Source organism: Streptomyces sp. P6-2-1 (assembly GCF_050613165.1).
GTDB lineage: Bacteria > Actinomycetota > Actinomycetes > Streptomycetales > Streptomycetaceae > Streptomyces.
The window spans coordinates 6,873,403-6,930,358 of record NZ_CP192513.1 but is presented as its reverse complement, the minus strand read 5'-3'; the positions used below and the strand labels follow the sequence as shown (position 1 = coordinate 6,930,358).

Annotated in this window: 44 protein-coding genes and 3 pseudogenes (2 of these 47 running past the window's edge); 26 read left to right on the top strand and 21 right to left on the bottom strand. The window is 73.2% G+C overall.

From position 1 onward, the window contains the following. Nucleotides 1-1,621, bottom strand: the start of a protein-coding gene (locus ACQYWQ_RS29145; RefSeq protein ID WP_431038791.1) for an AAA domain-containing protein. The gene continues 3,002 nt to the left of window position 1, outside the view; 1,621 of the gene's 4,623 nt are visible here — the first part of the coding sequence; the start codon lies at nt 1,619-1,621; its stop codon lies off the left edge, out of view. Between the two features lie 489 nt (nt 1,622-2,110). Here ACQYWQ_RS29145 and ACQYWQ_RS29140 point away from each other — a divergent pair. Continuing rightward, a pseudogene (locus tag ACQYWQ_RS29140) lies at nt 2,111-3,185 on the top strand (IS630 family transposase). A gap of 46 nt (nt 3,186-3,231) precedes the next feature. On the opposite strand, the pseudogene ACQYWQ_RS29135 reads toward ACQYWQ_RS29140, so the two are convergent. Then, nucleotides 3,232-3,964 (bottom strand): annotated as a pseudogene (locus ACQYWQ_RS29135) (IS5 family transposase); the annotation flags it as partial. A 410-nt stretch (nt 3,965-4,374) separates the two neighbouring features. Beyond that, nucleotides 4,375-4,791: a YjbQ family protein gene (locus tag ACQYWQ_RS29130; RefSeq protein WP_431038790.1), complete on the bottom strand. Its 417-nt coding sequence runs from the start codon at nt 4,789-4,791 to the stop codon at nt 4,375-4,377. A gap of 79 nt (nt 4,792-4,870) precedes the next feature. On the opposite strand from ACQYWQ_RS29130, the gene ACQYWQ_RS29125 reads away from it, so the two are divergent. Then, a complete protein-coding gene (locus tag ACQYWQ_RS29125) occupies nt 4,871-5,941 on the top strand; it encodes an NAD(P)-binding domain-containing protein (RefSeq protein ID WP_431038789.1) in 1,071 nt (356 codons plus the stop codon). Between the two features lie 16 nt (nt 5,942-5,957). Here ACQYWQ_RS29125 and mltG read toward each other — a convergent pair whose 3' ends face one another. Further along, the gene (gene mltG, locus ACQYWQ_RS29120; protein ID WP_431038788.1) at nt 5,958-6,854 is read right to left on the bottom strand and encodes an endolytic transglycosylase MltG; all 897 of its coding nucleotides are present in this window, start codon (nt 6,852-6,854) and stop codon (nt 5,958-5,960) included. Nucleotides 6,855-6,885: 31 nt separating this feature from the next. After that, the gene (locus ACQYWQ_RS29115) at nt 6,886-8,763 is read right to left on the bottom strand and encodes an ABC transporter ATP-binding protein (protein WP_431038787.1); all 1,878 of its coding nucleotides are present in this window, start codon (nt 8,761-8,763) and stop codon (nt 6,886-6,888) included. 97 nt (nt 8,764-8,860) lie between these two features. On the opposite strand from ACQYWQ_RS29115, the gene ACQYWQ_RS29110 reads away from it, so the two are divergent. Beyond that, nucleotides 8,861-9,388 (top strand): MarR family winged helix-turn-helix transcriptional regulator, encoded by a 528-nt coding sequence (locus tag ACQYWQ_RS29110; protein ID WP_431038786.1) that lies wholly within the window; start codon nt 8,861-8,863, stop codon nt 9,386-9,388. A 69-nt stretch (nt 9,389-9,457) separates the two neighbouring features. After that, nucleotides 9,458-12,394 carry an FAD-binding and (Fe-S)-binding domain-containing protein gene (locus ACQYWQ_RS29105; protein ID WP_431038785.1) on the top strand — a complete coding sequence of 979 codons (2,937 nt, stop codon included), beginning with the start codon at nt 9,458-9,460 and terminating at the stop codon, nt 12,392-12,394. Nucleotides 12,395-12,532: 138 nt separating this feature from the next. Here the strand turns inward: ACQYWQ_RS29105 and ACQYWQ_RS29100 are convergent, their stop codons facing one another. Beyond that, complete coding sequence (locus ACQYWQ_RS29100) at nt 12,533-13,270, bottom strand: hypothetical protein (RefSeq protein WP_431038784.1); 738 nt, start codon at nt 13,268-13,270, stop codon at nt 12,533-12,535. 159 nt (nt 13,271-13,429) lie between these two features. On the opposite strand from ACQYWQ_RS29100, the gene ACQYWQ_RS29095 reads away from it, so the two are divergent. Both ACQYWQ_RS29095 and ACQYWQ_RS29090 read left to right on the top strand, forming a co-directional pair. Further along, entirely contained in the window at nt 13,430-15,394 is a 1,965-nt protein-coding gene (locus tag ACQYWQ_RS29095; protein WP_431038783.1) for an ABC transporter transmembrane domain-containing protein, read from the top strand. Continuing rightward, nucleotides 15,391-17,172: an ABC transporter ATP-binding protein gene (locus tag ACQYWQ_RS29090; protein WP_431038782.1), complete on the top strand. Its 1,782-nt coding sequence runs from the start codon at nt 15,391-15,393 to the stop codon at nt 17,170-17,172. The genes ACQYWQ_RS29095 and ACQYWQ_RS29090 overlap by 4 nt, the downstream gene beginning before the upstream one ends. A gap of 928 nt (nt 17,173-18,100) precedes the next feature. Here the strand turns inward: ACQYWQ_RS29090 and ACQYWQ_RS29085 are convergent. Next, nucleotides 18,101-18,892 (bottom strand): metal-dependent hydrolase, encoded by a 792-nt coding sequence (locus tag ACQYWQ_RS29085; RefSeq protein WP_431038781.1) that lies wholly within the window; start codon nt 18,890-18,892, stop codon nt 18,101-18,103. Between the two features lie 91 nt (nt 18,893-18,983). Here ACQYWQ_RS29085 and ACQYWQ_RS29080 point away from each other — a divergent pair, with 91 nt between their 5' ends. Both ACQYWQ_RS29080 and ACQYWQ_RS29075 read left to right on the top strand, forming a co-directional pair. Continuing rightward, nucleotides 18,984-21,557, top strand: a complete 2,574-nt coding sequence (locus ACQYWQ_RS29080; protein ID WP_431038780.1) for a DEAD/DEAH box helicase — start codon at nt 18,984-18,986, stop codon at nt 21,555-21,557. A gap of 111 nt (nt 21,558-21,668) precedes the next feature. Further along, the gene (locus tag ACQYWQ_RS29075) at nt 21,669-22,601 is read left to right on the top strand and encodes an acyl-CoA thioesterase (protein WP_431038779.1); all 933 of its coding nucleotides are present in this window, start codon (nt 21,669-21,671) and stop codon (nt 22,599-22,601) included. Between the two features lie 35 nt (nt 22,602-22,636). Here ACQYWQ_RS29075 and ACQYWQ_RS29070 read toward each other — a convergent pair whose 3' ends face one another. Both ACQYWQ_RS29070 and ACQYWQ_RS29065 read right to left on the bottom strand, forming a co-directional pair. Then, nucleotides 22,637-24,286 carry a DUF6397 family protein gene (locus ACQYWQ_RS29070; protein WP_431038778.1) on the bottom strand — a complete coding sequence of 550 codons (1,650 nt, stop codon included), beginning with the start codon at nt 24,284-24,286 and terminating at the stop codon, nt 22,637-22,639. Between the two features lie 117 nt (nt 24,287-24,403). Next, a complete protein-coding gene (locus ACQYWQ_RS29065; RefSeq protein WP_431038777.1) occupies nt 24,404-24,805 on the bottom strand; it encodes a roadblock/LC7 domain-containing protein in 402 nt (133 codons plus the stop codon). Between the two features lie 96 nt (nt 24,806-24,901). On the opposite strand from ACQYWQ_RS29065, the gene ACQYWQ_RS29060 reads away from it, so the two are divergent. Continuing rightward, a complete protein-coding gene (locus ACQYWQ_RS29060) occupies nt 24,902-25,330 on the top strand; it encodes a PPOX class F420-dependent oxidoreductase (RefSeq protein ID WP_431038776.1) in 429 nt (142 codons plus the stop codon). 12 nt (nt 25,331-25,342) lie between these two features. Here the strand turns inward: ACQYWQ_RS29060 and ACQYWQ_RS29055 are convergent, their stop codons facing one another. Next, a complete protein-coding gene (locus ACQYWQ_RS29055) occupies nt 25,343-26,068 on the bottom strand; it encodes a GTP-binding protein (protein ID WP_431038775.1) in 726 nt (241 codons plus the stop codon). Nucleotides 26,069-26,240: 172 nt separating this feature from the next. Further along, nucleotides 26,241-26,822, bottom strand: coding sequence for a histidine phosphatase family protein (locus tag ACQYWQ_RS29050; protein WP_431038774.1), 582 nt, complete (start codon nt 26,820-26,822; stop codon nt 26,241-26,243). A 240-nt stretch (nt 26,823-27,062) separates the two neighbouring features. On the opposite strand from ACQYWQ_RS29050, the gene ACQYWQ_RS29045 reads away from it, so the two are divergent. The 4 genes from ACQYWQ_RS29045 to ACQYWQ_RS29030 all read left to right on the top strand — a co-directional run bounded on the left by ACQYWQ_RS29045 (nt 27,063) and on the right by ACQYWQ_RS29030 (nt 29,934). Further along, nucleotides 27,063-27,293: a CbtB domain-containing protein gene (locus ACQYWQ_RS29045; RefSeq protein WP_431038773.1), complete on the top strand. Its 231-nt coding sequence runs from the start codon at nt 27,063-27,065 to the stop codon at nt 27,291-27,293. Between the two features lie 19 nt (nt 27,294-27,312). Beyond that, entirely contained in the window at nt 27,313-28,080 is a 768-nt protein-coding gene (locus ACQYWQ_RS29040) for a CbtA family protein (protein WP_431038772.1), read from the top strand. Nucleotides 28,081-28,155: 75 nt separating this feature from the next. Then, on the top strand, nt 28,156-28,785 hold the full coding sequence (locus ACQYWQ_RS29035; RefSeq protein WP_431038771.1) for a class I SAM-dependent methyltransferase: 630 nt from the start codon (nt 28,156-28,158) through the stop codon (nt 28,783-28,785). Nucleotides 28,786-29,043: 258 nt separating this feature from the next. Beyond that, nucleotides 29,044-29,934 (top strand): hypothetical protein, encoded by an 891-nt coding sequence (locus tag ACQYWQ_RS29030; protein ID WP_431039397.1) that lies wholly within the window; start codon nt 29,044-29,046, stop codon nt 29,932-29,934. A gap of 72 nt (nt 29,935-30,006) precedes the next feature. Here the strand turns inward: ACQYWQ_RS29030 and trpS are convergent, their stop codons facing one another. The 4 genes and pseudogenes from trpS to xylA form a co-directional block, all read right to left on the bottom strand. Next, complete coding sequence (gene trpS / locus ACQYWQ_RS29025; RefSeq protein ID WP_431038770.1) at nt 30,007-31,146, bottom strand: tryptophan--tRNA ligase; 1,140 nt, start codon at nt 31,144-31,146, stop codon at nt 30,007-30,009. 278 nt (nt 31,147-31,424) lie between these two features. After that, nucleotides 31,425-31,909 (bottom strand): annotated as a pseudogene (locus tag ACQYWQ_RS29020) (macro domain-containing protein). Between the two features lie 36 nt (nt 31,910-31,945). Beyond that, nucleotides 31,946-32,128 carry a hypothetical protein gene (locus ACQYWQ_RS29015; protein ID WP_431038769.1) on the bottom strand — a complete coding sequence of 61 codons (183 nt, stop codon included), beginning with the start codon at nt 32,126-32,128 and terminating at the stop codon, nt 31,946-31,948. Between the two features lie 310 nt (nt 32,129-32,438). Then, nucleotides 32,439-33,605: a xylose isomerase gene (gene xylA, locus ACQYWQ_RS29010; protein WP_431038768.1), complete on the bottom strand. Its 1,167-nt coding sequence runs from the start codon at nt 33,603-33,605 to the stop codon at nt 32,439-32,441. 216 nt (nt 33,606-33,821) lie between these two features. Between xylA and xylB the strand changes: the two genes are divergently transcribed. From xylB to ACQYWQ_RS28995, 3 genes are all read left to right on the top strand, one after another. Further along, nucleotides 33,822-35,273, top strand: coding sequence for a xylulokinase (xylB, locus tag ACQYWQ_RS29005; protein ID WP_431038767.1), 1,452 nt, complete (start codon nt 33,822-33,824; stop codon nt 35,271-35,273). Nucleotides 35,274-35,630: 357 nt separating this feature from the next. Beyond that, nucleotides 35,631-36,800 (top strand): ROK family protein, encoded by a 1,170-nt coding sequence (locus ACQYWQ_RS29000; RefSeq protein ID WP_431038766.1) that lies wholly within the window; start codon nt 35,631-35,633, stop codon nt 36,798-36,800. Nucleotides 36,801-36,958: 158 nt separating this feature from the next. Continuing rightward, a complete protein-coding gene (locus ACQYWQ_RS28995) occupies nt 36,959-37,561 on the top strand; it encodes an N-acetylmuramoyl-L-alanine amidase (RefSeq protein WP_431038765.1) in 603 nt (200 codons plus the stop codon). A gap of 16 nt (nt 37,562-37,577) precedes the next feature. On the opposite strand, the gene ilvE is transcribed toward ACQYWQ_RS28995, so the two are convergent. Both ilvE and bla read right to left on the bottom strand, forming a co-directional pair. Next, nucleotides 37,578-38,759, bottom strand: coding sequence for a branched-chain-amino-acid transaminase (gene ilvE / locus ACQYWQ_RS28990; protein WP_431038764.1), 1,182 nt, complete (start codon nt 38,757-38,759; stop codon nt 37,578-37,580). A gap of 76 nt (nt 38,760-38,835) precedes the next feature. Next, a complete protein-coding gene (gene bla / locus ACQYWQ_RS28985) occupies nt 38,836-39,783 on the bottom strand; it encodes a class A beta-lactamase (protein ID WP_431038763.1) in 948 nt (315 codons plus the stop codon). 261 nt (nt 39,784-40,044) lie between these two features. Between bla and ACQYWQ_RS28980 the strand changes: the two genes are divergently transcribed. From ACQYWQ_RS28980 to ACQYWQ_RS28955, 6 genes are all read left to right on the top strand, one after another. After that, nucleotides 40,045-42,366 (top strand): NUDIX domain-containing protein, encoded by a 2,322-nt coding sequence (locus ACQYWQ_RS28980; RefSeq protein WP_431038762.1) that lies wholly within the window; start codon nt 40,045-40,047, stop codon nt 42,364-42,366. Nucleotides 42,367-42,734: 368 nt separating this feature from the next. Next, the gene (locus ACQYWQ_RS28975; protein WP_431038761.1) at nt 42,735-44,330 is read left to right on the top strand and encodes a Y4yA family PLP-dependent enzyme; all 1,596 of its coding nucleotides are present in this window, start codon (nt 42,735-42,737) and stop codon (nt 44,328-44,330) included. Beyond that, complete coding sequence (locus ACQYWQ_RS28970) at nt 44,327-45,655, top strand: pyridoxal-phosphate dependent enzyme (RefSeq protein ID WP_431038760.1); 1,329 nt, start codon at nt 44,327-44,329, stop codon at nt 45,653-45,655. Before ACQYWQ_RS28975 ends, ACQYWQ_RS28970 begins: the two co-directional genes overlap by 4 nt. An 8-nt stretch (nt 45,656-45,663) precedes the next feature. Beyond that, on the top strand, nt 45,664-46,869 hold the full coding sequence (locus tag ACQYWQ_RS28965; RefSeq protein WP_431038759.1) for an aminotransferase class V-fold PLP-dependent enzyme: 1,206 nt from the start codon (nt 45,664-45,666) through the stop codon (nt 46,867-46,869). A 65-nt stretch (nt 46,870-46,934) separates the two neighbouring features. Continuing rightward, nucleotides 46,935-47,759, top strand: coding sequence for a class I SAM-dependent methyltransferase (locus ACQYWQ_RS28960; protein ID WP_431038758.1), 825 nt, complete (start codon nt 46,935-46,937; stop codon nt 47,757-47,759). 318 nt (nt 47,760-48,077) lie between these two features. Continuing rightward, nucleotides 48,078-48,710 carry a hypothetical protein gene (locus ACQYWQ_RS28955; RefSeq protein ID WP_431038757.1) on the top strand — a complete coding sequence of 211 codons (633 nt, stop codon included), beginning with the start codon at nt 48,078-48,080 and terminating at the stop codon, nt 48,708-48,710. A gap of 13 nt (nt 48,711-48,723) precedes the next feature. Here the strand turns inward: ACQYWQ_RS28955 and ACQYWQ_RS28950 are convergent, their stop codons facing one another. The 3 genes from ACQYWQ_RS28950 to ACQYWQ_RS28940 form a co-directional block, all read right to left on the bottom strand. Further along, nucleotides 48,724-49,677 carry an NADPH:quinone oxidoreductase family protein gene (locus ACQYWQ_RS28950; RefSeq protein ID WP_431038756.1) on the bottom strand — a complete coding sequence of 318 codons (954 nt, stop codon included), beginning with the start codon at nt 49,675-49,677 and terminating at the stop codon, nt 48,724-48,726. A 143-nt stretch (nt 49,678-49,820) separates the two neighbouring features. Next, complete coding sequence (locus ACQYWQ_RS28945) at nt 49,821-50,414, bottom strand: helix-turn-helix domain-containing protein (RefSeq protein ID WP_431038755.1); 594 nt, start codon at nt 50,412-50,414, stop codon at nt 49,821-49,823. Between the two features lie 83 nt (nt 50,415-50,497). After that, the gene (locus tag ACQYWQ_RS28940) at nt 50,498-51,796 is read right to left on the bottom strand and encodes an alpha/beta fold hydrolase (RefSeq protein WP_431038754.1); all 1,299 of its coding nucleotides are present in this window, start codon (nt 51,794-51,796) and stop codon (nt 50,498-50,500) included. Between the two features lie 232 nt (nt 51,797-52,028). On the opposite strand from ACQYWQ_RS28940, the gene ACQYWQ_RS28935 reads away from it, so the two are divergent. The 4 genes from ACQYWQ_RS28935 to ACQYWQ_RS28920 are packed head-to-tail and all read left to right on the top strand — an operon-like array spanning nt 52,029 to nt 56,126. Then, nucleotides 52,029-52,784 (top strand): (Fe-S)-binding protein, encoded by a 756-nt coding sequence (locus ACQYWQ_RS28935; protein ID WP_431038753.1) that lies wholly within the window; start codon nt 52,029-52,031, stop codon nt 52,782-52,784. Beyond that, a complete protein-coding gene (locus ACQYWQ_RS28930) occupies nt 52,781-54,295 on the top strand; it encodes a LutB/LldF family L-lactate oxidation iron-sulfur protein (protein WP_431038752.1) in 1,515 nt (504 codons plus the stop codon). Before ACQYWQ_RS28935 ends, ACQYWQ_RS28930 begins: the two co-directional genes overlap by 4 nt. Next, nucleotides 54,292-54,939 carry a LutC/YkgG family protein gene (locus ACQYWQ_RS28925; RefSeq protein WP_431038751.1) on the top strand — a complete coding sequence of 216 codons (648 nt, stop codon included), beginning with the start codon at nt 54,292-54,294 and terminating at the stop codon, nt 54,937-54,939. Before ACQYWQ_RS28930 ends, ACQYWQ_RS28925 begins: the two co-directional genes overlap by 4 nt. A 26-nt stretch (nt 54,940-54,965) precedes the next feature. Further along, on the top strand, nt 54,966-56,126 hold the full coding sequence (locus ACQYWQ_RS28920) for an ABC transporter ATP-binding protein (RefSeq protein WP_431039396.1): 1,161 nt from the start codon (nt 54,966-54,968) through the stop codon (nt 56,124-56,126). A gap of 4 nt (nt 56,127-56,130) precedes the next feature. Here the strand turns inward: ACQYWQ_RS28920 and ACQYWQ_RS28915 are convergent, their stop codons facing one another. Continuing rightward, a protein-coding gene (locus ACQYWQ_RS28915; RefSeq protein ID WP_431038750.1) for a hypothetical protein crosses the window boundary here: on the bottom strand, nt 56,131-56,956 show its 3' portion. 548 nt of this gene lie beyond the right edge of the window; the window shows 826 of its 1,374 coding nt (coding positions 549-1,374); its start codon lies beyond the right edge, outside the window — the gene reads right to left on this strand; the stop codon is at nt 56,131-56,133.

The window sequence follows — 56,956 nt, the reverse complement described above, 5'->3', positions numbered from 1 at the left end:
TCCAGCCGTGTGCCTGGCTCCGGTCCTGGACCTGCTGAACGATCCGAGCCAAGGTCCCGTCGTAGCCCGGGGCCACGGACCGGTGCCGGTATTCCTCCTCACGCAGGGAAAGGATCTGGTCAGTGAGGGTGTTGATCCTGCCGCGGATATTGAGGTGCAGGTTAGTGAGGCGGTCGATCTCGGCTCGGAGCGTCTCTGTGTCCGCCCCAGCGACGTGCTCGGTCAGGGCGGTGATGGTGCGGTCCAGCTCGCTCGTTCCGCTGTGTCGGGTCGAACTCAACAACAGGACACACAGGTCACGCACCGCCGGCGGCAGCTTGTCCCGCAGCACGGTCAGCGGCTGGTCACGCGCACTGGTGACCAGAACACGCTGCCCCTGAGCGAGCAGCGCCGAGACCAGATTGCCGATCGTGTGGGTCTTGCCCGTGCCGGGAGGACCCTGCACCACGACCCCGGTCTCCTTCTCCAGGCGTCGCAGCACACTGCGCTGCTGCTCGTTGGTCTTGCCGGGAAAAAGAGGATCGTCACCGAACAACGGCGCCTGTCGCCCCCCACGCACGTCCCAGGCCGTACGCTCGGGAGGATCGAGGTTCATCACCATCTGGGCAAGGCCGAGTGGTGCATGTGCCTCCGCCGCAATTGTGTCCGAGATCTGGCCGTACACACGCAGCAGAGCATTCAGGTTCCGCGGCCGCAGCACCAGAGCCGGAGCATACGTCAGCCGCGCCACCGGCTCCGGAACCTGGGGTGGCTGCCACCGCGCACTGAACACGACGCGTTGCTCAGTCGCCCGCTCCTGCCACTGCGCCAGCAACTCCAGGGCGTCGGGATGCAACGGATGCGTCGACCGGGCGGCGATCTCCTCGGCCAGCGCCGCTCCCCGCTCCCTCACCCAGCCGTCATCGGTGTCCAGGAAGTCCTGGTCTTCCAGCCGCAACGCGCCCTCGGCCGACAGCCGCACGGTCACCTGCGCCGTCCGACGATCCATCGATGTCTCCACCCGCTGCGTGAGCAGATGACGGTGCACCGTCTCCTCACCCGGCCTGTCCCATGCCAACAGCCCGACAGCCAGGACGAGTTCCGTGCGATCATCCTCAAGAGCCAGCTGCTGGTGCCACGCGTAGACCTTGTCGTACAGCGCCCGCAGGGGGCGTTCGTGGCGCTCGCGCTCGGCCCACTTGCGCCACCGCTGAAGCCAGGGGCCGTAGGCACGCAACACTTCACGGGCCTCATCGCGCGCCATGATGGTGGCCGCGTCGTCTTCGTCCTCCTCGGTTCCGCGCGCGGGAAGCAGCGAGCGGCCCGACCCCGCTTCGACCAGCGGCGGATCGATGCCGTCGGCGTCCAGACAGGCCGCCTGGTCCACCCACCCGTCGAGTACTTCGGGCAGCTCTGGCGGTGTTGTCTGCGAGACGTGATCGAGGCGCAGCACGATGCCGTCCTCGCGCGCCGTTGGCCTGCGCACCTGTTCAGGGAGGTCGGCCAGCCACAGCCGGTCCCGCCCCCGGTCGTCGCGCTGGCGCTGATGGCTGCTGTGGACCATATCCCGCAGAAAGTTCACGAGCCCGGTGGTTTGTGCGATGACATCCGGGTCGGCTGCATGGCGTCGCGGGGCGTTCACTTCTCTCCTTCCGATCGATGACGAACGGTCCAGGATGAGGGATGCCCCGGTCAGCGAGTGCCCACATTTCCGAAGATGGCCAGATTCACTCCATGTGGAACAGAAGCGGCAGACGACCCACGAGATAAAACGCCAGTTCGAGAAGGGAGGTGAAGTGGGAGGTTGAAGCGTTTCGGCAGGCTCGAAAGCACGCGCGGCCGGTGACGCACGCAGTCCTCGAACAGCACCTCTCGCTCTGGCAAGAACCGGCAGGTCCAGCGCGGCTTGCGAGGGCGTCGGACCGCCCCGAAGGCAGTGTTCCTTCTCCAACCTGACGCAGGCTCTGGCAGGAAGAGCTGAAACAGCACGGACACCGGGCCGGAAGACAATCAGCGGACCTCCTGAGAACTCCGAATTTGCATAACGCCGGAGGGTTCAGGGGCAGAGACCGGTCGCTATGAGGCTGAACGTATGGGGTCGTAGGGGTGACGGTTGGTCGGTGGCTGCGGTATGACCGTAGTCACGCGGGATCCACAAGGGGGTGGGCTGACCGCCAAACGCCAGCAGTTCCGCGAAGACTTACGGCTCCATGCTGCCGAGCGGTCACCCAGGGCGAGGGCAGTGCCGCGATAGCCAGAGATCTGCGGATCAGTAACCGCTCGGTCCAGCGATGGCGTCACGCGTGGGCCGAGGGCGGCCCGAGATCCTTGCGGTCGAAGGGGCCGGTGTCTCTGCCGAGGCTCAGCGATCGGCAGTTCGCTCAGCTAGAGGCGGAGCTGGGCCCAAGGGGCCGGCCACGCACGGCTGTGGGACCAGCACTGGACGCTGGCCCGGGTGAAAACGGTGGTCGGCCGACGCTTCCATCGGACGTACACCATCCAGGGTGTGTGGAAGCTGTTGCTGCGCAACGGCTGGTCCTGCCAGGTGCCGGCCCGTCGTGCCATGCAACGGGAAGATGATGCGGTCGCGGGGTAGGGCCAAGGAGGTGTGGCCCCGCGCGGAAGGCTGGCTGCGGCCCGTGGAGCCTGGCTGGTCTTCGAGGACGAAGCCGGCTTCTCCATGACGCCGACGCACGCCAGAACTTGGTCACCACGCGGCCACAGCCCGGTGGTCCGAGTGCGCGGCCGTTCCGCCGCCGACTCTCCATCGCGCGCTAACCAGCTACAAACCCGGCTACCGATCGAGGCTGATCTACGGCCGCGACGGGACGACGGTAACCGTGACGGGCATAAAATCCTCTCCCGGCGCGACTACCGGGACCCGCTGATGGCCGCCCACCAACAACTCGACCCCCATCGTCCTCATCTGGGACAACCGCAACGTCCGCAAAGCCGCAGGTCTGTGGGAGTTCGCCGAAACCCGGGACTGGCTGACCATCCACTACCTGCCGCCCTACGCACCCGGCCTCAACAGCGTCGAATGCATCTGGTCACTCCTGCGACGTGGCTGGCTCTCGAACGTCGCCTTCAGCACCCCGGAACACCCCGTCCAGACCGTCCGCCGCAGCCTACGCCGCATCCAGTACCGCAGCCATCTCATAGACGGCTGTCTCGCCGAGACCAGCATGACCATCCGACTCGCCTGACCAGCAGCACGACATCCCAGTTCAACCCAAGAAACCGTCTCATTTTGGTGAGTCGGCGGTGGCAGATGAGGGTGTAGGTGATGCTGGTGAGGGCAGGAAGTGGTCGGCTTTGCGTTCGTAGCGGCGGTGGAGTCGTCGACAGACAGCGGGCCAGAGCACATGGTGTGTTCGACGGGGCCGGCGACGGCTGCCGAGTCGCTATGAGGTCTCGATGCCTTTGCGCGCGACGCGGTGCCGAATTCCGCGTCGGGACAGCCATTCCCGCAGGTGGCGGTAGTCGTATCCCTTGTCGGCGCGGAGTTTTCCGGGCCTGCGCCGACGGGGGCCTCGGCGGGAGCGGATGGGCTGGATGCCCTTCACGAGTGGGATCAGGGCTCGACTGTCGTGGTTGCGACGGATACAGGCAGACCGGCCCGGTCGGTGATCGGTGGATCTCTTCGGCCCGCACTTGCCTCGGTCGACAGGATTCGGACCTGTCAGGTCCCCCTTTTCAGGCACCGCATGTTCACCGAGTCGATCACGCACCTCGACCATTCCAGCTCGCCGCGGCATCCGAGTGCATCCAGGACCAGGCGGTGGAGCTTGACCCGGACTCGTGCCTTCGTCCACTCGGTGAACCTGCGGTGGGCCGTGGCACCGCACGGACCGAACGACGCTGCAGGCAGCTGCTGCCACATGCAACCGGAGGTAGCCCCGAACACGATCGCCGCCAACACCTCCCGATCACCGTGACGGCGTCGACCGCCACCTTGCGGCCGTGATGGCGCCTCCGGCACCACCCGGTGGAAAAACTCCTACAACTCGTCCGGCACCAGCCGTTCGGCGATCCCCGCCACGACCAGCAGCCTACCGAACCAGTTGAGCCGTCGTAGGAACCGTTCTCATCGCGAAGCCACGGGCCGGGCTTCGGCCGCGTCACAGTATCTGTGGCACCCGAGACCTCCCGGTCGTCCGCCCAGCCGATGATGTGCCCCCCGACCGAGGCGGCTGCGGCAAGAACGTTGTCCCGCTGGGCCTTGGGGGGCGACGTCGCGAGCTCGACTCGCGACAGGCGCCGCGCGCCGAGCAGGCATGTGCCGCATCCGTCACAGGGCCGTTCGATCTCTCTGAGGCCCATACCGCACGCGTCTCTCCGCTCACCCCGCAGGGGACGGAGCACCGGCGGCCCGGCCTCAGCGAACGCCCCTGCTCAGCCGAGGAACGACAACCGCACCTGCCGCTCCGCGTTGTCCACGTTCGTGTCGACCAGGCACACCGATTGCCACGTGCCCAGTGCCAGGTGGCCCGCTGTGACGGGGAGGGTGGCGTGTGGGGGGATGAGGGCGGGCAGGACGTGGTCGCGGCCGTGGCCCGGGGTGCCGTGGCGGTGGTGGTAGGGGCGGGTCGGGGGGAGGAGGGTGCGGAGGATGTCGAGGAGGTCGTCGTCGCTGCCCGCGCCGGTTTCGAGGATCGCGAGGCCCGCGGTGGCGTGGGGGACGAAGAGGTTGAGCAGGCCGTCGCGGTCGGCGGCGTGGGCGGCGAGGAAGCGTGCGCAGTCGGCGGTCAGGTCGTGGACCCTCTCCTCGGCGCCGGTGCGGATGCGAAGGGTCTCGGTGTGCAAGGTCATGGGCGCATCCTCGCGCACCCGGTGCGGGAAGATCCGGCGGCGCGGCGTCGTTGGCCCCGGTGTGAGTGAGGACAGAGCGGTGGACGTCGTCGTGGTCGGTGCCGGGCAGGCGGGGCTCTCGGCCGCGTATCACCTGCGGCGGACGGGGATGGGCTTCGTCGTGCTCGACCACGCGCCCGCGCCCGGCGGTGCCTGGCAGTTCCGGTGGCCCTCGCTCACGTACGGCAAGGTCAACGGGATGCACTCGCTGCCGGGCATGGAGCTGACCGGGGCCGATCCCGCGCGGCCCTCGTCCGAGGTCGTCGCGGAGTACTTCCGTGCCTACGAGGAACGGTTCGCGCTGCCGGTGCGGCGGCCCGTCGACGTGCGCGCGGTGCGCGAGGGCGAGGGCGGGCGGCTGCGTGTGGAGACTTCGGACGGCACGTGGTCGGCGCGCGCCCTCATCAGCGCGACCGGCACGTGGGACCGTCCTTTCCGGCCGCACTACCCGGGGCAGGACAGCTTTCTCGGTGAGCAGCTGCACACCGTGCGCTATCCGGGTCCCGAGTACTTCGCGGGCAAGCGCGTCGTGGTGGTCGGGGGCGGGATATCGGCGACGCAGCACCTGCTCGAACTCGCCCCGTACGCGGCGGCGACCCGCTGGGTGACACGGCGCGAGCCGGAGTTCCGCGAGGGGCCGTTCGGCGAGGAGGAGGGGCGCGCCGCCGTCGCGCTCGTGGACGCGCGGGTACGGGACGGGCTGCCGCCGCGCAGTGTCGTCTCGGTGACGGGGCTTCCGCTCAACGACGCGATCCGCGCGGGGCTCGCCGACGGCACTCTCGACCGGCACCCGATGTTCGCGCGGATCACCCCCGAGGGGGTGGAGTGGGCGGACGGCAGCCGCTTCGCGGCCGACGTCATCCTGTGGGCGACCGGCTTCCGGCCCGCCCTGGAGCACCTGCGTCCGCTCGGCCTGCGCGAGCCGGGCGGCGGTGTCCGCATGGAGGACACGAAGGTCGTGCGCGATCCCCGGGTGCATCTGGTCGGGTACGGGCCTTCGGCGAGCACGATCGGCGCCAACCGGGCGGGGCGGTCGGCCGTACGTGACATCCGCGCCCTGCTCGGTGAGGCGAGCCCGCCCGCCTCCGTACCCGTACCGGCGGCCGTCTGAGCGGGGGCGGCCTCGCTCAGGACGAGGCGCTCGGGCTCGGGGAGCTGTGGCGCTTGTTGAACTCGGCCACGTTCTCCTGGTGCTCCGCGTAGTCGCGGGTGAAGCGGGTGTCGCCGGGCTTGACGGTCACGAAGTAGAGCCAGTCGCCCTCGGCGGGGCTGGTCGCCGCGCGCAGCGCCTGGGTGCCCGGGTTGGCGATGGGGGTGGGCGGCAGGCCCTTGTGGACGTAGGTGTTGTACGGGGTCCTGCTGCGCGTTTCCGATGTCTTGGTGTGCAGAGTGCTGCGGCCGAGCCCGTAGTTCAGGGTCGAGTCCATCTGGAGCGGCATCCCCTCGTCGAGCCGGTTGTAGACGACGCGGGCGACGCGGGCCATGTCCTTGTCGGTGGCGGCCTCGGACTGGACGATGCTCGCGACGGTGACGAGCTGGTAGCGCGAGACGGCGTTCTTCTCGGCGCCCGCGGCGACGGTGCCGCCCGCGTAGGTGCGGTTGGCCGTGTCGACCATCGCGGTCAGCAGACGCTCCGGGGTGGTCTTGTCCGTGATCGGGTACGTGGCGGGGAAGAGGTACCCCTCCGGGTTGCCGCCCGCGTCGCCGGGGAGCGAGAGCCCGGCATCGGCGGCCTTCTTGCCTGTCGTGCCCTTCTTCAGGTGCAGGGCCGTGTCGACGGCCGCGTACACCTGGCTCGCGCGCCAGCCCTCGGGGACGGTGAGCGTGGCGGCGCGTTTCGGGCCGTCGTCCTCGCCGTTCAGGACGAACGGCACGGCGATCGCCGCGGCGACGGCGGCGAGGGCCGTGGCGAGGAGGACGAGTCTGCCGCGCCGGGTGATGCGGGTCCGGCGGCCGTCCGGAGGACCCGGGCGGCCGGGAGCGGGCAGGGAGCGGGGGCGCGAAGGGCGCGAGGGCTCGGTCATAAGCGAACGTTAATGACTTTTCTCCCGTTTTCTACGCCTTGACGATGGACGACGGCGTGGACGGCAGGACCACCGGCCCCGGAGCCTCGTCCGCGTGCGGCTCGCTCCCGTGGGCTTCGCCCTTGCGGGAGTCGCTGCGTACGAGCGCCGCGTAGGCGCCGTCGCGGGCGAGGAGTTCCTCGTGGGTGCCGCGTTCGGCGATGCGGCCGCCGTCGAGCACGACGATCTGGTCGGCGTCCCTGATGGTCGAGAGGCGGTGGGCGATGGTGAGCGTGGTGCGCCCGGCGGCGAGGGTGTCGAGTGCTTCCTGCACGGCGCGTTCGGTGCGGGTGTCGAGGGCGCTCGTCGCCTCGTCGAGCACGAGCACCGGCGGGTCGCGCAGGATCGTGCGGGCGAGGGCGAGGCGCTGTTTCTCCCCGCCGGAGAAGCGGTGCCCGCGCTCGCCGACGACCGTGTCGTAGCCCTGGGGAAGCCCGGCGATGTGGTCGTGGATCTGGGCCGCGCGGGCGGCCGCGCGCAACTCCTCGTCGCTCGCGTCCGGCTTGGCGAAGCGGAGGTTGTCGGCGACGGAGGCGTGGAAGAGGTAGGTCTCCTGCGAGACAACGCCCACGGCACGGGCCAGGGTGTCGAAGTCGAGGTCACGCACGTCGACGCCGTCGAGTGTGACGCGGCCGCCGCTGACGTCGTACAGCCGGGGCACGAGATGGCTCAGGGTGCTCTTGCCCGACCCGGTGGGGCCGACGACGGCGAGGGAACCGCCGGCCGGGAGGGTGAGGTCGATGCCGTCGAGCACGGGGCTGCCGTCCCCGTACCCGAAAGCGACCTTCTCGAAGCGGACCTCGCCCTTGACCTCGTCGATGTGGACGGGCTGTTCGCGTTCGGTGATGTCGACCGGGAGGTCGAGGTACTCGAAGATGCGCTGGAAGAGCGCGAGCGAGGTCTGTACCTGCACGCCGGTCGCGAGCAGGCTCACCGTGGGGCGGAACAGGCCCTGCTGGAGCGAGACGAAGGCGACGAGGGTGCCGAGCGAGATCGCGGCGCCGTTCGCCTGGGCGAGTCCCGCCGCCCAGTAGAGGAAGGCGGGCATCGCGGCCATGACGACGCTGATGACCGACATCCGCCAGCGGCCCGCCATGTTGGAGCGCACTTCGAGGTCGACGAGTTCCTCGGACTCGCGCGCGAAAGAGCGCGTGAGCGAGTCGGCGCGGCCCATCGTGCGGCCGAGCAGGATGCCACTCACGGAGAGGGATTCGGTGACGGTCGCCGCCATGTTGGCCATCTGGCGCTGGCGCTCGCTCGTGATGCGCTTGCGCTCGCGGCCCACGCGGCGGCTGATGAGGACGAAGACGGGGAGCAGGACGAGCGAGACGACGGTGAGGCGCCAGTCGAGCGCGAGCATCGCGACGATCGTCGCGATCACCGATGTGCTGTTGGATACGAGACTTGTGGCCGTCGAGGTGACCGTCGCCTGCATGCCGCCGATGTCGTTGGCGATGCGGGACTGGACCTCGCCCGTGCGGGTGCGCGTGAAGAAGGCGAGGGACATGCGCTGGAGGCGGGCGTAGACACCGGTGCGCAGGTCGTGCATGACGCGCTGGCCGACCGTGGTCGACAGGAGCGTCTGGAGGACGTTGAAGACGCTCGACAGGAGGGCGCTGAGGATCATGCCGAGCGCGAGGAGGCTCAGGAGCCCCGTACGCCCTTCGGGGATCGCGGTGTCGAGGATCTCGCGGAGCAGGAAGGGGGTGACGACGGAGACGAGCGAGGAGGCGGCGACGAGCAGGCCGACGACGGCGAGGCGGCCGCGGTAGGGGCGGAAGAGGCGCAGGATGCGGCGGATCTGGCGTGGTTCCTGGTCCTCGCGGGCGGTTTTGTCGGGCGGGGTCCAGTTGATCTCGGGCGGGCGCATGGGCTCCTTCAGAGGGGTGAGGACAGGCGGCTCCGGGGGAGCATAGTTCATTGTTACCTATGTACACAATGAACATCATCCTGATATTGTTCCCGCCATGCGCTCCCCCTCCTCGTCGGCCGACCCGGGTCACGCCCCCGACAGCGACGCCGTACTCGCCGAGCAGCTGCTCCGCCTCAATCGCCGCTTGCACCGGCTCCAGCGTCATCAGTTCGGGCCGCTCGGCATCACCCCGGCCCAGAGCCGTCTCCTGCGCGCCGTGACCGTCTTCCCCGAGCCGCCGCGGATGGCGGATCTCGCCGCGCGCCTCGACGTCGTCCCGCGCGCGATCACGACGCTCGTGGACGCCCTGGAGGCGAGCGACCGGGTACGCCGGGTACCCGATCCCGGCAACCGCCGAGTGACCCGCATCGAGCTGACCGACGAGGGGCGCGCGACCCTGGAGGCACTGCGCCGGGCACGGCGCGAGGCCGCCCAGGAGGTGCTCTCGCCGCTGGCGCCCGGACAGCGCGCGCAGCTCGGCGCGCTGCTCGAACTGCTGGTCAGCGGGGGGCCCGGCGATACGCCCGGGCACTGCGCGCACCCGCCCCGGACGCCCGGGCGGGACGGCGAGGAGCGAGAATAGGCGGGACCCCCCGCCGCCGGGCGCCCGCGCGTTCCCTGTGGCGAACCGTGGACGAAGGAGCGCCGCCCCATGCCGTTGCTCGAACCGAGCCCGAACACTCTGCGCCCCTCAGGGCGCGAGGACACCGCACCGGACTTGGTCCCCACCGGGCTCGCGGGCGGCACTCCTGAGCCTCTGCGCGGCGAGCTGAGCGCGCTGCTCGGGCCCGGGAAGGTCCTCACCGGCATCTCGGACCTCGTGCGCTACGCGTCCGACGCGAGCCCGTACCGCTTCCTGCCGCAGGTCGTCGTGGTCCCCGAGACGGCCGAGGACGTCGCCGCGGTCATGCGGTACGCGAGGGACAAGGGCCGCAAGATCGTCTTCCGCGCGGCGGGGACCTCGCTCAACGGGCAGGCGCAGGGCGAGGACATCCTCGTCGACGTACGGCGGCACTGGGCGGGGGTGGAGGTGCTGGACGAGGGCGCCCGTGTGCGGCTCGGCCCGGGCACGACGGTCGTACGGGCCAATACGACGCTCGCGCGGCACGGGCGTGTGCTCGGCCCCGACCCGGCGAGCGCCATCGCGTGCACGATCGGCGGGGTCGTCGCGAACAACGCCTCCGGGATGACCGCGGGGACGACGAGGAACTCGTACCGCCTGGTCAGCTCGCTGACCGTCGTGCTGCCCTCGGGCACGGTCGTGGACACGGGCGCGCCCGACGCGGCCGAGAAGCTCGCCGCGGCGGAGCCCGAGCTGTGCGCGGGGCTCATGGCGCTGAAGGCGGAGATCGAGGCGGACGCGGCGCTCACGGCCCGTATCCGCGCGAAGTACGAGATCAAGAACACCAATGGCTACCGGCTCGACGCCTTCCTCGACGGCGACGACCCGGTGTCGATCCTGCGCGGGCTCATGGTCGGCTCCGAGGGCACCTTCGGTTTCCTCTCCGAGGTGGTCTTCGACACGCTGCCGCTGGAGCGCCTCCACTCGACCGGGCTGCTCTTCTTCCCCTCGCTGCCCGCCGCTGCCGCCGCCGTGCCGAAGTTCAACGAGGCCGGGGCGATCGCGGTCGAGCTGATGGACGGGAACACGCTGCGCGCCTCGACGAGCGTCGCGGGGGTCCCCGCCGACTGGGCGGAGCTGCCGAAGGACACGGCGGCGCTGCTCGTGGAGTTCCGCGCCTCCGACGAGGAGGGTCGCGAGGCGAACGAGCGGGCGGCCGCCGAGGTCATGAAGAGCCTTGACCTGGTCGCCCCCGTGGCCTCGGTGACCAACGCCTTCACGCGCGAGGCGAAGGTCATCGGCGGGTACTGGAAGGCGCGCAAGGCGTTCGTGACGGCGGTGGGCGGGACGCGGCCCTCGGGCACGACGCTCATCACGGAGGACTTCGCCGTACCGCCCTCGCGGCTCGCCGAGGCGTGCGAGGCGCTGCTCGAACTCCAGACCGCGCACGGCTTCGACGCCGCCGTCGCCGGGCACGCCGCGCACGGCAACCTCCACTTCCTGCTCGCCTTCGACGCGGGCAAGCCCGAAGACGTGCGGCGCTACGCGGACTTCATGGACGCGTTCTGCACGAGCACCGTCGAGCGCTTCGACGGCTCGCTCAAGGCCGAGCACGCGACGGGCCGCAACATCGCGCCGTTCCTTGAGCTGGAGTGGGGTCCGCGCGCGACCGAGCTGATGTGGCGCGTCAAGCAGGTCATGGACCCCGAGGGCGTCCTCGCCCCGCGCATCGTGCTCGACCGCGACCCGCAGGCGCACCTGCGCGGCCTCAAGACGATCCCGCAGGTCGAGGCGGTCGCCGACCCGTGCATCGAGTGCGGCTTCTGCGAGCCGACCTGCCCGAGCCAGCACCTGACCACGACGCCGCGCCAGCGCATCGTGCTGCGCCGCGAGATGATGCGCCAGCCCGCCGGCTCGGCCGTCGAGACCGGGCTGCTCGACGCGTACGGCTACGACGCCGTGGACACGTGCGCGGGCGACTCGACGTGCAAGCTGGCGTGCCCCGTCGGCATCGACACGGGCGCCATGATGAAGGAGTTCCGCCACCAGCGGCACAGCCCTCGCGAGGAGAAGATCGCCACGTACACGGCGAAGGACTTCAAGGTCGTGGAGAGCGGGGCGCGGCTCGCGGTCGCCTCGGCCGAGAAGATCAGCGACCGGCTGCTCACCGCGGTGACGCGCACCGCGCGCAAGGCGGTGCGCCCCGACCTCGTGCCGGAGTGGCTGCCCGAGATCCCGGGCGCGGCAGCGCGGCGGCTGCCCCGTACGGAGAAGTCGGCGGCGACGGCCGTGTACTACCCGGCGTGCGTCAACCGCATCTTCGGTGGTCCCGAGGACGCCTACGAGCCCTCGCTGCCGCAGGCCGTCGTGCTGCTCGCGCGGCGCGCGGGCAAGCCGGTGTGGATTCCCGAGGACGTCTCGGGCACGTGCTGCTCGACGATCTGGCACTCGAAGGGCTACGAGGACGCCAACACCGTCATGGCCAACCGCATCGTGGAGGCGGCGTGGGGCTGGACGGGCGGCGGGCGGCTCCCGCTCGTCGTCGACGCCTCCTCGTGCACCCTCGGGATCGCGCACGAGGTGGTGCCGTACCTGACGCCGGAGAACAGGGAGCTGCACGCGGCGCTCCGAATCGTCGACTCGCTCGTGTGGGCGGCCGAGGAGCTGCTTCCTGAGCTGACCATCCACCGCAAGGTGGAGTCCGCCGTTGTCCACCCGACGTGCTCGATGCAGCACCTCGGCGACGTCGACCAGCTCGTGGAGCTGGCCGGGGCCTGCGCCCACGAGGTCGTCATGCCGGACGACGTCGGCTGCTGCGCCTTCGCGGGCGACCGGGGGATGCTCCACAAGGAGCTGACCGAGTCGGCGACGGCCGCCGAGGCCGCCGAGGTGACGTCCAGGGACTTCGACGCGTACCTCTCGGCGAACCGCATGTGCGAGGTCGGGATGGACCACGCGACGGGCGGCAAGGGGTACGCGTCGGTGCTCATGCAGCTGGAGCGGGCGACGCGTCCACCGCGCGGCTGAGGGGCCGGGGGTACGGGGCCTGGCGGCGAGCGCGGTACAGGGCGAGCGGTCCCGTACCGCCGGGCCCGGCCCGTACCGCCGGGCCCCTTCGTCCGTACCCGTCCCCCGGGCTCGTGCCCGTCGCGCCGGGAAGGCCGCTCAGGCCGCCAGGTTCTTCTTGTCCCCCATGACCACGACCGGGTGCCGCGCCGGGTCGAGGGTCGTGAGCAGGGTGCGCATACCGGCCTTGGAGATGCTCACGCACGCCGAGGTGCCGCTGCCGTGGTCCATGTGCAGCCAGATGCTGCCGCCCTTGGTCTGGCCTTCCGGGCGTGTGGGGTCGTTGGGCGCGGTGCCCTTGACGCGGTTGTAGTCGATGGCGATGACGTAGTCGAAGTCGTGCCAGTGCGACTTCGCCCAGTAGTGCGGCGCCTGGATCGAGGCGGTCTGCGTGTACGGGAGCCTGGCGCCCGGGTCGGCGAGTACGCCGCCCGCGTCGCTCAGCGTGTAGACGCCCACCGGGCTGCGCTTGTCGTTCTCGTGGTGGGCCGTCGTCCAGCCCTTCTTGCCGTTGTGCCCCTGCCAGGAAGCGGACTTCTTCCACGTCTTCCCGGTCTTCGTGTACAACACGACGGTCGCGTCGGCGGAGTCGACGCCCTCGCCGTAGACGGCGACGACCTGGCGGCTCGCGGCGGGGATCTGCGACTGGAGGCGGTCGCCGACGCCCGGGACACGGGTCGGGTCGGCCTCGGGGGCGCGGTGCGCGGCGGGCGAGGAAGCGGCGGCCTTCTTCGCTGTGCCGCCGTCGCCGCCGTCCTGCCCGGAGCAGGAGGTGAGCAGCGCGAGCACCGCCGCCGTACCGATCAGGACCTTCACCGTTCCACCCGTACTGTGCATACGGTCATACTCCCACCCGCGTCGCGGGAACCCCGCCGGTGGGCCGTCAGGGGCCGGGACCTGCCCATTCCTTTACCGATCGCCGAAAAGTCATTTGCTCTTCGGGGTCCGACAAGTAAGGCTTACCTCATTTGCTCGTCTCTCCGGCCCTGGACTCTCATGCGCATCAAGGATCTTCCGTACGCGGACCCCGGCGTCCCCGACGTACGGTCAGGCCCCCGTTTCCTGTACTGGCTGGGACGGCGGCAACGGGGCGGCCAATTCCGCGCGCTCGCCTGGGGGCTGCTCAACTTCGGCTCGCTCTCCGCGCTGCCGTACCCGGTGGGCATCGCCGTCGAGGCCGTCTCGGACGGCGGTGACGGGGCCGGCCGGCGGCTCGTGCTCGCGGGGGCTCTGCTCCTCCTGCTCGGCGCGGGTGTCGCGGTCGGCGACGTCATGCTGCACCGCACTGCCGTGACCAACTGGATCACCGCGGCCGCGCGCATCCAGCAGCTCCTGATCCGCAAGAGCGCGGAGCTGGGCTCGACGCTCACGCGCCGGGTCGCCGCGGGGGAAGTGGTGGCTGTTTCGACAGGCGACGTCGAGAAGATCGGCTGGTTCGTCGAGGCGCTCTCACGCTTCCTGGCCGCGGCGCTCACCGTCGTCCTCATCTGCGTGGGGCTGTTCTTCTACGAGCCGCACCTCGCCCTCGTCGTGGCGATCGGCGCGCCCGTCGTGGCGCTCTCCGTCCTGCCGCTCCTGCCGCCCTCGGTGCGCCGCGCCGACGTGCAGCGCGAGAAGGCGGGGCGCGCGACGGAACTCGCCTCGGACACCGTCGCGGGGCTGCGGGTGCTGCGCGGCATCGGCGGCGAGGAGCTGTTCCTCGGCCGCTACCGTGCGGCGTCGCAGGAGGTGCGCGGCGCCGCAGTGCGCAGCGCGCGGCTGTGGTCGCTCATCGCGGCCGTGCAGGTGCTCGTCCCGGGGCTGCTGCTCATCGCCGTGGTCTGGTACGGGGTGCGTCTCGCGCGCGAGGGGACCGTGTCGGTCGGGGAACTGGTCACCGTGTACAGCATGGTGACGCTGCTCGCGTGGCCGATGCGCCACTTCGAGGAGATCGCTATGGCGTACTCCTTCTCGCGGCCTTCGGCGCGGCGCGCGGCGCGGGTGCTGTCGCTGCGACGGGTCACCGGGGGCCCGGACCCGGCCGCGGGGGCCGCGACGGGTACGGGGGCGGGCGAGGCGTACGCGGGTCCCGCCGAGCTGTACGACCCGCTGACCGGGCTGCGGGTGCCCGAGGGCCGCCTCACGGCCGTCGTGTGCGGGGACCCGGACGCGGCGGGGCGCCTGGCCGACCGGCTCGGCGGCCACTCCCCCGAGCACGCCGGAGAACCCTCCGTGCTCCTCGGCACCGTGGCGCTGGACGGGCTGCCGCTCGCCGAGGCACGGCGCGTCGTGCTCGTACAGGACAAGGATCCCGTGCTGCTCTCGGGGACGCTGCGGGAACTGCTCGACGTCCCGTCGTCCGGTGCCGTCGCGCCGGACGCCGCGCTGGCCGCGGCGCAGTGCGCGGACGTGCTCGCCGCGCTCGCGCAAGCCGACCCCGACCCGGGGGCGAGCGGCGGTGATCCGCTGCGGACCCGGATCACGGAGCGCGGCAGGTCGCTCTCGGGCGGCCAGCGGCAGCGGCTCGCTCTCGCGCGTTCGCTCGTCGCCGACCCCGACGTCCTCGTGCTCGACGAGCCGACCTCGGCCGTCGACGCGCACACCGAGTCCCGTATCGCGGGCGGCCTCGCCGCCTTGCGCACGGGCCGCACCACCGTCGTCCTCACCTCCTCGCCGCTGCTGCTCGACGCGGCCGACCGGGTCGTGCTCGTGCTCGGCGACTCGGTCGTGGCCGAGGGCGCGCACCGCGAACTGCTCGCGGCGGAGCCGCGCTACCGGGCGGTCGTGACGCGCGAGACGGAGGAGGAGAGGGACGCGGCGGGCGAGGGCCCGAGCGACCTCGGCGCACTGCGCGAGGTCGAGGTCTCGGCCGATGGCCCGGACCAGGGCGCCGTGGACCGCTCCGCCGGGAGCGCCGTCGTGGCGGCCCCCGCCGACGAGCTGCCGGGCAAGGACACCGTACGGATCGAGGAAACCGCATGACCGGGCCCACGCCCCCCGAGTACGACCCGGCCGCGCCGACGACGGCCGAGACACTGCCGGTCGGCAGCCCGGCGACCGTACGCGGCTACATCGGCGCGCTGTTCCGCAGGCACCGCGCGGCCTTCGTCGTCCTCATCGCGGTGAACGCCGTCGCCGTGATCGCCTCGATGATCGGCCCGTACCTCCTCGGCGACCTCGTCGACCGCGTCTCCGACCACGCGGACGAGATCCATCTGCCGCGCACGCTCGCGCTCTTCGCGCTCGCGCTGCTCGTGCAGACGGTGTTCATCCGGATGGTGCGGCTGCGCGGCGCGATGCTCGGCGAGGAGATGCTCGCCGACCTGCGCGAGGACTTCCTGGTCCGCTCGGTGAAGCTGCCGCCAGGGGTCCTGGAGCGGGCTGGCACGGGCGACCTGCTCTCGCGGATCACGACCGACATCGACCGGCTCGCCAACGCGATGCGGGAAGCGGTGCCGCAGCTCTCGATCGGGCTCGTGTGGGCGGTGCTGCTGCTCGGCGGGCTGGTCGTGACGGCGCCTCCGCTCGCCCCCGCCGTGCTGATCGCCGTACCGCTCGCCGTCATCGGCTGCCGCTGGTACTTCAAGCGCGCCCCCTCGGCCTACCGCTCCGAGGCCGCCGGTTACGCGGCCGTCGCCGCCGCGCTCGCCGAGACGGTCGACGCGGGCCGCACGGTCGAGGCGCACCGCCTGGGCGCGCGCCGCGTGGCCCTCACGGACCGGCGGGTAGCGGAGTGGACGAAATGGGAGAATTACACCCTTTCCCTCCGCTCGGTCCTCTTCCCGGTCATCAATGTCACGCACACGACCGTGCTGGCCTCGGTGCTCATGGTCGGTGGGGCCTTCGTGCTCCAGGGCTGGATCAATGTCGGTCAGCTGACGACCGCGGCGCTGCTCGCGCAGATGCTCGTGGAGCCGGTCGGCCTGATCCTGCGCTGGTACGACGAGTTGCAGGTCGCGCAGGTCTCGCTGGCGCGGCTGGTGGGGGTACGGGACATCGAACCGGCCGCCGGGGACGCGCGCGTCGCGCCGCGCGGCCGCACGCTCGACGCCGCCGATGTCCACTTCGGGTACAGGGAAGGGGTCGACGTCCTGCGTGAGGTCACGCTCGCTGTCGAGCCGGGCACCCGGCTCGCGCTCGTGGGCCCCTCCGGTGCGGGCAAGTCCACGCTCGGGCGACTGCTTGCCGGGATCTACGGGCCGCGCACGGGCATGGTGACACTGGGCGAGGCGCCGCTGTCGGAGATGACGGCGGAGGCGGTACGCAGCCATGTCGCGCTCGTCAACCAGGAGCATCACGTCTTCGTCGGCTCCCTGCGCGACAACCTGCGCCTCGCCAGGGCCGGAGCGGATGACGAGGACCTGTGGGCCGCGCTCGCCGCGGTGGACGCGACGCCGTGGGCCCGCGCGCTCGGCGAGGGCCTCGACACGGAGGTCGGCTCGGGCGCGACGACGCTGACCCCTGCGCAGGCGCAGCAGATCGCACTGGCGCGCCTCGTCCTTGCCGACCCGCACACTCTCGTCCTGGACGAGGCCACGTCCCTGCTCGATCCCCGTGCGGCCCGCCACCTGGAGCGCTCGCTCGGCAAGGTCCTGGAGGGCCGTACGGTCGTCGCCATCGCCCACCGGCTCCACACGGCGCACGACGCGGACGTCATCGCGGTGGTGGAGGACGGGCGGATCAGCGAGCTGGGGAGCCACGAGGAGCTGGTCGCCGCGGAAGGGGCGTACGCGCGGCTCTGGGAGTCGTGGCACGGGTGAGGCGCGCGGAGGCGAGGTGACGAAGGCCACCACACGGGCCGCCTCCCCGCGCCGGGCACCGGAAAGGCAGCCGGGCCACGCGGAGCACACGGCGAGCGAGCGGCTCGGCACGAGCGATTCCGGTCCGGGTGACACGGTGGCGTACGACGGAGGGAGCTGACCGGCGGGGGGGAGCTGACCGGCGGGGGGGCGGGTGACCCGGCGGGGGGCGGCACGCGGGCCCATGTGACCCCGGGTGGGGCGGGGGGACCCGACGGCGTACGGCACGCAAGCCGGGGTGACCCGGCGGCGTACGGCACGCAAGCCGGGGCGGCTCGGCGAGGGGCGACACGCGGGCCCACGCGATCCGTCGGCGGGGGGGGGCGGGGGCGGGCGGCACGGGCGCGGCCCGCACCCGGTCGTACGCCGGGGTGAGGCGCGGACCTCGCGGGCTACGGGGCCTCGCGGGCTACCGGGCCTGCGTCCTGCGGAGCACAGAGGCACTCGCGGGGGGGCAAAGGGGGCCCGGGGGTTGGCCGGTCCCGCTGACCCGGCGACGTACGGTGCCGAGGCCAGAGAACCTGGCAAGGTACGACGCGCAAGCCGAAACGCCCCAGCGAGGGACGGCCTCCCCCACCCGAACGCCCCGGTCGCGGGGCGGCGCGGGGACGGGGCGTACGCGGGCGGGGCGCGCGTCGCGTGGGTGGGGCTTGCGTTCGTGCGCGGCGTGTCGGAACGGGCTTGCTCCCCGGGGACGCGGGGTCGGCTACAGCGACAGTGCGCGGGGCAGGGGCCCCGTGAAGGGGACGGGAGGTTCGGACGCTCAGGGTGGCCGGTTTTCGCCCGTGCGGGAACGGCGCGCGGGGCGGTGGGGCTCGCCGAGTCCGCTGTGTCCTTCGTGCGCGCGCCGCTCGCCCCGCTCCGCGCCGGGACGGCTGGACGGCCCGGGTCAGACCACGTTGAGGGCGAAGAGGCCGCCGATCGCGCCGAGTGCCATGAAGATCGGGGTGAGTATCTTCAGCTCGACCCAGCTGCCGGCCCGGAAACGCATGAACTTCGGGGGCCCGAGCGGGTACCAGAGCCTGCGGGCGATCGGGAGCGGCCACAGGATGGGGCATCCCGATACGGTGATGGCGTCGCCGATGTCGTGCACGAGCGCCCCGAGCACGATCGGCAGGCCGAGCCACATGTACGCCTGGCCGTCGCCGGCGAAGAGCCAGTGGGCCCCGTTCCCCGGCCGGTCCAGGAAGTCGGCGAGCATCCACGCGCTGGTCGCGCCGAGGAGCCACACGAGCACGTCGCTGGAGACCCGCGCCTGCCGCCACAGCAGCCCTTCGATGGCGAGCACCATGTGCACGAAGAGGATGCCGAGGACGGCCCAGCGCCCGATGGCCACGGCGAGCGCGGAGGCGCCCGCACCCACGAGGACGGCCCAGACGAGCGTGTGCGTCAGGGTGCGGTGGCCGCCGCTCCTGCGGGGGTCCTTCTTGCCGCGGGTGGCTTTGTAGACCCCGTAGGAGAGGGCGTCCACGAAGTTGCACAGGGCCTTGCTGACCGGCCCGAAGGCGCGGGATATCGTCGCCGACTTGTGGTCGAGGTCGGGCGCGAGGGCGGCTCCGGCAGTGATGAGCGCCCCGACGAGCAGTACCGGCCAGGGCATCTGATGCCCGTTGGCCGCCGCTACCGCCCCGACCCCGAGCCAGGCCGCGGCCCCGGAGAGCGAGTGTGCCGGTCCCATCATGAGCGTGTCCCCCACCTTCGACGCACCGCTGTGCAGTTGACGGCCCGTCCCGCTTCCTTGACCGGACGAGCGGTCCCTCACCCTACCGGTCGTGATCTTCGTGCCGTCCGCCGATTCCCCCTCCCCGGCGGCGAAAGGGCAAGATGGGGGTGTGACCCTTATCGATCAGCTCCCTGCGACCCCCGATCCCGACGCCCTCTACGAAGCCTTCGCCTCGTGGACGGAGAGCCAGGGGATCACTCTGTACCCCGCTCAGGAGGAGGCGCTGATCGAGGTGGTCTCGGGGGCGAACGTCATCCTCTCGACGCCGACCGGCTCCGGCAAGAGCCTGGTCGCCGCGGGCGCGCACTTCACGGCGCTCGCCCAGGACAAGGTCACCTTCTACACCGCGCCGATCAAGGCACTCGTCTCGGAGAAGTTCTTCGACCTGTGCAAGATGTTCGGCACCGAGAACGTCGGCATGCTCACGGGCGACGCCTCGGTCAACGCCGACGCCCCCGTCATCTGCTGCACCGCCGAGGTCCTCGCCTCGATCGCGCTGCGCGACGGCAAGGACGCCGACATCGGCCAGGTCGTCATGGACGAGTTCCACTTCTACGCGGAGCCGGACCGCGGCTGGGCCTGGCAGATCCCGCTGCTCGAACTGCCGCAGGCGCAGTTCGTGCTGATGTCGGCGACGCTCGGCGACGTCGCCCTCTTCGAGAAGGACCTCACCCGGCGCACGGGCCGGCCGACCTCCGTCGTGCGCTCCGCGACCCGCCCGGTTCCGCTCTCCTACGAGTACAAGCTGACGCCGCTCACCGAGACGCTCACCGAGCTGCTCGACACCCGGCAGGCGCCGGTCTACATCGTGCACTTCACGCAGGCGCAGGCCGTCGAGCGGGCACAGGCGCTCATGAGCATCAACATGTGCACGCGCGAGGAGAAGGACCGCATCGCGGACCTGATCGGCAACTTCCGTTTCACCACCAAGTTCGGCCGGAACCTGTCGCGTTATGTACGGCACGGGATCGGGGTGCATCACGCGGGGATGCTGCCGAAGTACCGGCGGCTCGTCGAGAAGCTGGCGCAGGCGGGCCTGCTCAAGGTCATCTGCGGGACGGACACGCTCGGCGTCGGCGTCAACGTGCCGATCCGCACGGTGCTGTTCACCGCGCTGACGAAGTACGACGGGAACCGGGTGCGCACGCTGCGCGCGCGGGAGTTCCACCAGATCGCGGGGCGTGCGGGGCGCGCGGGCTTCGACACGGCGGGGCTCGTCGTGGGGCAGGCCCCTGAGCACGTCATCGAGAACGAGAAGGCGCTCGCGAAGGCCGGGGACGACCCGAAGAAGCGCCGCAAGGTCGTGCGCAAGAAGGCACCGGAGGGCTTCGTCGCGTGGAGCGACAAGACCTTCGAGAAGCTCATCGCCTCCGAGCCCGAGCCGCTGACCTCGCGCTTCCGCGTGACGCACACGATGCTGCTCGCCGTGATCGCCCGCCCGGGCAACGCCTTCGACGCGATGCGCCACCTCCTGGAGGACAACCACGAGCCGCGCCGCCAGCAGCTGCGGCACATCCGCCGGGCCATCGCGATCTACCGCTCGCTCCTCGACGGCGGCATCGTGGAGCGCCTCGACGAGCCGGACGCGGAGGGCCGTATCGTCCGGCTCACCGTGGACCTCCAGCAGGACTTCGCGCTCAACCAGCCGCTCTCCACGTTCGCGCTCGCCGCCTTCGACCTCCTCGACCCCGATTCGCCCTCGTACGCGCTCGACCTCGTCTCGGTCGTCGAGTCGACGCTCGACGACCCGCGCCAGATCCTGGCCGCGCAGCAGAACAAGGCGCGCGGCGAGGCGGTCGCCGCGATGAAGGCGGACGGGGTCGAGTACGAGGAGCGCATGGAGCGGCTCCAGGACATCGGCTATCCCAAGCCGCTGGAGGAGCTGCTCTTCCACGCGTACGACACGTACCGCAGGAGTCACCCGTGGGTCGGTGACCACCCGCTCTCCCCGAAGTCCGTGGTGCGGGACATGTACGAGCGGGCGCTGACCTTCACCGAGTACGTCTCGCTGTACGAGCTGGCCCGTACCGAGGGCATCGTGCTGCGGTACCTGGCCTCCGCGTACAAGGCCCTGGAGCACACCGTCCCCGACGACCTCAAGTCGGAGGATCTGGAGGACCTCATCGCCTGGCTCGGCGAGCTGGTGCGCCAGGTGGACTCCAGCCTCCTCGACGAGTGGGAACAGCTCGCCAACCCGGAGGAGATGAGCGCGGAGGAGGCACAGGAGAAGGCCGATCAGGTCAAGCCCGTCACCGCCAACGCGCGTGCTTTCCGGGTGCTCGTGCGCAACGCGATGTTCCGGCGCGTCGAGCTGGCGGCGCTCGACCGGGTGGACGAGCTGGGCGCGATGGACGCGGAGTCGGGCTGGGACGCGGACGCCTGGGGCGAGGCGATGGACGCCTACTGGAACGCGCACGAGGAGCTGGGCACGGGACCTGACGCGCGCGGCCCCAAGCTGCTGCTCATCGAGGAGCGGCCGCAGGAGGCGCTGTGGCGGGTGCGGCAGATCTTCGACGACCCGGACGACGACCACGACTGGGGCATCAGCGCCGAGGTGGACCTCACCGCGTCGGACGCCGAGGGCCGGGCGGTGGTCCGGGTCACCTCGGTCGGGCAGCTCTGAGCCGGACCTCTTCCGGGCGTGGCCGCAGGGGCCGCGCCCGTGTTCCTCCTCCGTTCCCGAGCCCGTGCCTGTCCGGTGCGGGGCGCGTTGTGCGAAAGGGCGTACGTGACCATGACCGACTCCGTCGAGCCCGTGCCCGAGCGCCTGGTGGACCTCCTCGACCTGGAGCGGATCGAGGTGAACATCTTCCGTGGCCAGAGCCCCGACGAGTCGCTGCAACGCGTCTTCGGCGGGCAGGTGGCCGGGCAGGCGCTCATCGCGGCGGGGCGGACGGTGGACACGGGCAGGCCCGTGCACTCGCTGCACGCCTACTTCCTGCGTCCGGGTCGCCCCGGGGTGCCGATCGTGTACGAGGTGGAGCGGGTGAGGGACGGGCGGAGCTTTACGACGCGGCGCGTGACCGCCGTGCAGCAGGGCCGCACGATCTTCACCCTGACGGCTTCCTTCCACGTGCCCGAAGAGGGCGCTTTCGCGCACCAGTTGCCCCCTGCGGGCCCCGGGCCGCTCGTGGACCCCGAGTCCCTGCCCCGGCTCGCGGACGAGGTCCGCGCGCACCTCGGCGGGGTGCCGGAGGAGCTGGAGCGGATGGCACGGCGGCAGCCCTTCGACATCCGGTACGTGAACCGCCTGCGATGGACGCCGGAGGAGACCGCGAGCGCGGAGCCGCGCAGCGCCGTGTGGATGCGGGCGGTGACGCCGCTCGGTGACGACCCGCTCGTGCACACGTGCGCACTCGCCTACGTGAGCGACACGACGCTGCTCGACGCGGTGCGGCTCCCGGTGGAACCGCTGTGGGGCGAGCGGCTGCTCGACCTCGCCTCGCTCGACCACGCCATGTGGTTCCACCGGCCCTTCCGTGCGGACGAATGGCTCCTCTACGAGCAGGAGTCGCCGGTCGCCACGGGGGGACTCGGGCTGGCCAGGGGCCGGATCTACGACCGGGCGGGCAGGCTGCTCGTCTCGGTCGTGCAGGAGGGGCTGTTCAGGGCGCGCGGCGGCATCCAGGTGCGGACCGGCGAGGCGCCGCACGAGCAGGGCGCATAGCCGCCGGACGAGGACGCGCGCGGCCGTCCCCGTGTTCACCGGCACCGGCACCGGCACCGACCCTGCCCGGTGCCGGTGCCCGTGCCGGTCCTGCGGCACACCCGCCGCTCCGTGCCGCCGTCGCGCCGCTGCCACGGCATGAACCGCCGCCGAGCCCCGCGCACGCCGGGCTCGCCACTCCCCTCCGCGCGCAGCGAGGGACAACAGGACGGCGGTACGGAAGCGGCACCCGGGACGCACGCGTACGGACAGCAGCGGTGCGGGGGCGGGGGCGGGGGCTGGACGGGGAGCGACGGCGCGACGGACCAAGGGCCCGGATCTTCGGCGGCTTCGGCGACCGGGGACGTAGGCGGTACCCGACCCGGGACCGGGGCGGATGCGGACGTGGTGGCGGAAGCGCCCCTCGGCTCCGGGGCCGCCGGTACACGCGCCGTGGCGCGTGAGAGACCGGGATGCGCGGAGAGACCGGCCGCGGGGGACGCGCCGTCAGGTCCCTGGAGCGGAGGCGAATGCCTGGCAGGGACCGACGCCGCAAGCGGTGCGGCAGGCGCCGAGGGAGCGGGCTCCGGCGCCGGGAGCGTTGACGCGGACGAGCCCGGGACCGGTGCCGTGCCTCGGGCGCCCTGGGACGTTCCGTCGTCCTCCGGGGACGAGAGCGGAGACGAGGCCCGCGCGGAAGTCCGTCCCGGCAGGGCGGCGTGCGGGGCGTGAGCGGGCAGGTCAGCGGGGTCCGGCGGCGCGGCAGCGAGCGGGACGGCGGGACCCGGCGGCGCGGCAGCGAGCGGCTCGGCGGGGGCGTGGTGCGTCGGGTGCGAGGTCGAGGACGGTGCGGAGGAGCCGGCCGGGGCCGGGCGCGCGAGGGGCGGGGCGCTGATCATTCCGGCGTTCTCCGGCCCGGCTCCCGCGCGGGCCCTCCGTCCCGCGCCCGGTGCCGGGCGGGTGGCCCGGGCCTGTGTCAGCTCGCGGAGGAAGTGTGCCCGGACGACTCCCCGTTCGGCGGGGCCCTGGGCGCGCGTCAGCGCCGTGAGGGCCGAGGTCCCCTGCGCGGGGGTGAGACGACGCAGGTAGCCGCATTCGTCGGGGTCCGCGGCGCCGGCGGTCTCCTCGGGGCCGAGCTGGACGGCGAGGACCGCCGCCCGCTCCCACGGGTCGGCGCTGAGCCGGGGCAGGCACCCGCGCCGCCGCTCCCGCCACCGCGCCGCACGCCGGTCGCCTTCCGTCATGTCGCGCAGCTCGGCCGGGAGCCTGCCCACCAGCAGCTCGGGCCTGCGCCGTCCCCACGCGGCCACGTCGGCGGCGGGATAGGTCCAGACGACAGCCCGGTACCGGTTGAGGTGGAAGCCGATCGGTGCGAACTGGCCCAGTTTGGCGAGGCGTGTGAAGCGGTGCGGGGCGATGCCGAGCAACTCGGCGGCCTCGGCCGTGCCGACGCACCGTACGGCCTCGCGCAGCGCGTGCGGGAAGCCCGGCGAGGCCCGCTGGCGCTCGATCTCCCCGGCCGTGAAGCGGCGCGGGACCGTGCCGTGCCCGGGCAAGGAGGGCAGGACGCCCAGCACAGCCGCCCGTTCCACTTCCTCGCACGTCAACTCCAGCTGAAAGGCAGCCTGTTCGGGGTCGAACAAGTCACCCCGCACCGGCCTTCCGCCCACCACTGCCGACGTCGTCGCCGTGCCACGTACCGCCATACCGTCCCCCTCGGAGCCGAACCTTGGGACAGACCGTAGGGGACGGGACGGACATCACCTTCTTCTCACCTGTGGATAACTCGGAGGCAAACGGATCATCCGCTTATCAACGCCTCTTCAGCCGGACGCCCCCGGCCGCCGGGAGTCCACCCCCAGGTGCTCCCCCACCTTGCTCACGAGCAGCGTCATCTCGTAGGCCACCTGGCCCACGTCGGCTTCCGAACCGCTCAGCACGCACAGGCAACTGCCGTCCCCCGCCGCCGTGACGAAGAGGAGCGCCTCGTCGAACTCGATGACCGTCTGCCGGACCTTGCCCACTTCGAAGTGCGCGCCCGAGCCCTTGGCGAGGCTGTGCAGACCCGAGGCGACGGCCGCGAGGTGTTCGGCGTCCTCGCGTGCGAGGTCGGCGCTGAGGCCGGTGACGAGTCCGTCGTTGGAGAGCACCAGAGCGTGCCTGATGTGCTCGACGCGCTGGGTCAGTTCATCGAGAAGCCACCCGAGTCTTGCGTTCCGTTCCACGTTCCGCTCTCCCCGTTCGCAGCCGCTCCCCCTGTTCGGAGGAACTCATCGGCAAGCCTTCACCACCGCCCGGCGGACAGCAAGGATGATGAGCATATGACCCACAAAATGACCGATGAAGAATGGCGGGCCTTCGTCTCGGACGGCACGCGGACGGCGAAGCTGGCTACCGTGCGGGCGGACGGGAGCCCCCACATCGCCCCGATCTGGTTCGTTCTGGATGGTTCGGACCTGGTCTTCAACACCGGCAAGGGCACCGTCAAGGGTCGGAATCTGGCCCGCGACGGGCGTGTCGCGCTGTGCGTGGACGACGAACGTCCGCCCTTCTCCTTCGTCACGGTCGAGGGCTCGACCGAAATCAGCGAGGAACCGGAGGAGTTGCTGCGCTGGGCGACGAAGATCGCCGGGCGCTACGTGGGCCCCGACGAGGCCGAGACCTACGGGCGCCGCAACGGGGTCCCCGGGGAACTCCTCGTCCGGGTGAAGGTCGAGAAGGTGGTCGCCTACGGGGGCGTCGCCGACTGACACCCCCGCACCTCAGCGCAGCACCGCCTCCAGCAGCCGCGCCGCCCGGAACCTCCCCGTGTACGCCACGAGTTCCGCGAGGACATGACGGACCGTCGTCGCCTCGCGCACGTCACCGGCGAGCACGGGGACGCCCGGCGACAGGCCGAGCGCCGACGCGACCTGTTCGGGGCTGTACGCGGCACGGCCCGCGAAACGGTTCATCACCACGACGAAGGGCAGTGCCCGCTCTTCGAGCCGGTCCACGAGCGCGAAGCTCTCGGCGAGCCGCCTCGTGTCGACGAGTACGACCGCGCCGAGCGCGCCCGCGCACAGGTCCTCGCACAGCGCCGCCGACCGCTCCAGCCCGGGCACACCGAAGAGACACAGCGTCAGGTCCGGGCGCAGCGCGATCCGGCCGAAGTCGAGCGCGACCGCCCCCGCGCCGCTCCCCGGCTCCCCCGCGCCGCCCGAGCAGCCGCCCGAGCAGCCGCCCGCCGGCTCGTACGCGACCACAGGTCCGTACGCGTGCGGTGCGGGCCCGGAGCCGTACGGGTCCCGCTCTGCCGGGCCGCCCGGGCCGTCACGATGCGGCCCCTGTCCCGGGGGCGTCCCTTGCCCCGGCCCCCCGATTCCCCGCGCGGGCCCGAACCGGCGCGTGGCGCTGACGAACGAGGTCCTGCCGGTGCCGGGTCCACCCGCGACGACGATCTTGAGGAGGAGGCGTTCCCCCGTCGTGTGCCACCGTCCGCCGCTCATCCGCCACTTCCCTCGCCACCGCGTCCCTGGCACCAGCCGTCCCGCTGCCGAAGCGCCCAGGATGACAAGTCGCGGAGCGAAGGGCGGGGAGTGCGTGATTCTTTACCGGATGGGCGCGTTCGCGCCCGAATCAGACCGTTTCGTGCTGCGGCGGGTTCGTGAGCGAGGGTATTCACGACAGCACGAGATTCCAGCGCCCCCCACGCCCGCTCAGTGTCGTCACCGCCAGCGGCCTGACGTCGAAGCGCCAGTACGCGGCGACGGGCAGACCGAGCGCGTGGACGAGGGCGGCGCGGACCGTGTCCGGTTCGACGAACAGGGGGAGCGCGCCCGTCACGGTCTCCGCGAGGTGGTCGAGGTGGGCGCCGACGCGCCGTACGAGGGCGGTGAGCGATTCACCGTCACCACCGGGGCGTGCCGCCGGGTCGGAGAGCCAGGCGGCAAGGGCGGCGGGCGCGGCGGCGGCCACCGCTTCGAGCGGGCGCCCGCGCCAGTCCCCCGGGTCCTGCCCGGCGAGGGCGGGCTCGGCTGCGGCCCCGGGATGGCCGAGGAGCGTGGCGGTCTCGTGGCAGCGCGGCGAGGGCGCGCGGCGCGCCCGTACCCGGACGGCTTCCTTCGGTGGCAGGACGCCGCTCGCCCGCAGCTCCGCCGCTGCCGCGCGCCCCCGGTCCGTCAGCGGTGTGCCCGCGTCGAAGGCGGCGGCACGGCTCGCCTCGCTCTCGGCGGCCGGGACAAGAATCACTCGGATCGTCATACCGGCCCGCCTTCGCCGCTTGTCATGTCTCACGTCCGGCAGGCGCACTTGGCGTTCGGACGGGTGAGCGATATCGTCCCGATGACCTTACAAGCGACATGACGGAATCCGGTGAGAGCCCGGAACGGTCGCGCCACTGTATGCCGGACCCGCATCCGCGGGGTCCCGGTGAGTCAGACCCGTCATGCGCATTCGAAGCTCCATCGACCGGGACGCGAGTTCCCCAGGAGGCTTGCCATCATGGCGCAGTCCGCCGCCCCGCCCGTTTCGGGCTCTTCCCCCGCTTCGGAGACCCCCCTTCGGCTGCCGATCCGCACGGTGCTGCCGTGGGCGGTCTTCGTCGGTCTCCTCCTGCTCATCGCGCTCTACTTCGTCGGCGCCGAGCAGGGTGCCACCTCGCTCTTCTCCGGCACGGGCGTCCACGAGTGGGTGCACGACGGCCGGCACCTGCTCGGCTTCCCCTGCCACTGACGGGCGGGTGCGTACTCCCATGAACTCCGCCATCGTCAGGAAACTCCTCGTCCGCGGGATGCTCGCCGGTCTCGCCGCCGGGGTGCTCGCCTTCGTCGTCGCCTACCTGCTCGGGGAGCCCCGGGTGGACTCGGCGATCGCACTGGAGGAAGCGCACTCCCACGGGGGCGGCGCCCACGAGCACGAGGTCGAGGTCGTCAGCCGCGGCCTCCAGTCCACGGCCGGGCTCGCGACAGGCGTCCTCGCCTACGGGGTCGCCTTCGGCGGCATCGTGGCGCTCGCCTACTGCTTCGCGCTCGGCCGCGTGGGCCGCTTCAGCCCCCGTGCGAGCGCCGCGCTCATGGCCGCGGCCGGTTTCTTCGCCGTCTATCTCGTCCCCTTCCTCAAGTACCCGGCGACCCCTCCGGCCGTCGGCAACCCCGACACGATCGGCAGGCGTACGGCGCTGTACGGGCTGATGATGCTGCTGAGCGTGCTGCTCGCGCTCGCGACCGTGATCATCGGCAAGCGGCTCGCGCCCGCGCTCGGCACGTGGTGGGCGACGGTCGTCGCGCTCGCGGGTTTCGCCGTCGTGCTCGGCTTCGCCTACGCCTTCCTTCCCACCGTCAACGAGGTCGGGCACGACTTCCCCGCCACACTCCTGTGGCAGTTCCGCGTCGCCTCGATCGGTATCCAGCTCACTCTGTGGACCGGTTTCGGCCTGCTCTTCGGTGAGCTGGCGCAGCGACTGCTCGCGCCCGCCGAACGGCGCGTCCAGGTCGGCGCCGCCGCCTCGGCAGCGGCCTGACAAGCCGCAAGGACGGGGGGAGAGACCTGATGTCCCGGGTCCCTCCCCCCGTTTCCGTGTCTCCCGCGGGGCAGGATGGGCGGCATGAGCGACAAGACCCATGAGGCGGTACAGCAGTTCTTCGGGCCGCGCGCGGCGGGCTGGGAGGACAAGTTCCCGGGGGACCAGCCGCGCTACGACGCCGCCACGGGCGTCCTCGGGCTGCGGTACGGGGACCTGGTGCTCGACGCGGGCTGCGGTACGGGCCGGGCGCTCGCGCCGCTGCGGGAACGCGTCGGCACCGGGGGCACCGTGCTCGGCGTCGACCTGACGCCGGAGATGCTGGGCGAGGCGGCGGTGAAGGGCCGCGCCCGGTACGGGGCGCTGCTCCTCGCGGACGTGGCGCGGCTGCCGCTGCGGGACGCGGCGTGCGACGCGGTGTTCGGGGCGGGCCTCGTCTCGCACCTGCCGGGCCCGGAGACCGGCCTGCGGGAGCTGGCCCGCGTGACGCGGCCCGGCGGGCGGCTCGCGCTCTTCCACCCGCTCGGGCGCGCGGCCCTCGCGGCGCGCCACGGCAGGCGGCTGAGCGAGGACGACCCGCGCGCCAGCGAGCGTCTCGCGCCGCTGCTCGCCACGACGGGGTGGCGGCTCGTGTCGTACGTGGACGAGGACACGCGCTACCTCGCGGTGGCGGTACGGGAGCCTGGCCGGGCCGGGGCGTCGTGACCGGCGACGGGGCGGCAGGGCCCGTACCGGTACCCGTCCTCCCGCGCGCGTCTGCGACTCGTACGGCCCGTGAAGGCTTCGGGACGGGCTTGTGCCACCTCTCGACGGCGTGGTTACCCGCTGGTTAAGGTGCGCCAGCCCGCACGCTGCGGGCCCCGTCGCCCTCGCTTCCACGCGGAAGCGGGGGGCGCGGGCACCGATCGGGAGGCGGACGTGAGCGAGCCGGAGGACGCGGGCGCAGGGACCGTGGCGACGGACGTGCCGGAGACCGCGCGGGCGGCGGACGGGGCGGCAGGGCCCGCCGATGGCGAGGAGGACGCGCTCCTCGTGCTCACCGCCGCCTTGCTGACCCCGGCCCAGTTCCCCGGAGCACTCGGTGACGACTACCCGGAGGCGTGCGGCCGCCTCGGGCTGTCCCCGCTCCCGGAGGGGTACGGACTCATCCTCGGTCAGGACGGGGCGGGGGCCAGGTGGACGGTCGTGGTGGACGACGTCCCGCTCGTCGCCGTCGCGATCGCCTCGTGGGACTGCGGCATGGAGTACGCGCTGACGCCCCCGCCGCGCGCGATCGTGGCGACGCTCCCCGGCTGGCCGCTGGCGCTCGCGGTCGCCGCGCCCGGGGTTCCGGCGCCGCATGACCCGGACCTCTCTGCCGACCCGGAGGCCCCCGAGATCCTGCGCCCGCCCTCCGCCTCGGGCTGGGGCCCCGCGCAGCGGCGCCTGGGCGCCGACGAGATCTCCCGCCAATGGAGCACGTGGCGGGCGGAGTTCACGGAGGAGCAAGGGGGCGAGCAGGCGGAAGGGGAGGACGAAGCCGGTGGGCACGGGGACGGCGGCGGTCCCGAGGCTCCCGTCTCCTTCGTGGCCCCCGGTTCCGAGCCCACCGCCGCCTCCGTCCGCGCCGCGCTCGCCGAGGCCCGCGCCTACCTCGACACGCCCCCGCCGCCCGGGCGCATCCGCTCCGCCTTCGCGAGCGAGGAAGCCCGCCTGCTGCGGGTCGACGGCCCGGGCTGGTCGCTCGTGGCCCGTACCGACGACATGGCCTTCGTCCTCCTCGACGCGGTCCCCGGAGAGGTCATCCCCGTCGCTCGCGGCCCTCGCCTCCCGGCCCTCCTGGCGGGCCTCGACGCACTGGCGGCGCGTTCCTGAGCGGGTACGGGCGGAGCGCGGCGCCGCAGGCGTGACGCGGCGACCGCCCGGCCCCTGAGCGCTTCGCCCTCGTCAGTAGCTGCTGTGCATCGCGGCCCGTACCTCGGCGAGGGTGGCGTCGGCCACGGCCGCGGCCCGCTCGTTCCCCTCGCGCAGTGTCCGGCGGAGGTACGCGCGGTCCTGGGCGTACTGGGTGCGGCGGGCCCTGATCGGGGCGAGGTACTCGTTGACCGCCTCCGTCACGGTCCGTTTGAGGGCGGCGGCTCCCGAGGAGCCGATGTCGTCGGCCACCTGCTGGGGGGTGCGGTCCTGGCACAGGGCGGCCAGCAGGAGGAGTGAGGCGACTTCGGGACGGCTGACCGGGTCGTAGGTGATGTGGCGTTCGGAGTCGGTCGTGGCTCCCTTGATCAGCCTGGCCGTCTCGTCGGCGTCGGCGGCCAGGGTGAGGGCGTTGCCGCGGCTCTTGCTCATCTTGGTTCCGTCCGTCCCCAGGAGCAGCGGTGCCGGCGACAGGAGGGCTTCGGGCTGGGGGAAGAGTGTCGTGCCCGCGCCGTAGCGGTCGTTGAAGCGGCGGGCGATGGTGCGGGTGAGTTCCAGGTGCGGGAGCTGGTCCTGGCCGACCGGGACGAGGTCGGCCTTGCAGAAGAGGATGTCGGCGGCCTGGTGGACGGGGTAGGTGAGCATGAGGCCGCTGACGGAGGACTGCCGTGAGCGGGCGATCTCGTCCTTGACCGTGGGATTGCGGTTCAGTTCCGCGACGGAGACGAGGCTGAGGAAGGGCAGCAGCAGCTGGTTGAGGGCGGGAACGGCGCTGTGCGTGAAGATCGTGCTGCGCGCGGGGTCCACGCCGATGGCGAGGTAGTCCAGAATCAGCTCATCGACGTACGCGGTGAGGTGGTCCGCCACGTCGCGGTCGGTCAGGACCTGGTAGTCCGCGATGATGACGAACAGCTCCGCGCCGAGGTCCTGAAGACGTACGCGGTTGTGCAGCGTGCCGAAGTAGTGCCCCAGGTGCAGGCGTCCGGTGGGACGGTCACCGGTGAGGACACGGAATCGCTCGGGACTCCGCAGGACGAGCTTCTCCAGCTCCGCGCCGCGTGCTCGCGCGGCGGTCGTCCCCAGCACATCGGCGGACGAATGATCGGCAGCGGAGGCGTCGGGGACGTCAGAGACGTCGGGGCTGGTTCCTGGCGCTTGGTGCGTGGTGTTCACAGGGGTCTCCCGGGGTTCGTATCGCCGTGCGGACGACACGCCCCCTGGCCCGGGGAACGCAGCAAGGGGCCGTCCGTCCGAACGGCCCGGTCATGCGTGAGAGGCGGCCGCTCCTACGAGGAGCGCCACCAGCTCGGGCATGACGACAGATGCATGCCGGCACCGTAACGGGGGGCGGGTACGAGGGGAACCGAATATCCGGTGGCCGTCCGGGGCCATCCAGCACGCCGAGCCACCCGGTGCGCCGAGCCACCGTGCACGCCATGCCGCCGCGGGATTCACCCCACCACGTCGTAGACCGTCACCCCCACCCCCGCCCTGTCAGCCGCTCCCGTATCAGTGGTTCCACTTCGTCCCAGCTGCCCCCGGCCAGGCCGCAGCCGATGCGGGGCATGTGGACCGTGGCGCCCAGGCGCAGGGCCTCGGGGGCGAGGCGGTGCAGGGCCTCGTCGATCGCCTCGTAGCGGACCGGGGCGCTGCCCCGGCCACCGCGGCGGGTTCCGTGCTGGCCGATCATGTTGGCGACCAGGAGAGGGCGCTCCACCCGGATCAGCTGGAGGGCGCCGAGGGCGAAGTCGTTGGAGGCGCGCTCGCGGTACCAGGCGCGGTAGGCGCGTTCCGGTTCTGGCCAGCGGCGGGAGAGGGCGAGGACGAAGCCTTTGCCCCAGCCACCGCGGTCGTTGCAGACGTGCGCGATGATCCGTGGGCCCTTGCCGTGCGGGGCGGTCGCGTCGCCGCGTACGTACTCGATTTCCTCCGTCATGCGGGCACCGTAGGCGGTGCCTCCGACAGTCGCCCCTCAGCGGCCCAGCTGCTTGCGGCTCACCCTGCGCAGCCTGCGGCGCTGGCTCGGGTCAAGGGTGAGGTAGGCGACGGCGGGAACGCCGATGATGATGAGCAGGGCGGCCCAGAAGGGCAGCCAGATGAGCAGGATGAGCCCGACGACGGCACCGCCGGCCGCCACCTTCGCTGGTGTGGACATGTCTCTCGTCTCCCCCGGTGACCTCCGGCCGGGCGGCGGGTCGCCGCCCTGTCCCTGTCACCTGTTGTCAAGAACGGCTCAGCCGCTCCCACGGTTCCAGTGGAGCCCCGATCCGCCACCGGGGCAACCCTGATCTTTCTCAGGGTTGCCCCGGTGGCCCCGCGACACGCCCGTCGGCCTCCGGTGACGCACGGGGGGCGAATCCCTTCGTCGCCCCGCCCCCACGGCGTGGGCCCCGCCCTCCGTGAGGGAATCCCCTCAGGGAGGGCGGGGCCCAGCCGCACTCCGCTCGGCCGCGGAGCGGAACGGGTCAGCCCTGGACGCCCAGCAGGTGGTCCGTCGCGAGCTGGTCCAGCGCCTCGAAGGCCATGCCGCGCTCGGCGGCGGCCTCGACGTCGAAGTCCTCGTACGCGCTCTTGTCGGCGAGCAGCGAGGAGAGACCGTCGTCGGCGGTGGGCAGGGCGAGCTGGTCCAGGCGCGCGGCCTTGAGGGCCTCCTGCACCTTCGGGTCGGCGCGGAAGGCGGCCGCGCGCTCCTTGAGGATGAGGTAGTTGCGCATGCAACCGGCGGCCGAGGCCCACACGCCGTCGAAGTCCTCGGTCCGCGGGGGCTTGAAGTCGAAGTGACGCGGGCCCGCGTACCCGGCGGTCTCCAGGAGGTCGACGAGCCAGAACGCGTTGCGCAGGTCACCGGCGCCGAAGCGCAGGTCCTGGTCGTACTTGATGCCGTTCTGGCCGTTGAGGTCGAGGTGGAAGAGCTTGCCCGACCACAGCGCCTGCGCGATGCCGTGGGCGAAGTTCAGCCCGGCCATCTGCTCGTGGCCGACCTCCGGGTTGACGCCGTACAGCTCCGGGCGCTCCAGGCGCTCGATGAAGGCGAGGGCGTGGCCGACGGTGGGGAGCAGGATGTCGCCGCGGGGCTCGTTGGGCTTGGGCTCGATGGCGAAGCGGATGTCGTAGCCCTGCTCGGTGACGTACTCGCCGAGGAGGTCGAAGGCCTCCTTCATGCGGTCGAGCGCGAGGCGGATGTCCTTCGCGCCGCCGGACTCGGCACCCTCGCGGCCGCCCCAGGCGACGTACGTCTCGGCGCCCAGCTCGACGGCCAGGTCGATGTTGCGGACGACCTTGCGCAGCGCGTAGCGGCGTACGTCGCGGTCGTTCGACGTGAAGCCGCCGTCCTTGAAGACGGGGTGCGTGAAGAGGTTCGTCGTCGCCATCGGGACGACGAGGCCGTGCGTGTCGAGCGCTTCGCGGAAGCGCTTGACGATGCGCTCGCGCTCGGCGTCGGTGGAGCCGAAGGGGATGAGGTCGTCGTCGTGGAAGGTGACCCCCCAGGCGCCCAGTTCGGCCAGGCGGCGCACGGATTCGACCGGGTCGAGCGCGGGGCGGGTGGCGTCCCCGAAGGGGTCCCGGCCCTGCCAGCCGACGGTCCACAGACCGAAGCTGAACTTGTCCTCGGGGGTGGGCTGGTAGTTCATGCGGCTCCCTCGCCATCGTGTCGTGCGTGCCGTGGCCTATTTCGTCATGGCGCTTAACAAATTAGACTCCCGAAGCCCGGCTGTGAAGAGCGGGTGCCGATTCGGCCCCTTCGGGCGGGAGTCTCGCCCCGCCGGACGGAGTAGGACACGGTGGTGGGATCAGCTGGCGGGACGCCGTTCCGGGACGCGGACGGCGGCGCGAGGGAAGGACGAGGGATGACAGCCGGGGAGCAGGCCGAGGGGCCTTACGTGGTCGGGATCGACACCTCGACGCAGTCCACGAAGGCGCTGGTCGTGGACGTGGCGACGGGGCAGGTCGTGGCGAGCGGGCAGGCCCCGCACACGGTGACGACGGGGGCGGGCCGCGAGTCGGACCCGCGGCAGTGGTGGGAGGCGCTGCTGAGCGCCCTGGAGCAGTGCGGGCCGCTCGCACGGCAGGCCGCAGCGGTCTCCGTGGGGGGGCAGCAGCACGGGCTCGTGACGCTCGACGGGGCCGGGGAGCCCGTACGGCCCGCGCTGCTGTGGAACGACGTGCGCTCCGCCCCGCAGGCGCGGGCGCTCATCGAGCGGCAGGGCGGTCCCGCGTGGTGGGCGGAGCGGACGGGGAGTGTGCCCGGGTCCTCGTTCACGGTCACGAAGTGGGCGTGGCTCGCCGAGCACGAGCCGGAGGCGGCGAAGGCCGCGGCGGCGGTACGGCTGCCGCACGACTACCTCACCGAGCGGCTGACCGGCGAGGGCACGACGGACCGGGGCGACGTCTCGGGAACCGGCTGGTGGGCGGCGGGCCCGGAGGCGTACGACGAGGAGATCCTCGGCCTCGTGGGGCTCGACGCGGCGAAGCTGCCGCGCGTCGTACGCCCCGGCGAGGTCGCGGGGACGGTACGGGGCGACGCGCTGCCCTTCGCGCGCGGCACCCTCGTCGCCGCCGGGACCGGGGACAACGCAGCCGCCGCCCTCGGTCTCGGGCTGCGCCCGGGGACGCCGGTCCTGAGCCTCGGCACCTCGGGGACGGTGTACGCGGTCTCGCCGCGCCGTCCCGCCGACCCGAGCGGTACGGTCGCCGGCTTCGCCGCCGCGCACGGCGACTGGCTGCCACTCGCCTGCACGCTCAACTGCACGCTCGCCGTCGACCGCGTCGCGACGCTCCTCGGCCTCGACCGCGAGGCCGTCGAGCCCGGCGGGGGCCTCAGCTTCCTGCCGTACCTCGACGGGGAGCGCACCCCGAACCTGCCGGGCGCCTCCGGGCTGCTCACCGGGCTGCGCCACGACACGAGCGGCGGACAGCTGCTCCAGGCCGCCTACGACGGGGCCGTGTACTCGCTCCTCGACGCGCTGGGCCTCGTGCTCGACGGCGAGGGGGACGAGAACGAACCGCTGCTGCTCATCGGCGGCGGGGCGCGCGGGCGGGCCTGGCAGGAGACCGTGCTGCGGCTCTCGGGGCGCCCGGTGCGGGTGCCCGACGCGAGGGAACTCGTCGCGCTCGGCGCGGCGGCGCAGGCGGCGGGGCTCCTGACGGGCGAGGACCCGGCGGCCGTGGCCCGGCGCTGGGACACCGCGCGCGGCCCCCTCCTGGAGCCGGTCGCCAAGGACCACGAGACCCTCGCGCGGATCTCCGGGGTACTCTCCGACGCGGCGCCCCTCCTCGACGGAGCCCCGGTCACGGACTGAGCGGGCACAGGGGGGCGCGGCCCGGTTCCGCGCCCCCCGAGGGCGCGCGGCGCCGCGCCGGGAGCGCTCCCGGCGGCAGACGAGGAGAGCGGGGCGAGTGGAGTTGACGGCGGTACGAGGGCGCGGGCGGGCCGTGCGGTGGGCGGCCCCGCACGGGGCGGGGGAACGTGTCCGCTCCCGGCGAGGGGCGCCGACGAAGCGGGCCGCGGCACGAGGCTCCGCCCCGGGCCCCGCGCATCGAACTGCCCGGGCCTTCGGGGGCGAGGTCCCCCCGGGGAGGCCCGGTGCTCGGCCCACTGCCCCGCCCTGCGCCGCCTCCTTCCCCGTCCCCCTCTCCCCCACTTCCGAGGAGTCCCGATGACCGCCGCGTTGCCGGACACCCAGCAGGGGATGCGCCGAAGGAATCTCGCGCGGGTGCTGCACACCGTGGCCGCGCACGGCCCGTTGTCGCGCGCCGCGGTCGCGGCGCGGATCGGGCTGACCAGGGCCGCCGTGTCGACGCTCGTCGACGAGCTGATCCGGGCCGGGTTCCTCGACGAGCTGGGGCCCGAGCGCCCGGGGCGGGTGGGGCGGCCCGGGTCCGCGCTCGCGGTGAGCGCGCGGGGGCCCGCGGGACTCGGCGCGGAGATCGGCGTCGACCACCTGTCCGTGTGCGCGGTGGACCTGAGCGGAGGGGTGCGTGCGCGGGTCGTGCGGCCCCTCGACAACAGGGAGCGGGCGGCGAAGCCCGTGCTCGCCGAACTCGGGGCGCTCGTGGACGAGGTGCGGGTGGCCGCCGAGGGGCTCGGGCTGCGGCCCGCCGGGCTCGCCGTCGCCGTGCCGGGGCTTGTCGAGCGCGATCGTCCCTTCGTGGTGCGTGCGCCCAACCTCGGCTGGACCGACACCGACCTCGGCCCGTTGCTGCCCGAAGGGCTGCCTGTGACGGTGGACAACGAGGCCAATTTCGGCGCGCTCGCCGAACTGTGGACAGGCGAGGGGGCGCACGAGAACTTCGTGCACGTCTCGGCCGCGATCGGGATCGGTGCCGCTGTCGTGCTCGGCGGCGAACTGCTGCGCGGGACGCGGGGGTTCGCGGGCGAGCTGGGGCACGTTCCGGTACGCCCCGAGGGGCCCTCGTGCCCGTGCGGGGGGCGCGGCTGCCTGGAGCAGTACGCGGGCCAGGAGGCCGTGTGGCGCGCGGCGGGCCTCGCGCCGGGGCAGGAGCCCGTCGGGCTGCTCGCCCAGCGCGCCGCCGAGGGCGACAAGGCGGTGCTGAAGGCGCTGCGCGGGGCGGGGAGCGCGCTCGGGATCGCGCTCTCGGGCGCGGTGAACCTCCTCGACCCCGAGGGCGTCGTGCTCGGGGGCTCGCTCTCGCCGCTCGCGGAGTGGCTGCTGCCGCCGCTGCGCCGCGAGCTGACCCGGCGCACGGCGACGGCGAACCGTCCCGTGACGGTCTCGCGGCTCGGCCGCGAGGGCCCGCTCCTCGGTGCGGCGCACTCGGTGGTACGGGCGGTGCTCGACGACCCTGTGGCGCTCGCGGCGGACTGAGGCCGCAGCGGCGAACACCGAGCTGGACGCGCGTCACTTCGCCCGGCGCGTACGGGAGTTGCCGTCTTCCGCGCGGCGGCGGCACCCCGTACCGTGCCCCCTACCCGCACCCCGCCCCGACCGGGCGGGCTCACCCCCCACCAGGAGGCGGAACCACCGTGGAACGCGCCAGATCAGTGCCCAGCCGCCGCACCCTCCTCAAGGGCACCGCGCTCGCCGCCGTGCCCGCCGCGCTGCTCACCGGGCCCCCGGCCGCCGCCGCGAAGCCGGCCGCCGTCGACCACCCGGGCGCCGAGTGGGTGCCCGCGAGCACCTCCAACTACACGGTCGCGAACCGGCCTTCGCAGTACCCGGTCGACTACGTGGTGATCCACGTGACGCAGGAGTACTTCGCCGACACCCTCGCCATCTTCCAGAACCCGGCGAAGCAGGTCACGGCGCACTACGTGGTGCGCTCGGCGGACGGCCACATCGCCCAGTGCGTGCGCGAGAAGGACGTCGCCTGGCACGCGGGGAACTGGGACTACAACACCCGCAGCATCGGCATCGAGCACGAGGGCTGGGTCGACAAGCCGGAGTACTTCACGGACGCCATGTTCGAGGCCTCGGCGGCGCTCACCGCCTCCGTGTGCGACCGCTACGGCATCCCGAAGGACAGGGCGCACATCCTCGGGCACGTCGAGGTGCCGGGGACCGACCACACCGACCCGGGCCCGCTGTGGGACTGGACGAAGTACATCCGGCTCGTCAACCTCGCTTGAGAGCGGGGCACTTGGCTCACATCACCCGGTGCAGCCAGCCGTGGCGGTCCTCGGTCCTGCCGTACTGGAGGTCGAGGACCGTACGGCGCAGCGCGAGCGTCGTGGGGCCCGGGGTGCCGTCGCCGACCGTGAAGGCGTAGCCGGTGCCCTTGAAGCCGGTGACGGGTGTGAGGACGGCCGCCGTCCCGGCCGCGAAGACCTCGGTGACCGTGCCGTCCTCGGCGCCCGCGCGCAACTCCGCGAGCGGGATGGCCCGTTCGACGGCCCTGAGGCCGAGTTCGGGGGCGAGGGCGAGGAGCGTGTCGCGCGTGACGCCTTCGAGGATCGTGCCGAGCGCCGGGGTGAGGAGCTCGCCGTCGCGCGTCACGAGGCACAGGTTCATCGTGCCCGACTCCTCGATCGTGCCGTGGCCCGCGCTGTCGAGATAGAGCACCTGCTCGCAGCCGTTCTCGCGCGCCTCGGCCTGGGCGGCGAGGCTCCCGGCGTAGTTGCCGCCGCACTTCGCCGCGCCCGTGCCGCCGATGGCCGCGCGCGCGTACGTCTCGGTGACCCACAGCGTGACGCCGGTGACGCCGGAGGGGAAGTACGGTCCCGCGGGGCTCGCGAGGACACGGAAGAGGGCCTGGGCGGAGGGGCGGACGCCGAGGAAGGGCTCGGTGGCGATGAGGAAGGGGCGCAGGTAGAGGCTCTGCTCACCGGAACCGGAACCGCCCCCTCCGGTGCCCGCGCCCCCGGTGCCCGTGCCTCCGGTGCCTGCGCCCCCGGTGCTCTCGTCACCAGCTCCCCCGCCCCCGTCCGCATCGGGCACCCACGTCGCGTCGGCCCGTACCAGTTCCTCTACCGCCCGCAGGAAATCGGCCTCGGGAAGCTCGGGGAGGGCGAGGCGGCGCGCGGAGCGGGCGAAGCGGCGCGCGTTGTCGCCCGGCCTGAAGAGCCACACGCTCCCGTCCGCATGCCGGTACGCCTTGAGCCCCTCGAAGATCTCCTGCCCGTAGTGGAGGACGGCGGCACCGGGGTGGAGTGTGAAGGGGGCGAGGGGGCGGATGCCGCCGTCGTGCCAGCCCTGCGCGGTGTCCCAGGCGGCGACGGCCATGTGATCGGTGAACCAGCGGCCGAAACCGGGGTCGGCGAGGATCGCGCGACGCTCGGCCGCGGGAACCGGCTCCGTGGTGCGGGCGAGGGGGAAGTCGAGGCTCATGCGCTCTTCCTGAGGGTCGGCTTGCAGGATGCCGGCCGCGCGGGACCCGTGCGGGGCGCGCGGCCGGGGGCGGGGGTCAGCCGAGGGCGCGCACGACCACACGGGTGGCCTCGGCAAGGAGACGGTCGTCGGGCTCGGCCGCGCGCTCGTCGCGGTAGCTGAGCAGCGTGAGGACGAGCGGGGCGCGGCCGGGCGGGCGGATCACCGCGATGTCGTCGCGCGCGCCGTGGTGGCTCCCCGTTCCCGTCTTGTCCTCGACCTTCCAGCCCTTCGGCACGCCCGCGCGGATCGTCGCGTCCCCGGTGGTGTTGGTGCGCAACCAGCCGGTGAGCCGGGCGCGTTCGGGGGCGGGAAGGACGTCGCCGAGGGTGTAGGCACGCAGGTTCGCCGTGAGTTGACGGGGGGTCGTCGTGTCGTGGCTCTCACCGGGCGCCCAGTCGCTCACGAGGGGCTCGATCCGTTCCATGCGGGTGGTGCGGTCGCCCGTCGCGGCCCGGACGAGGGCGCCGAGCGCGCGCGGGCCGCCGAGATCGGCGAGAAGGACGTTGGCCGCGGTGTTGTCGCTGTAGCGGATCGCGGCCTCGCACAGCGCGTCGCGGCTCAGCCCGGTCCCCGCGTGCTTCTCGGTGACGGGCGAGTTGGCGACGAGGTCCTTCTTGTCGTAGCGCAGGACGTGGCCCATCCCGGCGATCCCGTACCTCTTGAGCACCGCACCGGCGAGGAGCGCCTTGAAGGTCGAGTTGAACGAGAAGCGGGTGTCCGCGTGCCAGCCGACCTCGCGCCCGCTGCCCGTGTCCACCGCGTGGACGCCGAGGTGGGCGCCGTACGCGCGTTCCAGGGCGGTGAACTCCGCGGCGCGGTCGAGGGTACGGGCGGTGGGCGAGCCGCTCGCAGGGCGCGCCGGACCCGGCCGTGCGGAGGCTGCCTGGCCGGTCTCCGTGCCGGTGCCCGTGCCGCAGGCGGTGAGCGGCAGGAGGCAGAACGCGGCGGCGAGCAGCGCGGGACGGAAGCGGGCGGGGCGCATGGGGCGTACCTCCGGTGCGGTGGGGGCCGTGACCGCGGGAGGGCTCCCCCGCGTGACCGCGGGAGGGCTCCCCCGCCCCGTCATCCCATCACCCCGGGGGCGCGGACAGGGGTCCGGCGCGGGCCCGCGCGCGTCGTACGCCTTTGCCCCCGTGACGTAGGGCCGCCGCCGCGCGTTCTCGGTACGGGGCCCGCACGGCGGCGCCCCTCCCCCTGTCCCCCAGCCGTCCGCGCCGCCGCGCGCGGGCCCGGAGTCGCCCATATGACCGCGCCCCTCGTCTCTCCCGTCCCGCCGCTCGCACCGCCGCGCCCCGGCCGCTTGCCGTGGGCGGCCGCTCCCCCGGTCCTCCGGCGACCCGGCGCGGGCGAGCGGGTGTGCCTGCTGTCGGCGGACGGTGCCGGACCGCCGGAGGGCTTCGGGGCGGCCGCGGTCACCTCGCGTGCGCCCGAGGCGGGCCCCGGCGCCGGGGCCTGGGACTGGATCGTGGTGCCGGAGCCGAGCACGGTCGTGCCGTCCGCCGCCTGGGCCGCCGCGCTGCGCCCCGGTGGGTGGCTGCTGACGCGGCAGCGGCTGCGCGGCCGCACGTACGAGCTGTGCTGGACGCGGCTCGCGGACGGCGGCCTGCGCGCGGACGAGGTGCGGGCGCTGCCCGACCGCGAGCCCGTGCCGCTCGTCCCCGGGGAGCGCGCCGCGTGCACGGCGGACGGTCTGGTCCGGCTCGTACGGGACGCGGAACAGCCCCCGGTGGGCGGCGGGATCGCGGCGGGGCTCGCCCCCGAGGCGCAGGTGGTGTGGACGCGCGCGACGCTGCGGGACACGGCCGGGCTCGACGCGCTCGCGCTGCGGCTCGCCGCGACGGACTCGCGCGCGTGCGCGCTGGGTCTCCTCGGTACGGGCCCCGGGCTGCTGGCGCCCGCGGGACCGGCCATGACACCCGCGCTCGCGACCGGTGACTCGCTGGCCTACCTCGTCGTCCGCCCCCAGGACGACGGAACGTGGCGGGCGGGCGCGGCCTGGACGGGGCCCGAGGGCTCGCGGCTCGCCGCCGCGTTGGAGAAGGCGCTGGACGAGGGGGCGGCGGAGGAGGACGTGAGCTGGTCGGCGCGGGTGACGGGGGCGGGCAGGCTCGTGGTGAGCGCGGAGAACCTGCGGGGCTATCTCGCGGAGCACGCCGCCCCCGCGGGCTGCGCCGACCTCCTGATCAGGGACGCGCACGGCCGGGTGCTGCTCGTCGAGCCCACGTACAAGGACGGCTGGGACCTGCCCGGCGGGATGCTGGAGGACGAGGAGCCCGCGCACGCGGCGGTGCGCGAGGTCAGCGAGGAGCTGGGCATCGAGGTGTTCGCGGGGCGGCTCCTCGTCGACGACACGGTGCCGCGCGGGCGCTGGGGCCGCGCGATCGTCGCGCGGATCTACGCGGGGCACCCGCCGCACGAGGTGCGCACCGAGGCACTGCGGCTCGACCCCGGTGAGATCGCCGCCGCCGAGTTCGTGAGCGAGGAGGAGGCGCTGCGCCGGGTTCCGGAGGAGCTGGCGAAGCGGCTCGCCGCCGCGTTCGCCGCCGAGCGGGACGGGGAACTCGCCGAACTCCACGACGGGGTACCGCGCACGACACCCGGCGAACGGCTCGCCGCGCAGGCGCGCGGGGCCCGCATCGCCCTCGCCGAGCGCCTGGCCGCGCGCGGGCTGCTCAGTGGTGAGCGGCTGCGCGAGGTCTTCGTCGCGACGCCCGTCGAGCGCTTGCTCCCGCAGGTCTACGCGCCCCGCCCGGGGCCGCGCGGGCATGACGGGATGCTCCAGCTGATCGACTGCCGGGTGCCGCGCGAGCGGGGCGAGTGGCTCGCTCTCGTCCACGGCGAGGCACCGCTCGTCGTGCGGTACGGGGACGAGCGGCCCGCCGGGCGTCCTGCGGGGCGCGTGGTCCCCGCCCGAGGACCGCTGGGCCTCGCCGCTTCCCCGTACCTCGGGCTCGTCCTGCTCCAGCACCTCGGTGCGGAGGCGGGGTCGACGGTCCTGGAGTACGGGGCGGGGACGACGACCGCGCTCCTGTGCGCGCTCGGCGGGCGCGTACAGGCCGTGGAACCCGATCCGCTGCTCGCCGCGGGGGCGCACGAGGGGCTCACCGCGCTCGGTCTGCGCGCCGGGGTGACGTCCTGCGCGCCGCCCGATCTCCACTGGGACCGCGTGCTCGTCTCACGGCTCGTCACGGGGCTGCCCGCCGGGGCCCCGGCGCGGCTCTCGCCCGGCGGGGTCCTCGTCGCCGCGCTCCTGGCGCCCGGCACCGCGTGGCCCGCGGTGGCGGTATTGCGGCGGCCGCGGGACGGCGGCGACTGCACGGGCACGCTGCTGCCGCTCCCCGGGACCGCCGTCCCGGGCCCTCGGGGCACCGCGCCCGGCTTGCGGCTCGCGGCCGCGCACGTGCCGCGCGGGGTCGGCGAGGCGGGCGGGCGCGCCCTGCGGCAGAGGTGGGAGGCGGCGGGCCGCCCGGACACGTACGCGCTGCGCGCCACCGCTGAGGGCCACGTGACGGTGGGCGCCCCTGGCGGGGGACTCGGCTGGGAGATCCCGCCGACGACGGGCTGAGGACGAGGCGGGCGCGGGCGGGCCCTGCCGCGCGCCCCCGCTCGTCGCCCCCTCCTCGTCCGGCGCCCGTCTACCGCCCCGTCCCCGTCCCCGTCCGCTGTCCGCTGTCCGCTGTCCGCTGTCCGCACCCGGCGCGGTTGCGCGATTCCGCGCGCCCCCGCGCGTCCGTGCGCCGGGTGTGGTGCGGCCCGCTCCGGGTAGCGCGCGGGGGAAGGCATGGAGAGGGAGCGCGGTGGACAGCATGACGACATGACTCATGGCGTTATGACAATCATGTTGGAGAAGGTGGCGCGAGCGGTGCCCGGCGCACAGGGCCTGCCGGGGTGGCCCGCACGGCGCGCCGGGTACGGAAGGTGAAGGCCCCCGCCTTGCCCGCTCCCCTGCTCCTGACGCCGAGGCTGGAGGCGCGCCTCGGGGCGCTGCTCCGCGCGCCCGAGGTCCTGTACCCGCTCGTCGACGGGCTCGGCAGCCCGCTCAACGTCGTGCTGCCGCAGCAGGCCGTCGAGAACGTGCGGCGTTTCGAGGAGGCGCGCGACCGCCACCATCTGCGCGGCACGGTGTACTTCGCGCACAAGGCGAACCGTTCCAGCGCTCTGGTCCGCGCGCTCGCCACGAGCGGCGCCGGGCTCGACGTGGCCTCCCTGGAGGAGTTGCGGCACGGGCTCGGCAGCGGTTTCACGCCGGAGCGGATCGGCGCCACCGGCCCCAAGGAGCCCGAGTTCCTGTGGCTCGCCGCCCGCACAGGGGTGACCGTGACGGTCGAGGATCAGGGCGAGCTGGAACGGCTCGCCGCGCTCGTGGCCCGGTACGAACTGCCCCGCGCCAAGGTGCAGTTACGGCTCTCCGGCTTCCCCTCGCAGGGAGTGCGCCAGCTGAGCCGCCCGAGCCGTTTCGGGACGCCGTACGCCGGGCTGCCCGCGCTGCTCGACGCGGTCGAGCGGGTGCGCGAGCGCGTGGAGGTCGTCGGGGTCGCCTACCACATCGATACGACGGGCCTGCCCGAGAAGGTGCTCGCGCTCGACGGCTGCCTGCGGGCACTCGACCTGTGCCTGGAGCGGGGGCTGCGCCCGGCGACCGTGGACGTCGGTGGCGGGTTCGGCGTGAGCCACCTCGCGGACGCGCGCGAGTGGGAGACGTACACGACCGAGCTGACGCTCGCCGCGCTCGGCCGCAGGCCCCCGCTGACCTGGCGCGGGCACGGCTACGGGCTCGCCAACGAGGGCGGCACGCTGCGCGGCGCGCTCGACCTCTACCCCGGGCACCGCCCGCTGGCCGGTGCCGACTACCTGGACGCCCTGTTGCGCCAGGACTCCCCCACCTTCGGCCGGCCGCTCGGCGAGCTGCTGCTCGACGGGCTGTACGACCTCGCGGTCGAGCCGGGGCGCGCGCTCATGGACCAGTGCGGGGCGACCCTCGCGCGTGTCCTCGACGTGCGCACGGGCGCGGACGGAATTCCGCAGGTACGGCTCGCGATGAACGCGGACGACTGCGCCCTGGAGGAACACGGCATCCTCGTCGACCCGCTGCTCCTGCCCCGCCCAGGGGGCGCCCCGGTGCCCGAGCCAGGCCCCGGCGCGGCGACCGGCGTGTACCTGCACGGGAACCTGTGCCTGGAGTCGGATCTGATCACCCGCAGGCTCGTCCAGCTGCCCCGGCTCCCGGCCCCCGGCGAACTGCTCGTCTTCGCCAACACCGCGGGATACGCGATGGACTTCAGCGCCCAGAACGCCGAGCGCCGCCCACCCGCACGCAAGGTGGCGCTGGAGCGGACCCCTGGGGGCGGCTGGCGCTGGACCCTGGACGAGCAGTGGTGGCCCACGACGGCGGAGCCGGACCCGGTGGCCGGGCCCCGTAGCGCCACCCCCACGAGCACTCCGGCCGCCCACCCGGGCGGCACACCGGGCACGGCGGCAGGGGCGCTGGGCGTCCCGCCGCTGCCCGGCACGACAAAGGGACGGGTATGAAGTACGACAGCATTCTCGACACCATCGGGCAGACCCCGCTCGTACGGATCGACCCGGCGGTGCACGGACTGCGGTCCACCGAGCTGTACGCGAAGCTGGAGTTCTTCAACCCCTTCGGCTCCGTGAAGGACCGCGCGGCCTGGGGCATGGCACGCCCGGCGATCGGCGACGCGGCCGAACGCGGCGCCGAGGTCGTCGAGCTGTCCAGCGGGAACACCGCGAAGGCGCTCGCCGTCATCGCCTCGATGCACGGGCTCGGTTTCCGCAGTGTCACCAACCGTATGAAGATCCCCGAGGTGAAGGAGCTGTTGCTCCTGCTCGGGGCCGAGATCGAAGAGCTGCCCGGGCAGAGCGAGTGTCTGGACCCCACGGACACGGAGGACCCGCTCACCCGCTTCCACCGTGAACTGAGCGCCCCTGGTGGCTCGTTCCTCCACACCGACCAGTACTTCAACCCGGCGAACGCGCGGGCGCACGAGGAGGGCACGGGCCCCGAGATCATCGCCGACCTCGACGGCCGGGCGCCCGACTGGTTCATCGCGGGGGTCGGCACCGCGGGGTCGTCCTCGGGGGTCGCGCGCGCCCTGCGGGCCGCCCGGGGGGACGTGCGGGTGCTCGGGCTCGTCGCGGAGAAGTCGGACTTCGTGCCGGGGATCAGGAATCTCGACGAGGTGCAGGAGGTGGGGCTCTTCGACCCGGCGACGTACGACCTCATCGAGGCGGTCGGCTCGCTGGACGCGATCGACGGGATGGTCGAGCTGATCAGGCGCTGCGGCATTCTCGCGGGCCCGACGGGCGGGGCCGCGTACCACGGAGCGGTACGGCGGCTGCGCGAGGTCGAGGCGAGCGAGCCCGGGCGGCAGCGCACGGCGGTCTTCGTGGTGTGCGACCGCGTCGAGAGCTATCTGAGTTACGTACGGGCCCGGCGTCCCGAACTCCTCGGCGCGAGCGCCTCCCTGGCCACGCGCACGGCCGCATCGGTCGGCGAGGAGGAGCGGGCGGGGGTGCACCGGATGCCGGTCGCCGAGGCCCAGAAGTGGCTGCTGCACGAGCAGCCGCTCGTCGTGGACCTGCGCGGGCCGCACGCCTACGCGGCGCAGCACATCGAGGGCTCGGTGAACATCGCGGACGAGCTGTTCGCCGAACTCCTGCGCGGCGGGCTGCCGTTCAGCAAGAGCCGCCCGGTGCTGCTCGCCTGTCCCGTCGGCGAGAAGTCGGTGGGGTACGCGGCGGTGCTGAGCCGGATGGGCCACCCCGACGTGCGCAGTCTCGACGGCGGTGTCATCGCGTGGCGCGACGCGGGCGCGCCACTGGTGCGGGAATGAGGGGAACCATGACCGATGACACCGGCGGCTGGGAGGAACTGGCCGCCTGGCAGCGGGAGATACGGGACCAGTTCCCGATCCTGGCGGCGGAACCCGGCCTCGCCTACCTCGACAGCGCGGCGACCGCGCAGAAGCCGCGCGCGGTGCTCGACGCCGTCACGACGTACCTCACCACGAGCAACGCCAACGCGGCGCGCGGCACCTACCCGTGGGCCAATCGCACGACGCGGATGATCGAGGAGGTGCGCGAGCACGTGAAGTCCTTCCTCGACGATCCCGAACCGGCGCGCTCGCGCGTGCACTTCACGAGCGGGACGAGCGAGGGGCTGCGGACGGTCGCGCGGGACTGGCTGCCGGGTCACCTGCGGGACGGGGACGAGATCGTGGTGCCGTTCGCCGACCACGAGGCGAACAGCTCGCCGTGGCTGGAGGCGCGTGACCTGCTCGCGGCGCGGGGAGTGCGGATCACGGTGCACGAGATGCCGGTGCAGCGCGGCTCGGGCGACTACGACCTGACCGCCCTCGCCGCGCTGCTCACGCCGCGCACGCGCTTCCTCGCGCTCACCCATGTGCACCACGTCTACGGCGCGGACATGAACGTGCACCGGATACGCGAGCTGGCCGGGGACGACGTGGTGCTGTGCCTCGACGCGGCGCAGAGCGTGGGGCACCTGCCGGTCTCGCTGCGCGCGCTCGACGTCGACTTCCTCGTCTTCTCGGGGCACAAGGCGCTCGCGCTCCCCGGTACGGGCGCGGTGTGGTCGCGCGGGCTGCGCGGGGCGCCGCTGGAGCCGGGGGGCTGGGACGGGACACCGAACACGGCGGGGATCGCGAGTCTCGGCGCGGCGCTCACGTGGCTGGAGGAGGCGGGGCTCGACCGGATCGAACGCTGGACGCGGGGCCTGGCGGCGCGGCTCACGGACGGGCTGAGCGCGCTGCCCGCGTACGAGGTGCTCGGCTGCCCGCTGAGCCTCGCGCGCGACAGCCGTGTACAGCAGCGGCAGAGCATCGTCACGTTCCGCCACCGGGACATCGAGTCGGTCGATCTGGGATTCATCCTCTTCAGTGAAGGTTTCATGATCAGGGCTGACGGCCTGTGCCAGGCCAGCGGCGGGGAAAAGCGCAGCTCAGTGCGGGTCAGTTTGCATGTGTACAACACCCGTGAGGAGATTGACAGGCTCCTGGTGACGCTGCGCGGCTTGACGTCGAGCTGATGGGAACCATTTTCACCTGTAGATTCGGGGGCCTCAACTGGAACAGACGGTAAGGGTGGTGCGGCATGGGGCTCTCTCTGCCCACGGCCGAGCGGTGGGTGGACCGCTGGGAACGGCAGCAGCAGCGGTACGCGGTCGACCGCGAGGAACGCTTCACGGTGGTCACGGACGTCGTGGAGCATGTGACGGAGGGCCAGGCGCGCCCCTACGTGGTCGACCTGGGCTGCGGCCCCGGCTCACTGCCCGCCAGGCTCAGCGCGCGCCTGCCGCACGCCAGGATCGTCGCGGTGGACATGGACCCGCTCCTGCTCGAACTGGCCCGTACCCGCCACCCCCGCGCGGCACGGTACGTCCAGGCGGTCATCGGCGAGGAGGGGTGGACCCGGCGGCTCGGGCTGACCGGCCCGGTGGACGCGGTGGTGTCCACGACGGCACTGCACTACCTGCCGGAGGAGGATCTGCGGCGCGCCTACGCGGATCTGACGCGGGTGCTGCGCCCGGGCGGGGTGCTCGTCAACGCCGACCACCTCGGCTGCGGTTCCGCGGCGCTCGCCGGTATCGCCGAGCACGTGGGGGCGCGGCGGGCGCGCCGCGCGGGGGCACTGGACAGCGAGGACTGGGAGAGCTGGTGGGCGGCGGCGGCCGACGATCCCGAGCTGGGCGAACTGTGCGCGCGGCGGGAGCCGAGCCGGTTCGGCGGCACGAGCGGGCTGAGCCTGGGCACCCACGTCGAGCTGCTGCGTGCGGCGGGGTTCGCGCACGCGGGGCCCGTGTGGCAGGTGGGGACGAGCCACGTGCTGGTCGCCGTGCTTCCCGAAAGGCCAGGGAACAACGCGCGGGAAGCGGGCCGGGGGGCACGGGAATTCTGCACTCTGCACAATGCAGAATGACGGGGCCTCACTGATTTACACAGAGTCGCCTCGCGCAGGGTGCGGGATTCCAAGATCAAGGGCGTGATTTCTGCGCCCTACGGGAATCAGCGCACGGCGGAATGTGGTCATCCACTATCCACCTCCCGCTTTTCCCCGCACGTCCTCCCTGGCCAGAGAGGTGCCACCGGCCGGTTTTCGCAGCGCTCCGCACCGTTCGCGCCACTCGGCAATTGCCGAGCAAATGTGGCGGGAATTGAGCGGAATGAGGACGGCGGGAGGCGGAATAATCACAGACGGCAAGGGAATCGCGGCTGCCGACGCGGAGGACTGCCTGCTGTGCACGAAGAGTTCGTGTGTCATCTCACCGCTTATGGCATGAGCGCGGGCGCCAGGGTCGGCGTCCCGCTCGGCACCTACCGCGCCCCTTCGCTGCCGCTCGCCGTGAACTGGCTGCGGGAGCGCGCCGAGTGGCTCTCGCGGATGCTCGACCCGAGCCCCGAGGCACCCTGGCTGCCGCCGGGCACGCTCGTGGAGGCGGCCGAACGGGCGTGGGCGGTGCCCGAGACGGTCCGCGCGTGGAGCAACGACATCAACGGCCACCTCCGCCTCGCGGAGAAACTCCTCGCCGGGGACCTCGTCGAGGTGCGCTGGCACGACGAGGCGACCGAGTACGAGCTGCTCGCCGAGTCGGTCGACGCGGCCCGGATGCGGCGCGTGGACGTCCCCGCGCCGCAGGCCGCGGGACACCCCGACGTGGACGACGAGGGCACCCTTGCCCTGCCCGTCGTGCGCCCCGAGATCGCCGAGGCCGCCACGCTCCGCTTCGCCGCCGTCGAGATCGAGTCCCGCAGCCGGGGCGCGAACTCCTACTTCGGCTTGCGGGTGCCTGCCCCCGCGACGCCGGAGGAACCGCGCCCCCGCCCCCGCGCCGCCCGGCTCAGGGAACGGCTGGGAAGGCGGCGCGACTGACCAGGGAGCGCGCTCAGGGCAGCACGCAGATGCGGCCCGTCGAGCGGCCTCCGGCCACGCGCCGCACGGCCGAGGCGGCTCCCTCCAGCGGGACGCGTTCCGAGACGAGCGGCTTGATGGCGCCCTCGGTCGCGAGGCGGTTCAGCTCCCGGTGGCACTCGGCGATCAGGTGCGGCGCGTACCGCCCGTACAGGCCCCAGTGCAGGCCGAGGATCGAGTAGTTCTTCACCATCGCGTGGTTGAGCGCGGGCGCGGGGATGGTGCCGCTCGTGAAGCCGACGACGATGATGCGGCCCTCGAAGGCGACGCACTTGGCGGACTTCGTGTACGCCTCGCCGCCGACGGGGTCGTAGACCACGTCGGCGCCCCTGCCGTCCGTGAACTCCTTGACCTTCGCGATGATGTCGTCCGTGTGCCGGTCGAGTACGAGGTCGCAGCCGAGCGCGCGGGCGACCTCGGCCTTCTCGGGCCCGCCGACGACACCGACGACGCTCGCCCCCGCCGCCTTGCCGAGCTGGACGGCCGCGCTGCCGACGCCACCCGCCGCCGCGTGCACGAGCAGTGTCTCGCCGGCCTGGATGCGGGCCCTGCGGTGGAGCCCGAACCAGCCGGTCTGGTAGCCGATGTGCAGGGCCGCGGCCTCGGCGTCGTCGAGCGCGTCGGGCGCGGGCAGGCTCGCCGCCTCGTCCAGGAGCGCGTACTCGGCGAAGCCGCCGTGCGGCAGGACCGGGGTGCCGATGAGGCGGCGCCCGTCCGCGGCGCGGCCGCACAGCTCGACACCCGGCGTGAAGGGCAGCGGGGGCCTGATCTGGTACTGGCCCCGGCACAGCAGCGCGTCGGGGAAGTTGACGTTCGCCGCGAGCACCTCGACGAGGAGCTGCCCGGGACCGGGCTCGGGCTGTTCCGTCTCGACGAGCTTCATCACCTGCTCGGGTTCGCCGGTCTCCGCCACCTGCCATGCCCGCATGGATCGCTCCCGCCTGTCGCGCCTCGGCGGCCCGGCCGCCGCCGCTACCGCGCCGCTGCCGCAGGACCACCCGTGGAGCGGCATACTAAGCGGTCGGTAAGGGTGAGCGGAAGACCGTGGGCACGGCAGCGCGCGAGCGAGCCTCAGTCCGTCTTCTTCCGTTTCGGCCGGGCCCGTACGTGCATCCGCTCCCCCTGCGGTCCGAAGAGCACGAGGAGTTCGACGGGGCGTTCGTCGATGAGCCCGAACCAGTGCGGGACGCGCGTGTCGAACTCGGCGGCCTCGCCCGGCTCCAGAACCAGGTCGTGCTCGCCGAGGACGAGCCGGAGCCTGCCGTGCAGGACGTACATCCACTCGTAGCCCTCGTGCGTGCGCGGCTCCGGCTCGCGCGAGCCGCCCTCGATGATCATCCGGTACGCCTGGACGCCGCCGGGGTGGCGGCTGAGCGGGTACATGCGGCGCTGGTGGCGCACGATCGGCTCGGCGCGCACGCGGGGGTCGGCGACGGGGCGGGTGCCGACGAGTTCGTCGAGCGCGACCCGGTGGGCGCGGGCGAGCGGGAGGAGGAGTTCGAGTGTCGGGCGGCGCAGCCCCGATTCGAGGCGCGAGAGCGTCGAGACGGAGATCCCCGTGCTCGCGGAGAGCGCGGCGAGGGTCATGCCGCGTTCCTTGCGCAGCCCGCGAAGGCGCTCCCCGACCCCGGCGAGGATCTGCTCGGACGCCTCGTCACCGGTCACGGCAGCCAGGGCGTCGGCCGAGGCACCTTCCGCAGCCCCTTCCGCGGCGCCCGCCGGGCCCGGCCGCCCGGCCCCTCCCGCGCTCACGCGTCCCCGCGCACGAGCGCGAGCAGCCGGTCGAGCACGACGGGCCCCTGTCGCACCCCGTCGTGCTCGAACTCGTCGGTGACCCACGTCCGCAGGCCCTTGATCGCCCGCGCGGTGCGCAGCGAGTGCGCGGTGTCCACGTACATGTCGTCGTGGTACACGGCCGCGGCGACGGGGACCTCGTTGCGGGCGAGCTGTCCCGCGTCGTAGAGCGGTGACCAGTCGGTGCGCTGGGCGAGCAGTTCGGCGGTCTCGCGCAGCGGCGCGAGCGAGGGGTCGCACGTGAAGGACCAGGGGTGCACGGACTCACCGGTGAACAGGACGGGCGCGTCGCCCGCGAGCGCGCGCTCGGCGTCGAACTGCGGGAACTCGGTGCGTACGCGCTCGGCGGCCCAGCCGGTGGGGCGGTGGTCCTGCGCGTAGATCGACTCGTGCAGGAGCGCGTAGAGCGGGTGCGCGGCGTAGGAGAGCGCCGCCTGCGCGGCCTCCTGGAAGGCGTCGGAGAGCTGGAGCCCGGTGGCGGTGCGCGCGAAGGCGTTCTCCAGGAGGTAGTGCAGGGTGTGGCTGCCCGAGCCCGTGCCGAGGGCGATGCCGAGCGACTGGAACGCCTCGACGGTGAGCCGGTAGCCGCCGTTGAGCACGGGGCGGTGCTCGGCGAGGTGCTCGGCGATGCGGCGCACGCGGTCGACGTCCTGCGGGTAGCGGGCGTAGTGCGCGGCGACCTTGCGCGCGATACGCGGGTAGGCGGCGCGGTAGACGTCGTCGGCGTGGGCGTCGAGCGAGGGCAGTCCGCCGGTGATGAGCGCGGCGCTCAGGCCCTCGGGGGCGCTGGAGAGGTAGTGCGTGACGCAGAAGCCGCCGAAGCTCTGGCCGAGGACGGTCCAGGGGGCGCCGCCCGTGAGGTTCTGCCGGATCAGTTCGGCGTCCTTGACGATGGAGTCGGCGCGCAGGAGGGCGAGGTGGTCGGCCTGCTCGCGCGGGCCGCCGCGCAGCGGGAGCGTCTGGCGGTTGGCGGGCGTGGAGCGGCCCGTACCGCGCTGGTCCATGAGGAGGACGCGGTAGTCCTGGAGCGCGCGCCCGAGCCACGCCTGGCGGCCGACGAAGCGGCGCGCGGCGTTCCCCGGACCGCCCTCCAGGTAGAGGAGCCAGGGGCGCTCGGCACCGCCCTGCTCGGTCGAGACCACTTCCCGCCCGAAGACCTCGATCCGCTCCCCGTCGGGCCGCTCGTGGTCGAGCGGGACGGTGAACATGCGGTCCGTGAGGACGACGCCGGGCTGGCGGTACGTGGCGGCCATGTCGCTCCTGCCGGGGTGGGTGGTGCCTGGGTGCTCCCAGTTCAGCACACGGCCCGGGGGAGCTGCGCCCCGGCTCGGTCCGTACGGGCCCGGGGCGGCGGGCGCGAAGGCGCCGTACGGAGGCGCGGCGCCCGAACGGGTAAGGGAGCGTGCGGGTGTGTGCGGGCCCCGTGCCGGGCGACGGGTACGCCCTTACGCTGACGGGCAGCCGAAGACGACGAGGGGAGCCGCCGTGCGCGTCGCTCTGTTCCTGACCTGTGTGAACGACACGCTCTATCCGGGAACCGGGCGGGCCGTGGTGCGACTGCTCCGGCGGCTCGGCGTCGAGGCGGAGTTCCCGCTCGCCCAGACGTGTTGCGGGCAGGCGCACTACAACACGGGGTACCGGCACGAGGCGGAGCCGCTCGCCCGCCGCTACGCGGAGGTCTTCGCGCCGTACGACGCCGTCGTGGTGCCCTCGGGGTCCTGCGGCGCGATGGTGCGGGACCTGTATCCCCGGATGGGCGAGCGGGCCCGCGCGGAGGGCAGGGGCGGGCAGCTCGCCGCGGCACTCGCCCCTGCCGTGCCGAAGACGTACGAGCTGAGCGAGTTCCTGGTGGACGTGCTCGGCGTGACGGACGTCGGCGCGTACTACCCGCACACCGTCACGTACCACCCGACGTGCCACGGCCTGCGCGTGCTCAGGCTCGGCGACCGGCCGCTCCGGCTGCTGCGGGCCGTGGAGGGCATCGAGCTGCGGGAGCTGGAGGGGGCCGAGGAGTGCTGCGGCTTCGGCGGCACGTTCTCGGTGAAGAACCCGGACGTCTCGGCCGCGATGGGGCGGGACAAGGTGGCGCACGCGGTGGCGAGCGGGGCCGAGGTGCTGTGCGCCGCCGACAACTCCTGCCTCCTGCACATCGGCGGCACGATGAGCCGTGTGGCCGCCGGGATGCGGCCCGTGCACCTCGCGGAGATCCTGGCCAGTACACGAGAGGAGCCCCTGGGATGAGCACCCTTCAGCCCGCCCCGATGGGACCGGGAGGCACCTTCCTCGGGATGCCGCCCTTCCCGCGCGCGGCGCGCGCGGCGGTGCGCGACGAGCGCCTGCGCGGCAATCTGCGGCACGCGACGCACACGATCCGCGACAAGCGTGCGAAGGCCGTCGCCGAGCTGGACGACTGGCAGGCGCTGCGCGAGGCCGGGAAGCAGATCAAGGACCACACGCTGCGGCACCTCGACGTGTACCTGGAGCGCCTTGAGGAGGCCGTCACGCGCGCGGGCGGCCAGGTGCACTGGGCGAGCGGCGCCGCGGAGGCGAACCGCATCGTCGCCGAGCTGGTGAAGGCGACCGGCGAGACCGAGGTCGTCAAGGTCAAGTCGATGGCGACGCAGGAGACCGGGCTCAACGAGGCGCTGGAGCGCGAGGGCATCACGGCGTACGAGACGGACCTCGCGGAGCTGATCGTGCAGCTCGGCAGGGACCGCCCCTCGCACATCCTGGTCCCCGCGATCCACCGCAACCGGGGCGAGATCCGCGACATCTTCCGCTCCGAGATGGGCCGTTGGGGCCGCCCGGCGCCGGAGGGCCTGAGCGAGGAGCCGAGCGAGCTGGCGGATGCCTCGCGGCTGCACCTGCGGGAGAAGTTCCTGCGCGCGAAGGTCGGGATCTCGGGCGCGAACTTCATGGTCGCCGAGACCGGGACGCTCGTCGTGGTGGAGTCCGAGGGCAACGGGCGGATGTGCCTGACGCTGCCCGAGACGCTCATCTCGGTGGTCGGGATCGAGAAGCTCGTGCCGCGCTGGCGCGACCTGGAGGTGCTGCTCCAGACGCTGCCGCGCTCCTCGACGGCCGAGCGCATGAACCCGTACACCTCGACGTGGACGGGCGTGCGCGACGGCGACGGTCCACGCGTCTTCCACCTGGTGCTGCTCGACAACGGGCGCAGCGACACCCTCGCCGACGCGGTGGGGCGACAGGCGCTGCGCTGCATCCGCTGCTCGGCGTGCCTCAACGTCTGCCCGGTGTACGAGCGGGCCGGGGGCCACGCGTACGGCTCGGTCTACCCGGGCCCGATCGGCGCGATCCTCTCGCCCCAGCTCGGCGGCACGGGCAACCCGGTCGACGCCGCGCTCCCGTACGCGTCCTCGCTGTGCGGGGCGTGCTACGAGGTGTGCCCCGTGGCGATCGACATCCCCGAGGTCCTCGTGCACCTGCGGGAGCGGATCGCGCAGGGCGGGGAGCTGACGCGCAACGGGCGGCGGGTGCGGGTGCGCCCCGCGAAGGGGCACGCGGCGGAGCGCGCCGCGATGCGCGCGGCGCGGTACGGGCTCGGCTCGCCCGCGCTGCTGCACGCGGGCCAGCGGCTCGCCTCGGCGACGCGCGCGGTGCGCCCGCGCCGCGTACCGGGTCCGGGGCGGGCGTGGACGGACAGCAGGGATCTGCCCCGGGTGCCCGCCGAGCCCTTCCGCGACTGGTGGGTCAGGACAGAGGGCGGCACGCGTGAGGAGGGCGGCAGGTGAGCGGCAGGGACGTGGTGCTGGGCCGGGTGCGGCGCGCGCTCGGCGGGACGGCGGGTACGGACCCGGACGAGGTGTACGCGCGCGAGGTGCGCCGGGCCTACCGGCGGGCACATGTCACGGGCCCGCGCGCGGAGGTCGTGGACCTGCTCGCCGAGCGGCTCGCGGACTACCGGGCCTTCGTGCACCGTACGGGCCCCGTCGGCCTGCCCGCGCTGCTCGCCGGGCTCCTGGCAGGGACCACGGGCATCGTGGTGCCCGACGGGCTGCCTGACGAGTGGCTCGCGGACACCACCGCGGAGCGCGTGGCCGATTCCCCCGGGCTCACGCCCGCGGAACTGGACGCGGTCTCCGCCGTCGTGACGGGGTGCGCGGTGGCGATCGCCGAGACGGGGACGCTCGTCCTGGACGCGGGGCCCGGCCAGGGGCGGCGGCGGATCACGCTCGTGCCCGACCACCACGTGTGCGTCGTGCGCACGGCGGAGCAGGTCGTGGCCTCCGTGCCGCAGGCGCTCGCCCGGCTCGACCCGCACCGGCCGCAGACGTGGGTCTCGGGCCCTTCGGCGACGAGCGACATCGAACTGGACCGCGTCGAGGGGGTGCACGGGCCGCGCCGCCTGGATGTCGTGCTGCTCGACGACGCGTGAGCGCCACGGCCGACAGGGGCCGCCCGATGATCCGCTTCGACGAGGTCGGCAAGCGCTACCCGGACGGCACCGTCGCCGTGCACGACCTCTCGTTCGCCGTCGCGGAGGGGGAGCTGGTCACCCTCGTCGGGCCCTCGGGGTGCGGCAAGACGACGACCATGATGATGGTCAACCGGCTCGTCGAGCCGACCTCGGGGCGCATCGAGGTGGACGGCGAGGACATCGCGCACGTCGACCCGGTCGCGCTGCGCCGCCGCATCGGCTACGTCATCCAGCAGGTCGGGCTCTTCCCGCACCGCACCGTGCTCGACAACACGGCGACGGTGCTCTCGCTGCTCGGCACGAAGCGGGGGCGGGCGCGGGAGCGGGCCAGGGAACTGCTCGACCTCGTGGGGCTCGACCCGGGCACGTACGGTCCGCGCTACCCGCACCAGCTCTCGGGCGGGCAGCGGCAGCGCGTCGGTGTCGCGCGGGCGCTCGCCGCCGATCCGCCCGTGCTGCTCATGGACGAGCCCTTCGGCGCGGTGGACCCCGTGGTGCGCGAGCGGCTTCAGAACCAGTTCCTGGACCTCCAGCGGCGCGTGCGCAAGACCGTCCTGTTCGTGACGCACGACATCGAGGAGGCGGTGCGGCTCGGGGACCGCATGGCGGTGTACGGGCCCGGGCGCATCGAGCAGTTCGACACGCCCGCGACCGTTCTCGGGCGCCCCGCGACCCCGTACGTGGCGGAGTTCGTGGGCGCGGACCGGGGCCTGAAGCGGCTCTCGGTGACCGAGATCAGGCCCGAGGACCTGGAGGAGCCGCCGCTCGTGCGGCAGTCCGAGCCGGCCGCGCGCGCGGCGCGGCGGCTGCGGGCCGAGGGGGCGCGCTGGGCGGTGGTCCTCGACGGGGCGGGCGAACTGCACGGCTGGGTCGGCGTGGACGAGGTGAGCGGTGGCGGGGAGCGGCCCGTCGGTGAGCTGGCGCACCGGATGAACGCGTGGGTCCCCGTGGGCGCCCCGCTCAAGCAGGCGTTCGGCGAGATGCTCCAGCACGACGCGGGCTGGGTCGCCGTGCTCGACGGGGCGCGGTTCCTGGGCGTCCTGACGCCGGGCAAGCTCCACGAGGCGCTGCGCCGCTCGGTGGACGCGGACGCGCGCGGCGTGGAGCGCGGGGACGTGGACTTCGACTCGGTGGCGGACGCCTGAGCCCTCAGGAACTCGGCACCGCGTGGGCGCTCGGGGCCGCGAGGACGAAGTCCTGGCGCGTGACGTGGCCCTCGCGGGGCAGGACGCGGCTCGCGGCGGGGCGGTGGCCCTTGGGGAGGGCGAGGACGCTGACCCAGTCCTCGGGGAGTCCGGCCGCGCCCCAGCGGCCCTCCTCGTCCGTGACGGTCTTGATGAGCTGGTGCCCGTCGTGGCCGAGGACGGTGATGAAGACGCCGGGCACGGGGCGGCCGTCGTCGTGGAAGACCTCGCCGCCGAGCACGGCCGTGCCCTCGCCGAAGGGGTCGTGCGCGCCGGGGGTGACGGCGTGCGGCACGGGTGCCTCCAGGGCGGGGTCCTCGACGGGTTCCTCGGCGGCCGTTGCGCCCGCCGCCTCGTGCTCCTTGCGGCGGCTGAGGACCGCGCCGAAGGCGACGAGGAGCAGGCCGAGCACGAGCCACGCGCACAGCACGAGCGTCGGGCGCAGGACGCCCCTGCCGTCGAAGTAGAAGATGCCGTGCAGCGCCTCGATGATGTTGCCGAGCGGGAAGACGGGGTGCAGGGCCCGGAAGAAGGCGGGGACCATCTGGTAGGGGATGGCGCCGCCGCTCGACGGGATCGAGAGCAGCACGAAGAGCGTGATCGCGACGCCGGGGATGAACTGGCGCACGAAGGGGACGAGTCCGTAGGTGACCCACGCGATGGCCTGCGAGAGCAGGAAGAGGTAGAGGATGCCGAGCGGCTCGTCCGGGACGATGTCGAGGCCGCGCCCGATGAAGTAGGCGACGAGGCTCATGAAGGCGGACAGGCACGCGAGGGTGAGCAGTTTGCCG

Bases quoted from the DNA above. Each gene is read 5' to 3' on its own strand.
- ACQYWQ_RS29050 (WP_431038774.1), bottom strand. From the start codon at position 26,822: ATGACGATCCGAGTGATTCTTGTCCCGGCCGCCGAGAGCGAGGCGAGC.
- xylB (WP_431038767.1), top strand. From the start codon at position 33,822: ATGACAGCCGGGGAGCAGGCCGAGGGGCCTTACGTGGTCGGGATCGAC.
- ACQYWQ_RS29075 (WP_431038779.1), top strand. From the start codon at position 21,669: ATGACCGACTCCGTCGAGCCCGTGCCCGAGCGCCTGGTGGACCTCCTC.
- ACQYWQ_RS28920 (WP_431039396.1), top strand. From the start codon at position 54,966: ATGATCCGCTTCGACGAGGTCGGCAAGCGCTACCCGGACGGCACCGTC.
- ACQYWQ_RS29070 (WP_431038778.1), bottom strand. From the start codon at position 24,286: ATGGCGGTACGTGGCACGGCGACGACGTCGGCAGTGGTGGGCGGAAGG.
- ACQYWQ_RS29035 (WP_431038771.1), top strand. From the start codon at position 28,156: ATGGGCGGCATGAGCGACAAGACCCATGAGGCGGTACAGCAGTTCTTC.
- ACQYWQ_RS29000 (WP_431038766.1), top strand. From the start codon at position 35,631: ATGACCGCCGCGTTGCCGGACACCCAGCAGGGGATGCGCCGAAGGAAT.
- ACQYWQ_RS28940 (WP_431038754.1), bottom strand. From the start codon at position 51,796: ATGGCCGCCACGTACCGCCAGCCCGGCGTCGTCCTCACGGACCGCATG.
- xylA (WP_431038768.1), bottom strand. From the start codon at position 33,605: ATGAACTACCAGCCCACCCCCGAGGACAAGTTCAGCTTCGGTCTGTGG.
- ACQYWQ_RS29095 (WP_431038783.1), top strand. From the start codon at position 13,430: ATGCGCATCAAGGATCTTCCGTACGCGGACCCCGGCGTCCCCGACGTA.
- ACQYWQ_RS28960 (WP_431038758.1), top strand. From the start codon at position 46,935: ATGGGGCTCTCTCTGCCCACGGCCGAGCGGTGGGTGGACCGCTGGGAA.
- ACQYWQ_RS29105 (WP_431038785.1), top strand. From the start codon at position 9,458: ATGCCGTTGCTCGAACCGAGCCCGAACACTCTGCGCCCCTCAGGGCGC.
- ACQYWQ_RS28950 (WP_431038756.1), bottom strand. From the start codon at position 49,677: ATGCGGGCATGGCAGGTGGCGGAGACCGGCGAACCCGAGCAGGTGATG.
- ACQYWQ_RS29060 (WP_431038776.1), top strand. From the start codon at position 24,902: ATGACCCACAAAATGACCGATGAAGAATGGCGGGCCTTCGTCTCGGAC.
- mltG (WP_431038788.1), bottom strand. From the start codon at position 6,854: ATGACCGAGCCCTCGCGCCCTTCGCGCCCCCGCTCCCTGCCCGCTCCC.
- ilvE (WP_431038764.1), bottom strand. From the start codon at position 38,759: ATGAGCCTCGACTTCCCCCTCGCCCGCACCACGGAGCCGGTTCCCGCG.
- ACQYWQ_RS29115 (WP_431038787.1), bottom strand. From the start codon at position 8,763: ATGCGCCCGCCCGAGATCAACTGGACCCCGCCCGACAAAACCGCCCGC.
- ACQYWQ_RS29085 (WP_431038781.1), bottom strand. From the start codon at position 18,892: ATGATGGGACCGGCACACTCGCTCTCCGGGGCCGCGGCCTGGCTCGGG.
- ACQYWQ_RS28970 (WP_431038760.1), top strand. From the start codon at position 44,327: ATGAAGTACGACAGCATTCTCGACACCATCGGGCAGACCCCGCTCGTA.
- ACQYWQ_RS29110 (WP_431038786.1), top strand. From the start codon at position 8,861: ATGCGCTCCCCCTCCTCGTCGGCCGACCCGGGTCACGCCCCCGACAGC.
- ACQYWQ_RS29055 (WP_431038775.1), bottom strand. From the start codon at position 26,068: ATGAGCGGCGGACGGTGGCACACGACGGGGGAACGCCTCCTCCTCAAG.
- bla (WP_431038763.1), bottom strand. From the start codon at position 39,783: ATGCGCCCCGCCCGCTTCCGTCCCGCGCTGCTCGCCGCCGCGTTCTGC.
- ACQYWQ_RS29130 (WP_431038790.1), bottom strand. From the start codon at position 4,791: ATGACCTTGCACACCGAGACCCTTCGCATCCGCACCGGCGCCGAGGAG.
- ACQYWQ_RS28980 (WP_431038762.1), top strand. From the start codon at position 40,045: ATGACCGCGCCCCTCGTCTCTCCCGTCCCGCCGCTCGCACCGCCGCGC.
- ACQYWQ_RS29040 (WP_431038772.1), top strand. From the start codon at position 27,313: ATGAACTCCGCCATCGTCAGGAAACTCCTCGTCCGCGGGATGCTCGCC.
- ACQYWQ_RS29100 (WP_431038784.1), bottom strand. From the start codon at position 13,270: ATGCACAGTACGGGTGGAACGGTGAAGGTCCTGATCGGTACGGCGGCG.
- ACQYWQ_RS29045 (WP_431038773.1), top strand. From the start codon at position 27,063: ATGGCGCAGTCCGCCGCCCCGCCCGTTTCGGGCTCTTCCCCCGCTTCG.
- ACQYWQ_RS28965 (WP_431038759.1), top strand. From the start codon at position 45,664: ATGACCGATGACACCGGCGGCTGGGAGGAACTGGCCGCCTGGCAGCGG.
- ACQYWQ_RS28930 (WP_431038752.1), top strand. From the start codon at position 52,781: ATGAGCACCCTTCAGCCCGCCCCGATGGGACCGGGAGGCACCTTCCTC.
- ACQYWQ_RS29015 (WP_431038769.1), bottom strand. From the start codon at position 32,128: ATGTCCACACCAGCGAAGGTGGCGGCCGGCGGTGCCGTCGTCGGGCTC.
- ACQYWQ_RS29090 (WP_431038782.1), top strand. From the start codon at position 15,391: ATGACCGGGCCCACGCCCCCCGAGTACGACCCGGCCGCGCCGACGACG.